This is a genomic window from Streptomyces sp. NPDC002640 (genome assembly GCF_053592575.1).
Map to the genome: position 1 here is coordinate 1 of NZ_JBSFVZ010000036.1, position 57,671 is coordinate 57,671.

The following is a 57,671-nucleotide window of genomic DNA, read 5'->3' on the forward strand; positions in this document are numbered from 1 at the left end:
ACCCGCTACGACAAACGCGCCCGGCACTACGAAGCCATGGTCACCATCGCCTGCCTACGACTCTGGCTCCCCTGACTTTGCGGACACGACCTAGGGCCTGTCCGGCGACCCGACCCGCTTCAGGCGTGTGGCCTCAGCCCGCGCGGTACGCGGTCCAGGCCTGCTGCATCCGGGTCACCTGACCGCTGGTGAACTGGTACATGCAGGAGTCGTACGTGTAGTCCATGAAGTTGTGGATGGGGTCGGCGCCCGCGGACTTGGTGCAGGTGTCACGGCCGGTCGGGCACTCGTACGCCGGGCTGGCCTCGGCGGGGGTGTCGGAGACGTAGTCGCCGTTGCCGTTGCAGCCGCCCTGGAAGGTGTGGTAGAGGCCCAGCCAGTGGCCGACCTCGTGGGTGGCGGTGTCGCCCTGGTTGTAGTTGGCGGCGGTGCCGCCGGGCAGCGACTCGTCCAGCAGGACCACGCCGTCCATGGAGGTGACGTTGGAGGTCGGGAAGGTCGCCCAGCCGAGCAGCCCGCCGCTGAGGTTCGCGGTGTAGACGTTCAGGGCGTTGGCGCCGCCCTTGCGCAGGGCGGTCTTCATGGCCTTCTCGGCGGAGGAGCCGGAGGCCAGGTTGTACCAGGAGGCGTTGTTCGTGTAGTCCACGGACGCCAGCTGGAACTGGAAGCCGGTGGCGACGTTGCCCGTGCCCTGGCCGGCGTAGGCGTTGTTCAGGACGCTGATCTGGCTGTTGATCTCGGCCGAGGTCAGGTTGCCCTTGGTGCCGTCGGTGATGACGTGGAAGTACACCGGGATGGTGGCGGAGACCGCGGCCGCGGACGGGGCGACGCGCTTCTCGGCGAGCCTCTTCTCGAGGTCGGCCTGCATGGCCTTGGCCTTCGCGGCGGTCACCGTGTTGGGGTCGACGGCGCCGTGGTCGTGCTCGTGCTCGTGGCCCTTGCCCACACGGGCCGCGGAGCCCGCGGTGTCCTCGCACTCGTCGGCGACGGAGACCTTGGCGGCGGGGGCGGCGGCCAGCGTGGCGGGGGCGGAGACCGGGGTCAGGACCAGGGCTCCGGCCACGGCGGCTGCGCCGATCAGGCGCCGGCGCAGCTGAGGGGATATCCGGGCGAAGGCACGCATGTGAGCTCCTTGCTCGAGCGGGGCGGACGGGCGCGCAGGGATCTCCCTGGCCGTCGCCCGGACATTACGTGGACATGCCCAAAGCTCAGGAGTACTGATCCGGCCTCTTCGGACGGGGAGCAGACCGGGGCAATCGGGGTCGCGCCGCGCCGCCGTCCCGTCGCGAGGGGGACGGCGGCGCGGCGCGGAGCGGGCGGGGAGAGCCGGAGTGTCCGGATTCGGTCGGTGCCGAAACGCCGGGCGAAGTCCTCCGTCACCTGCCCTTTACACGCGGAACGGTCCGGTCGGATGGCTGAGAAGTGCCCCTGGCGTTGACGCGCGTTGCGTGCTGAGTCGAGCGCCGGACGGGGCCTAGACCGGGTCGTAGGTCCGCTCGGTCTTCTGCGTGCCGCTGAGGGTCCGGTAGGAGCGGACCCAGTGCGCGGTGGCGGCCGGGTCGGTGCGGTCCGAGATCCGGTAGTAGTCCATCTGCGCCCGCTGGGGCGTCACCGAGAACACGCCGTACCCGTGCTGGTCGGTGTCGACGAACTTGATGTGCCGGTTCAGGGTCCTGATCACCGGGTCGGCGACCGAGGTGATGGCGCCCTCGGACACCCCGACGTAGTCGTCGAGGTTGTCCGAGGTCACCGAGGTGACCACGAACTCGGTGGCCGCGGAGGCGGTCAGCGGGTAGGTGGTGGCGTTCACCGGGACGTCGGTGGCGAACGCCATGTGCACGTCGCCGGTCAGGAACACCGTGTTGCGGATGGAGTTGGACCGCAGGTGGGAGATGAGCTCCTTGCGGTCGTCGGTGTACCCGTCCCACTGGTCGACGCTGATCGCCAGGTCCGGCAGGCCGAGCAGCTCACCCAGCGGCTCGCGCACGAACTCGGGGAGCTGGGCCACCGAGAACGGCGCGATCATCACGGAGTTGCCGACCAGCCGCCAGGTGGTGTCCGAGGAGGAGAGGCCGGATTTCAGCCAGTCCATCTGGGCACGTCCGGTGATGGTGCGGTCCGGGTCGTCCACCGCGCCGCCCGCCGAGGACACCTGCTGGGAGCGGAAGCTGCGCAGGTCCAGCAGCGAGAGGTCGGCCAGCCGGCCGAAGCGGAGCCGGCGGTAGGTGGTGCCGGCGATGGCCGGGCGCACCGGCATCCACTCGAAGTAGGCCTGCTTGGCGGCCGCCTGACGCGCCGCCCAGGCGCCCTCGGCGCCCTCCGTGTGGTTCTCCGCGCCGCCCGACCAGGCGTCGTTGGCCACCTCGTGGTCGTCCCAGATGGCGACGCAGGGGGCGGCGGCGTGCAGCGCCTGCAGGTCCTGGTCGGTCTTGTACCGGGCGTGCCGCATCCGGTAGTCGGCGAGGGTGAGGATCTCGTGCTCGGGCTGGTAGGTGCGGACCACGCCGCCGTAGGCGTAACCGCCGCTGGCGTACTCGTAGATGTAGTCGCCCAGGTGGAGCCAGGCGTCCAGGTCGCCGCGGGCCGCGAGGTGCCGGTACGGAGAGAAGTAGCCGGCCTCGTAGTTGGCGCAGGACACCACGCCGAAGCGCAGCCCGTCCACCGAGGCGTCGGCGGCGGGCGCGGTGCGGGTGCGGCCGACGGGGGAGTGGACGCCGCCGGCGGTGAAGCGGAAGTAGTAGTCGGTGGCCGGGCGCAGGCCGCGGACGTCGGCCTTCACCGTGTGGTCGGTGGCTGCCCGCGCGGTGATGGTGCCGCGGGACACGACGGACGACAGGGAGCGGTCGGTGGCGACGACCCACTCGACCGGGGTGTCGGGCCCGGCGCCGGAGCCCGGGGTGGCCTCGGGGACGGGGGTGACCCGGGTCCACAGCAGGATGCCGTCGGGGAGCGGGTCGCCGGAGGCCACGCCGTGCAGGAAGGCGGGGGCGGCTGCGGCAGCCGCCCGGGCCGGGAGCGCGGTGGCCAGCGGGGCGGCCAGCGCCGCGCCGGCCGCGGCGGCCTTGACCACCGTACGGCGGCTGGGGGCGGGTGCGGTGGCGGTGGCGGAGGCGTCGGAGTGCGGTCTCGGTCGGCTCATGGGCCGGAGGCTACTGACGCGTACATGCAAGAGCGAGCGAACTCACAAGAGTTCGCCCGCTCTTCGGCCGTTATTCGGCCACCGGCCGGGGGCCGGGCCGGCTCAGCCCTTCAGGGCCTTGTCGATGGCCGCCTCGAACTCCTCCACCGTCATCGGGGCGTTCTGGCCGCCGCTGTCGGTGACGACCTTGCCGTCCATGACCAGGGAGGGAGTGCCGCCGAAGCCGTACTTCTCGCCGTCGGCGTCGAACTTCTTGTCCATCTCCAGGGCCCACTTGTCGAAGGTGCCGTCCTTGACGTCCTTCTCGAAGTCCTTGTTGCCCTTGAGGGAGTCCACCGAGTTGGCGATCTTGATCAGGTACGCGTCGTCGGCCAGCTTGTCGGCGGACTCCTCCGGGTGGAACTCCGCGGAGTACAGCGCGGCCTTGTAGTCCAGGAACGCCTCGGGGCTGACGTCCAGGGCGGCGCCGAGGGCGCTCAGGGCGTTCTTGGAGCCCTCGCCGGAGAGGTTGTCGTCCAGGAAGCTGGCGCCGACGAACTGGAGCTTGTAGCTGCCGTCCTCCATGCCCTTGCGGACCGTCTCGCCGACGGACTGCTCGAAGGCGGCACAGACCGGGCAGCGCGGGTCCTCGTAGAGGGCCAGGGTCTTCTCGCCGCCCTCGCCGATGACCACGTCGAGGCCGTTCTTGCCGCTGGTGTTGGCCGGGGCCACCAGCTTGGCGTCCTTGGCGGCCTCCCAGGCGGAGGGCTTGTTGGCCTGCACGATGCCGTAGGCGGCACCGCCGGCTATCGCGAGGCCGGCCACGACGGACACGGCCACGACCATCTGGCGCTTGACCTTGGCGCGCTTGGCCTCACGCTCGCGCTCCTGGCGCAGCCGCTCGCGAGCGGCGGACTTGGCGGCCTGGGAGTTGCGCTGGCTCATGGGGTTCTCCAGGGAAAAAGTCGAGAAAGGCTGGGTGGGATCACGGGGGCACGCGCGCAGGCACGCCGGCGGGGCGTCACGCGCGCGGGACGCGGAGGGCCGGAACCCGGGCCGGGCCGCGGGGGACCGGTCAGGCGGCGGCGAGGCGGGCCGGCGGCCCGCGCAGCCCCAGGGAGCGCACCAGGTACCGCATCCGCGGCGCGACGGCCGCGGGCGCACCGGCGGTGATCCGCGGGGCGGGGACGGCGCGCGGGGCGACGGTGGCGAACGCCACCAGCAGCGGGCGGAACGTCGTCGCGGCGACGGCGCGCAGCACCTGGGCCAGCGCGCGCTCGCCGCGGCTGAGCCAGGCGGCGGCCAGCAGCCCCACCCCGACGTGGCAGGCGAGCAGCGCCCAGGCCGTGCCCGGGCCGCTCTCGGCGAGCAGCGCGGCGGCGCCCTCGGGGGCGGCGGCCGGCGCCAGGGGGGTGCCCACCGGAGCGCCCCGGCAGAGCAGGTCGAGGCCCACCGAGTGCAGCGGGCCGGCGACCGGACCCCCGGCCGCGCCGTAACAGGCGTGCTGGCCGGTGGTGAAGATCGTGTCGGCGGCGAGTTCCAGCGGGACCAGCAGCGCCGCGATCGGGCCGAAGCGGCGCTCCCGTCCGGCCAGGGCGTAGGCCGCGAGGAAGACGGCGGCGGCGACCGCCGCCACCGTGGACAGCGGGAGCGGCGCGCCCGAGAGCAGCACGTGGGACGCGGTGCCTACGGTCACGGCCAGCGCCGTGAACAGCACCGCGCGTGCGGCTCTGAGGGGGGTCCCGGACATGTCCATCTCGCGGAAAGTCTGGCATGCCGGAGGTTAAAGGACTGGTAAAAGGTGACGGCTGCCACCCGGTGGGGCCGGGAAGGTTCCCGATGCCCCGGCTTGTCGGCGGCGGGGCATAGACTTCGAGACCGACGACCGGACCACGCGCACCCCCCGACCCGTGCTCCCCAGGAGGCCCCACCCGTGTCGAAGCCGCCCTTCACGCACCTGCACGTCCACACCCAGTACTCGCTGCTGGACGGTGCCGCGCGGCTCAAGGACATGTTCCAGGCCTGCCAGGACATGGGGATGACCCACATCGCGATGTCCGACCACGGCAACCTGCACGGGGCGTACGACTTCTTCCACACCGCGAAGAAGGCCGGGGTCACGCCGATCATCGGCATCGAGGCCTACGTCGCGCCCGAGTCGCGGCGCAACAAGCGCAAGATCCAGTGGGGCCAGCCGCACCAGAAGCGCGACGACGTCTCCGGTTCCGGCGGTTACACCCACAAGACGATCTGGGCGGCCAACGCCACCGGTCTGCACAACCTCTTCCGGCTCTCCTCCGACGCCTACGCCGAGGGCTGGCTGCAGAAGTGGCCCCGGATGGACAAGGAGACCATCTCCCAGTGGTCCGAGGGCCTGATCGCCTCCACCGGCTGCCCCTCCGGCGAGGTCCAGACCCGGCTGCGCCTCGGCCAGTTCGACGAGGCACTCAAGGCCGCCGCCGACTACCAGGACATCTTCGGCAAGGGCCGGTACTTCCTGGAGCTGATGGACCACGGCATCGACATCGAGCACCGGGTCCGCGACGGGCTCCTGGAGATCGGCAGGAAGCTCGGCATCCCGCCGCTGGTCACCAACGACTCGCACTACACCTACGCGCACGAGGCCCAGGCCCACGACGCGCTGCTGTGCATCCAGACCGGCAAGAACCTGTCCGACCCCGACCGCTTCAGGTTCGACGGCACCGGCTACTACCTGAAGTCGACGGAGGAGATGTACGCCATCGACTCCTCCGACGCCTGGCAGGAGGGCTGCCGCAACACCCTGCTGGTCGCCGAGCAGGTCGACACCACCGGCATGTTCGAGAAGCGCGACCTGATGCCGAAGTTCGACATCCCGGAGGGCTACACGGAGGTCACCTGGTTCAAGGAGGAGGTCCGCCGCGGCATGGAGCGCCGCTTCCCCGGCGGCATCCCCGAGGACCGGCAGAAGCAGGTCGAGTACGAGATGGACGTCATCATCCAGATGGGGTTCCCGGGCTACTTCCTGGTCGTCGCCGACTTCATCATGTGGGCCAAGAACAACGGCATCGCGGTCGGCCCCGGCCGAGGCTCCGCGGCCGGCTCGATCGTCGCCTACGCCATGGGCATCACCGACCTCGACCCGATCCCGCACGGCCTGATCTTCGAGCGGTTCCTCAACCCCGAGCGCGTCTCCATGCCCGACGTCGACATCGACTTCGACGAGCGCAGGCGCGTCGAGGTGATCCGGTACGTGACCGAGAAGTACGGCGCCGACAAGGTCGCCATGATCGGCACCTACGGCACCATCAAGGCCAAGAACGCCATCAAGGACTCCGCCCGCGTCCTGGGCTACCCCTACGCGATGGGCGACCGCCTCACCAAGGCGATGCCCGCCGACGTCCTCGGCAAGGGCATCCCGCTCTCCGGCATCACCGACCCGAACCACCCCCGGTACTCGGAGGCCGGCGAGATCCGGGGGATGTACGAGAACGAGCCCGACGTCAAGAAGGTCATCGACACCGCCAAGGGCGTCGAGGGCCTGGTCCGGCAGATGGGCGTGCACGCCGCCGGCGTCATCATGTCCAGCGAGACCATCACCGACCACGTCCCGGTCTGGGTCCGGCACACCGACGGCGTCACCATCACGCAGTGGGACTACCCGAGCTGCGAGTCGCTCGGCCTGCTGAAGATGGACTTCCTCGGCCTGCGCAACCTCACGATCATGGACGACGCCGTCAAGATGGTGAAGGCCAACAAGGGGATCGACATCGATCTCCTCGGCCTCCCGCTCGACGACCCGAAGACCTTCGAACTCCTCCAGCGCGGCGACACCCTCGGCGTCTTCCAGTTCGACGGCGGCCCCATGCGCTCCCTGCTGCGCATGATGAAGCCCGACAACTTCGAGGACATCTCCGCCGTCTCGGCCCTGTACCGGCCGGGCCCGATGGGCATGAACTCGCACATCAACTACGCGCTCCGCAAGAACAAGCAGCAGGAGATCACGCCGATCCACAAGGAGCTCGAGGAGCCCCTCGAGGAGGTCCTGGCGGTCACCTACGGCCTGATCGTCTACCAGGAGCAGGTGCAGAAGGCCGCCCAGATCGTCGCCGGCTACTCGCTCGGCGAGGCCGACATCCTCCGCCGCGTGATGGGCAAGAAGAAGCCCGACGAACTGGCCAAGAACTTCACCATCTTCCAGGCCGGCGCCCGCAAGAACGGCTACAGCGACGAGGCGATCCAGGCGCTCTGGGACGTGCTGGTGCCGTTCGCCGGCTACGCGTTCAACAAGGCGCACTCCGCCGCCTACGGCCTGGTCTCCTACTGGACCGCCTACCTCAAGGCCAACCACCCGGCCGAGTACATGGCCGGTCTGCTGACCTCGGTCAAGGACGACAAGGACAAGTCCGCGGTCTACCTCAACGAGTGCCGCCGCATGGGCATTCAGGTGCTCCCACCGAACGTCAACGAGTCCGAGCCCAACTTCGCGGCCCAGGGCGACGACGTGATCCTCTTCGGCCTCTCCGCGGTCCGCAACGTCGGCTCCAACGTCGTCGACTCGGTCATCAGGACCCGCAAGGCCAAGGGGAAGTTCTCCTCCTTCCCCGACTACCTCGACAAGGTCGAGGCCGTGGTCTGCAACAAGCGCACCACCGAGTCGCTGATCAAGGCCGGCGCCTTCGACTCCCTCGGGCACACCCGCAAGGGGCTGATCGCCCAGTACGAGCCGATGATCGACAACGTGGTCCAGGTCAAGCGCAAGGAGGCCGAGGGCCAGTTCGACCTCTTCGGCGGCATGGGCGACGAGGGCGCCGACGAGCCCGGCTTCGGACTGGACGTCGAGTTCTCCACCGACGAGTGGGACAAGACCTACCTGCTCGCCCAGGAGCGGGAGATGCTCGGCCTCTACGTGTCCGACCATCCGCTCTTCGGCCTGGAGAACGTCCTCGCCGACAAGGCCGACGCGGGCATCGCCCAGCTCACCGGCGGCGACTACGGCGACGGCGCCGTCGTCACCATCGGCGGCATCATCTCCGGCATCCAGCGGAAGATGACCAAGCAGGGCAACGCCTGGGCCATCGCCACCGTGGAGGACCTGGCCGGTTCCATCGACTGCATGTTCTTCCCGGCCACCTACCAGCTGGTCTCCACCCAACTCGTCGAGGACGCGGTCGTCTTCGTCAAGGGCCGCCTGGACAAGCGGGAGGACGTGCCGCGGCTGGTGGCCATGGAGCTGATGGTCCCCGACCTGTCCAACGCCGGTGCCAACGCGCCGGTGGTGCTGACCATCCCCGCGCTGAAGGTCACCCCGCCCATGGTCACCCGGCTTGGGGAGATCCTCGCCAGCCACAAGGGCGAGAGCGAGGTGCGGATCAAGCTGCAGGGGCCGCGGAAGACCACCGTGCTCCGGCTCGACCGGCACCGCGTGAAGCCCGACCCCGCCCTCTACGGCGACCTCAAGGTGCTGCTCGGCCCGTCCTGCCTGGCGGGCTGACCGCCACCGCGCGCCCGGCCGCCCGGCCTGCGCGCCCGGCCGCCCCGGACGCGTAAGGGGCCCGCCCCGCGGCTCGTTCGCACGAGCACGGGCGGGCCCCTGGTGCGCTGACCGCGCGCGTCAGTTGTGGCCGAAACGGCGCTGCTTGCGCGCGACGTCCGACGGGTTGCCCTGGACCTGCGCGATGGTGGGCTGGTGCTGCGCGGCACCCTCGTCCGAGCGGTGCGCGGGACGGTCCGACTGCGCGGCGCGCTGGGCGGGCTTGCGGGTGTTCTTGTTCTTGGCCATGGTGATCTTCCTCCTGTGAGGGAATCGGTGGGCCAGAGCCGCATTCAGCCTCACACACGCCGACCACGCACGCATGTCGGACGACTACCCACCGTGACATGGGTGTTGGGGCGCCGCCCTCCCTCACGCGGGCAAACGCCACGCCGAAGATCCAGTTCGGGCCGTCCGGACCCGCGCGCTGGGGCAGACTCGAAGCGAGCCCGAAGCACACCTCCCCGGACAGAGGAAAGAGGGTGACCGCGTGGACCGCTGCATCGTCCTGGTGGACGCCGGATATCTGCTGGGTGCCGCCGCCAGCCTCCTGGCCGGAGAGCCCTCGCGGTCCCGCATCAGCGTCGACCATGCCGCCCTCGTCCACGGCCTCCGCGAACGCGCCGAGGCCGACACCCGGCAGCCCCTGCTGCGCATCTACTGGTTCGACGGCGCCCCCGACCGGGTCCCGCAGCCCGAACACCGCAGACTCCGCGTGATGCCCCGCGTCACCGTCCGCCTCGGCGCCCTCACCCGCTCCGAGGGGCGCTGGGCGCAGAAGGGCGTCGACGCCGCGATGCACGCCGAGCTCACCGAACTCGCCCGCAACCGCGCCTGCTCCGACATCGTGCTCGTCACCGGCGACGGCGACCTGCTGCCCGGCATGATGTCCGCCAAGGAGCACGGGGTCGCCGTCCACCTGTGGGCCGTGCAGGCCGCCGACAACAACTACAACCAGTCCGAGGACCTGGTCGCCGAGGCCGACGAACGCCGGGTGCTTGACCGGGCCTGGATCACCCAGGCCGTCCGGGCCCGCGACCTCGGCGGCGTCTGCGCGCCACCGCCCGCGCCGCGTCCCGAGATCGCCGCCATCCTCTCCGCCCCGCCCGGCGAACCCCACGCCCCCCAGGGCGACCGGCGGACCCGCGACCGCGAACCCGTCCCCGCGCCCGTCAACGGCAACGGCGACGGCGCGGGCGGCGCCGACCGGGTGCCCGCCGCCAAAGGCGTGCCCACCCCGAAGGACCTCGCGGCGCTGCGCGCCCCCGGCCCCCCGGCCGTGACCGCGCCCGCGCCCCAGCCCGCCACCGCCACCCTGCGCTGGTCCTCCGACCGGGGCTGGGTCGAGCGCCCCGGCACCCCCTCGGAGTCCGCCGAGGCGGCCGCCCTGCCCACCCTCGCCCAGCTCACCAGCGCCGAACAGCGGTGGGCCGACCACGAGGAGGACATCACCAGCGTCGGCGGGGACGCCTACGAGGTCGGACAGGTCTTCGCCCGCCGCTGGATCCAGCGCGTCACCGACCCCTCCTGCCTGGACAAGCTCTCCGCCGAATACCCGCGCATCCCGCACCGCGTCGACGGCGAACTCCTCCGCTACGCGGCCCGCTTCGGGCTCCTCGCGCACAAGGACGACCAGATCGACGAACACGACCGGTACGCCATCCGGGCGGGCTTCTGGCGGGAGGTCGACAGCCACACCGGGGCGGAGCGGGCCGCCAACGCGGACTGACCACGGGGCCGCGCCGTGCGACGGCGCCTCCCCGGCAGGCGGACCGCCCCCGAAGAAAGGGGTTGGATTTCGGGCCGAGTCGGGCACCCCGTAGGCTCATCCCTCGTGAACGAACGCCCCGCACCGCCGTCCCCTCACCCCGAGGTCGTGTGCGCGGTGCGTGACCTCACCAAGACCTACCCGGCCGGCCGGGGCCGCCGCGGCGCGCCCGGCACGCCCGCGGTGACGGCCACCGACGCGGTCACCCTGGACGTCCGGCAGGGCGAGATCTTCGGCCTGCTCGGCCCCAACGGCGCCGGCAAGTCCAGCCTGGTCCGCCAGATCACCGGCCTGATGCGGCCCGACCGGGGCAGCGTCACCCTCTACGGCCACGACGTCGTCCGGCACCCCGAGCGGGCCTCCCGGATCCTCGCCTACCTCGGCCAGGAGTCCACCGCCCTGGACGAGCTGACCGTGTCGCTGGCCGCCGAGACCACCGGGCGGCTGCGCGGCCTGGACGCCCGCGCCGCCCGCGCCGAGCGCGACGCCGTCCTCGACGAGCTCGGCCTCGGCCCGATCGCGGGCCGCGCCCTGCGCAAGCTCTCCGGAGGTCAGCGCCGCCTCGCCTGCTTCGCCACCGCCCTGGTGGGCGAGCGGCCCCTGCTGGTCCTCGACGAGCCCACCACCGGCATGGACCCGGTCGCCCGCCGCGCCGTCTGGTCCGCCGTCGACCGCCGCCGCGCCGAGCACGGGGCCACGGTGCTGCTGGTCACCCACAACGTCATCGAGGCGGAGACCGTGCTGGACCGGGTCGCCGTGCTCGACCGGGGGCGGGTCATCGCCTGCGACACGCCCTCCGGCCTCAAGGAACGCGTCGCCGACGAGGTCCGCGTCGACCTGGTCTGGCGGGAGACGGCGCCGCTGCACGTGCCGGAGGTGGCCGCGCTGCGCGGCCGGGCCGTCGAGTCGGGCCGCCGCTGGACCCTGCGGCTCGCCCCGGACGAGGCGCGGGCCGCCGTCGGCGCGGTCACCGGCGGCGCCGCCTTCGCGGCCCTGGACGACTTCACCCTGGCCACGCCGAGCCTGGAGGACGTCTACCTCGCGCTCGGCGGCGAGGCGCGGGGACTGGTGAAGGCGTGAGGACCACGGAACGGGTGAGCGACGCGGCGGCGCTCGGGGCCCGCCCGGGCGCCGGTGTCCCGGGCCGCGGTGTGAACCGCGGCGGTGCCCCGGGCCGCGGCGGCGTGCCGGTTCGCGCCGCTGCCCCGGGCCGCGGCGGCGAAGAAGAACGTGCCCTGACGAGGAGCTGCCTGTGAGCGTCGTACCCGCCGAGACCCTGCCGGGCACGGTGCCGGCGCCGGCCGCGGCTCCCCAGCGGAGGGCGGCCTCCCCGGTCGTCGCCGAGCTCGGCCCGCGGACCCGGCTGTGGCCGGCCCTGGGCGCCGTCTACCGGGCCCAGCTGTCCCGGGCCCGGGTGGCGCGGATCCCGCTGCTCTTCGTGGCCACCTTCCAGTCCGTCGGCATCATGATCCTGATGCGCGGCGTGGTGGACGGCGGGGACGAGGCCCGGGCCGTCGTCGCCGGCTCCTCGGTGCTGGTCGTCGCCTTCGTGGCGCTCAACCTGCTCTCCCAGTACTTCGGGCAGCTCCGCGCCAGCGGCGGGCTCGACCACTACGCCACCCTGCCGGTACCACCCGCCGCGGTGGTGCTGGGCGCGGCCGCCGCGTACGCCTCGTTCACCGTGCCGGGGACGCTGGTCACGGCGGTCTTCGGATGCCTGCTCTTCGGGCTGCCGCTCACCCACCTGTGGGTGCTGGCCGCCGTGATCCCGCTGGCCGGCGCCGCGCTGGCCGGGCTCGGGGCCGCCTGCGGCCTGCTCGCGCCCCGGCCGGAGCTGGCCACCCTGCTGGGCCAGCTCGGCATGTCGGCCGCGCTGCTGCTGGGCGTGCTGCCGGCCTCCCGGATGCCGCAGGTGGTGTCCCTCGCCCGTGACCTGCTGCCCTCCACCTACGCCGTGGAGGCGTTCACCCGGTCCTTCGGGTCCCACCCGGACTGGACGCGGGTCTTGGCCGACCTCGCCGTGTGCGCCGTGGTCGGCGTGGTCTCCCTGGCCGTGGCCACCTGGGCCTACCGCAGGGCCGCCGTCCGGTGACGCGCCGGCCGCCGACGCCTGGCACGATGTCAGGGTGACCGCACCTCTGACTCCTCAACCGCACCCGCAGTCCGAGTCCGACGACGCCGCCCGGGCGCACGAGGGGACGTCCCCGGCGTCCGGCGAGCCGCACGGCAAGGACGCCGCGGCCGGCGGGCGGGCCGGCGGTTCCCACCTCTTCCGGCCGCGCTCCGCGGTCCGGTCCTACCTCGAGGGCGGCCCCGGCCTGCGCGCCGAGCTGGGCCAAGGCGCGCTGGTGGCGGCCGCGTCCACCGCGGCGGGTCTGCTGCTGGGGCTGCTGTGGCTCTGGCTCGCGCCGCGGGTGCCGCTGGTCGGCGAGGTCGTCGAGGGGGAGTGGATCGCCTACCTCGCCGAGATCGAGGGCGAGCAGGCGGTCGGCGCGGACGGGGTGTTCGCGCTGCTCGCCGCGGGCTTCGGGCTCGTCGGCGGGGTGGTGACGTTCCTGCTCGCACGGCGGGGCGGGGTGCCGGTGGTCGCCGGGCTGAGCCTCGGAGGGCTGCTGGGGTCGGTGGTGGCCTGGCAGGTCGGGATGTCGCTCGGCCCCTCGCGGGACGTCGCGGCGCGGGCCCGTGCGGCCGGGGAGGGCGTGCGGTTCGACGCGCCGCTGGAGCTGCACGCGGTCAGCGCGCTGGTGATGTGGCCGGTGGTGGCGCTGCTGGTGCACCTCACGCTGACGGCGCTGCTGGTGCCGCGGGACGACGACGGGGCGGACGAGCCGAAGGCTCCCGACGAGGACGGCGGCCCGGGCGAAGCGGTCCGGAAGGGCTGAGCCGCCGCCGAGCGCGCCGTCGCGCCCCTACCGCCGGCCCCTACCGCCGGCCCCTACCGCCGGCCCCTGCGCTCCCGGCCCCTGCGCTGTCGGCCGTTGTGCTGCCGGCCCTCTGCGCTGTCGGCCGTTGTGCTGCCGGCCCCTGCGCTGTCGGCCCTTGTGCTGCCGGCCCCCTGCGCTGCCCCGCCTCTGCGCCGCCTGCCCTTGTGCTGCCCCGCCCCTGCCCCGCCCCCCTGCGCCGCCTGCCCCTGTGCTGCCCCGCCCCTGCGGCCTGCCCCCCCGGCGGGGGCCCGGGTCATGCGCGGCCGACGGGGGCCGTGGTGGCGGCGGTGAGGGTGGCGAGGTCCTTGGGGGAGAGTTCCACCTCGAGGCCCCGGCGGCCGGCGGAGACGCAGACGGTGGCGTGGTCCTCCGCGGAGGAGTCCAGGACCGTGGGCAGCTTCTTGCGCTGACCCAGCGGTGAGATCCCGCCCCGCACGTACCCCGTGGTGCGCTCGGCGAGAGCGGGGTCCGCCATCGCGGCCCGCTTGCCGCCCACCGCGGCGGCCAGTGCCTTCAGGTCGAGCGACCCGGCCACCGGCACCACGGCCACCACCAGGGAGCCGTCCACGTCCGCCACCAGCGTCTTGAAGACCCGGTCCGGCGACACCCCCATCGCCTCGGCGGCCTCCTCGCCGTACGACGGGTGCGAGGGGTCGTGCTCGTAGGCGTGCACGGTGAACGGCACCCCCGCCTCGGTGAGGGCGACCGTGGCGGGCGTGCCCCCGGACTGCTGCTTCTTCGGCTTCCTGGCCATCTTCCCGTCCGTCTCCGCTCGGGTCCGCTGGGTGTGCGTGGGTCAGTTCTGGCTGGTGGGGACCCGCGTGAGGTCACCGGCCGGAAGGGACGGCAGGGCGCGCAGGATGGAGGCCTCCTGCCGCAGCAGCCGCAGTTCGTCCCGCAGCCGGGACGCCGTGTCCGGGGTCTGCAGCAGCCGCTGCTTGGTCGGCGTGTCCAGCACCATCGCCGCCGCCACCAGGTACGACACCACGGACGGCTCGTCCGGCAGCTCCGCCGACGAGGACAGCGACCGCTCGCTCGCACCCGCCAGCCGCTTCTGGTACTGGCGGAACGACCGCAGCACCCCCTCGGCGAGCGTCCCGGCCTCGTCGCCCTCCTCCTCCGGCAGTTCCTCCAGCTCGGCCGTGAGGTAGGCCCCCGAGGCGTCCACGGAGACCAGCCGGGCCCGCCGGGTGCCGGTGGCCAGCACCTCGTAGGTGCCGTCCTCGCGCTCCCGGACGGTCGCCACGTCGGCGACGCAGGCCACCGCGTGGAAGGAGTTGGCCGGGTCGGCGGCGAAACCGGCGGCCGGGCCCCGTTCGGGCAGCGCGGTCGGGTCGGGCATGCCGGGAGCGGTGGGGGCGACCTCGTGCCCGTCCCGGATGGCGACCACCGCGAACCGGCGCGGCGCCTCCTCCGGCACCAGGAGCAGGTCGCGCATCATGGCGCGGTACCGCTCCTCGAAGACGTTGAGGGGAAGCACGAGCCCGGGGAACAGGACCATGTTCAAGGGAAACAGCGGCAGCCGCAGGGTGGTCACGGCGCAAAAGCCTAATGCGCGCGGAGCCCGGAACCCGCGCCGCGGTCGGCCTCCGCGGCGCGGGGCGGGTCAGTTCCGGCCCAGGAGGCGGGTCGCGCCGGCCGCCACCGCCGTGGCCAGCCCCCAGCCCAGCAGGATCAGCACGGCGGCCAGCCACTGCCAGGCGCCCTGCAGGTGCCAGGCCGTGGCGTGCCCCAGGTCGATCACCGGCAGCAGCAGGTCCAGGGAGAACAGCGCCGGGCTCCACGGCGGGTGCTCGTCGCCCCGCGCCGGTGTGGGACGGGACCGGGAGAACATCAGCGTGCTCGCCGCCCACAGGACCGCCAGCCACACCGCCGCCCGGGCCGGGCGGTACCCGTAGGCGACCGTCACGTCCTGCGTGTACCCCCACAGCTTGGCCGCCGGGGGCAGCGTCTCCCGGCGGCGGCGCTGCTTGGCCAGCAGCACCTCGCGGGCGTCCTCGTCCTCGCCGCCGCCGCGCAGCACCGTGGCCAGCAGCTCGTAGGGCTCGGGGTTGTACTCGGGCGTGGCCGCGGCCAGCCACTCCAGGCGCTGCTCCAGGGTGAACGGGCCCTGCGGGACCAGGTTCTCGTAGGTGAACCCGCCCATGTGCAGGCGGCCCGGCCCCGGCCAGCTCTCCGCCCGGTCCACCAGGTTCCCCACCCGCGCCCCGGACAGCACCACCCGGCCCCGCCGCGGCCGCACCGGCAGGAACCGCAGCTCCGGCGTCTGCACCCGGCGCAGCGAGAGCTCCTGCTCGGCGGTCAGGTTGAACCGGGCGGCCCGCAGGTCCACCGAGTCACCGAACCGCCCGTCGTCGAGCCGCACCCCGCCCAGGCACTCGAAGGGCTGGACCCGGGTGCCGCGCGCGGGCGTGTTGCCGAGGGGCCGCGCCGTGCCGATGCCTGCGGGCGTCAGGTAGAGGGCCCGGCCCACGCTGAGCTGGGGCGCGTTGAGTGCCAGCCGGGCGTACGGGTTGGCCAGGCGGGCGCCGCGCAGGCTCAGCGAGGCGCCCACCTCGGAGGAGCGCAGTCCCAGCTCGCCGTGCGACTCCAGCAGGTCGGCCTGGAGGTCCTGGCCCACCGTGAGGCCGTCCGCGGAGAGGGAGCGGCCGTGCCGGTCGTGCCGCACCACCGCCTGGCTGAGCAGCAGGTCGGTGCCGATCCGGGCGTCGCTCAGGCGGATGCCGCGGGCGAACCGGCAGCGCGGCAGGTGCAGGTCGCCCTCGGTGTGCAGGCGGGCCGCCTCCAGGCGCGGTACGGCGCAGTTCTCCAGCCGCACGGTGGTGAACCTGGCCTCGGGCAGCAGGATCTCCTCGTCGAAGCGGCAGTCCTCCATCTCGACGTAGGGCTCCACCGTGCCGCCGGCCAGGTCCAGGGAGCCGGCGATCCGCACCCCGATCAGCTTCAGCGCCGACACCCGGCCGGCCAGCGCGGGCGGCCCGTCCAGCAGCAGCCAGCACACGACACGGGCGCGCACCGTGCGCTCGGGGCCCCAGGGGTGACGGCCGTGCGGGTCGTCGACCACCGGGTCGCCGTGCCGCAGGTCGTAGACGCTGCCGTCGCGGAACGCCTGCCACATCCCGGTCTCCGCCTGCGACAGGTCGCCCGGCAGCCCGGTCTCGAGGCCGTCGGGAGCGACGGCGCCACCCTCGGTCACGGCACTCACATCCTCCTCCCGGCGCACGTTGGTATTACTGCCGTCATGCCCGAACGTGACCACGCGGACACCTTGTGTAACGGTGAACTTTTCTGCTCCGGACGGCCGACGACCGGGCGCGGACCGGGTGCGGACCGGCCGAGGACCGGGCAAGCACTGGGCAAGCACCGGGCGCGGAACCGGACCCGGGACCGGGCGCGACGCCCGCGCCGGGCCGCGGGCCGTATCAGCGGTTGATACGTGGCGTCGGGCCACGTTCCGGGTCTGAGAGAATTGGGGGCGTGATCTCCCGAATCGATCTGCGCGGCGACGCCCTCCCCGAGGGCCCCGCCCTGCGCGCCCTGCTGCCCCGAGCCGACTTCGACGTGACCGCCGCCCTCGAGAAGGTGCGGCCGATCTGCGAGGACGTGCATCATCGGGGCGACGCGGCACTGATCGACTTCGCCGAGAAGTTCGACGGCGTGCGCCTGGACTCCGTGCGGGTCCCGGCCGCCGCGCTCACCGAGGCGCTGGAGGGGCTGGACCCGGAGGTCCGTGCCGCCCTCGAGGAGTCGATCCGCCGCGCCCGCCTGGTGCACCGGGCGCAGCGCCGCACCACGCACACCACCCGGGTGGTCCCCGGCGGCTCGGTCACCGAGAAGTGGGTGCCGGTCCAGCGGGTCGGCCTCTACGCGCCCGGCGGGCGCTCGGTCTACCCGTCGTCCGTGATCATGAACGCGGTGCCGGCCCAGGAGGCGGGCGTCGAGTCGATCGCGCTGGCCTCGCCGGCCCAGAAGGAGTTCGGCGGCCTGCCGCACCCGACGATCCTCGCCGCCTGCGCCCTGCTGGGCGTCGACGAGGTGTACGCCGCCGGCGGCGCCACCGCGGTTGCCATGTTCGCGTACGGCACCGAGTCCTGCCCGCCCGCCGACATGGTCACCGGCCCCGGCAACATCTGGGTCGCCGCCGCCAAGCGGTACTTCACCGGGAAGATCGGCATCGACGCCGAGGCCGGCCCGACCGAGATCGCCGTCCTCGCCGACGACACGGCCGACCCGGTGCACGTCGCCGCCGACCTGATCAGCCAGGCCGAGCACGACCCGCTGGCCGCCGCCGTGCTGGTCACCGACTCCGAGGAGCTGGCCGAGGCGGTGGAGCGCGAGCTCAAGCCGCAGGTCGAGGCCAGCAAGCACGTCACCGACCGGATCGCCCCGGCCCTGGCCGGCCGGCAGTCCGCGATCGTGCTGGTCGACGGAATCGAGGACGGCCTGAAGGTGGTCGACGCCTACGGCGCCGAGCACCTGGAGATCCAGACCGCGGACGCCGCCGCCCTGGCGGAGCGCGTGAAGAACGCCGGCGCCATCTTCGTCGGCCCCTGGTCCCCGGTGTCGCTCGGCGACTACGCGGCCGGCTCCAACCACGTGCTGCCCACCGGTGGCTGCGCCTGCCACTCCTCCGGCCTGTCCGTGCAGTCCTTCCTGCGCGGCATCCACATCGTCGACTACGACCGCGACGCCCTGGCCGACGTGGCGCACACCGTCGTCACCCTCGCCGAGGCGGAGGACCTCCCGGCGCACGGCGCGGCGATCAAGGCACGGTTCGACTGGAAGGTCCCCGGCACCAAGTGAGCGACGTGAGCGAGATCCGTATCGACGACCTGCCCGTACGCGAGGAGCTGCGCGGCAAGTCCCCGTACGGCGCGCCGCAGCTCGACGTGCCGGTGCGCCTGAACACCAACGAGAACCCCTACCCGCTCCCCGACGAGCTGGTCGACCGCATCGCCGAGCGGGTCCGCGAGGCCGCCCGCCACCTCAACCGCTACCCGGACCGGGACGCGGTCGAGCTGCGCACCCGCCTCGCCGACTACCTGAACGACACGGCCCTGAGCGGCACGGCCCCGACCGGCACCGCCGGGAAGCCGGTCGGCAAGGAGAACGTCTGGGCCGCCAACGGCTCCAACGAGGTCCTCCAGCAGCTGCTGCAGACCTTCGGCGGACCCGGCCGCACCGCGATCGGCTTCGAGCCCTCGTACTCGATGCACGCCCTGATCGCCCGCGGCACCGGCACCGGCTGGATCTCCGGCCCCCGCAACGACGACTTCACCATCGACGTCCCCGCCGCGCGGAAGGCCATCGCCGAGCACCGCCCGGACGTCGTCTTCGTGACGACGCCCAACAACCCCACCGGCAACGCCGTGCCCGCCGAGGCGGTGCTCGCCCTGTACGACGCCGCCCAGGCCGCCAAGCCGTCCATCGTGGTGGTCGACGAGGCCTACGTGGAGTTCAGCCACGGCGCCTCGCTGCTGCCGCTGCTGGAGGGCCGCCCGCACCTGGTGATCTCCCGGACCATGTCCAAGGCGTTCGGCGCCGCCGGGTTGCGCCTCGGCTACTTCGCCGCGCACCCGGCCGTGGTGGACGCCGTGCAGCTCGTCCGGCTGCCGTACCACCTGTCGGCGGTCACCCAGGCCACGGCGCTCGCCGCCCTGGAGCACACCGGCACCCTGCTCGGCTACGTCCAGCAGCTCAAGGAGGAGCGCGACCGCCTGGTCGCCGAACTCCGCGGACTCGGCTACGAGGTGACCGACTCCGACGCCAACTTCGTCCAGTTCGGCCGGTTCGAGGACTCCCACGCCGCCTGGCGCCGGATCCTCGACCACGGCGTGCTGGTCAGGGACAACGGCGTCCCCGGACGGCTGCGGGTGACCGCGGGCACGCCCGCGGAGAACGACGCGTTCCTGGAAGCGGTACGCGCACTGAGGAAGTACGAAGAGGAGCACAACGCATGAGCCGCGTCGGACGCGTGGAGCGCACCACCAAGGAGACCTCCGTCCTGGTCGAGATCGACCTCGACGGCACCGGTCGCACCGACATCGCCACCGGCGTCGGCTTCTGGGACCACATGCTGGACCAGCTCGGCCGCCACGGTCTCTTCGACCTGACCGTGAAGACCGAGGGCGACCTCCACATCGACTCGCACCACACCATCGAGGACACCGCCCTCGCCCTCGGCGCCGCCTTCAAGCAGGCGCTCGGCGACAAGGTCGGCATCTACCGGTTCGGCAACTGCACCGTGCCGCTGGACGAGTCCCTCGCCCAGGTCACCGTCGACCTCTCCGGCCGCCCCTACCTGGTGCACACCGAGCCGGAGAACATGGCGCCGATGATCGGCTCGTACGACACCACGATGACCCGGCACATCCTGGAGTCCTTCGTCGCCCAGGCGCAGATCGCCCTGCACGTCCACGTGCCGTACGGCCGCAACGCCCACCACATCGTGGAGTGCCAGTTCAAGGCCCTGGCCCGCGCCCTGCGCTACGCCTCGGAGCGCGACCCGCGCGCCGAGGGCATCCTGCCGTCCACGAAGGGCGCGCTGTAAATCCGATGAACGGACTTTCCACCGTACTGATCGTGCTCGGCCTCTTCCTGCTCGGCGGAGTCATCTCCTTCGCCAAGCAGAAGATGCCGAAGAGCCTGATCGTCGTCCTCTCCATCGGCGCCGCCATGTGCATCATCGTGGGCGCCATGTACTGGAAGTAGGAGCATGAGCAGCCCCAAGAAGGTCGTCGTCCTCGACTACGGGTTCGGCAACGTCCGCTCCGCCGAGCGGGCGCTCGCCCGGGTCGGGGCCGACGTCGAGATCACCCGCGACTACGACCGGGCCATGAACGCCGACGGCCTGCTGGTCCCCGGCGTGGGCGCCTTCGCCGCCTGCATGCAGGGACTCAAGGACGCCCGCGGCGACTGGATCGTCGGACGCCGGCTCTCCGGCGGGCGCCCCGTCATGGGCATCTGCGTCGGCATGCAGATCCTCTTCGCCCGCGGCATCGAGCACGGCGAGGAGGCCGAGGGCCTCGACGAGTGGCCCGGCACGGTCGAGCCGCTGCAGGCCGACGTGGTGCCCCACATGGGCTGGAACACCGTCCAGGCCCCCGAGGACACCGAGCTGTTCGCCGGGGTCGGCGCCGAGGAGCGGTTCTACTTCGTGCACTCCTACGCCGTCCACGACTGGTCGCTCGAGGCGCACAACCCGTCGATCGCCGCGCCCAAGGTGACCTGGTCCACCCACGGCAAGCCGTTCGTCGCCGCCGTGGAGAACGGCGCGCTGTGGGCCACCCAGTTCCACCCCGAGAAGTCCGGCGACGCCGGAGCCCAGCTGCTGACCAACTGGATCGGAACCCTCTAGACATGGCAGACACCGCCAAGCTCGAACTGCTGCCCGCCGTCGACGTGCGCGACGGCCAGGCCGTCCGCCTCGTCCACGGCGAGTCCGGCACCGAGACCTCCTACGGCTCCCCGCTGGAGGCCGCCCTCGCCTGGCAGTCGGCCGGCGCCGAGTGGCTCCACCTGGTGGACCTGGACGCCGCCTTCGGCACCGGCGACAACCGGGAGCTGATCTCCGAGGTCGCCCGTGCCATGGACATCAAGGTGGAGCTCTCCGGCGGCATCCGCGACGACGACTCGCTCGCCGCCGCCCTCGCCACCGGCGCCACCCGCGTCAACATCGGCACCGCCGCGCTGGAGAACCCCGAGTGGGTCGCCAAGATCATCGCCGAGCACGGCGACCAGATCGCCGTCGGCCTCGACGTCCGCGGCACCACGCTCCGCGGCCGCGGCTGGACCCGCGACGGCGGCGACCTCTACGAGACCCTGGCCCGCCTGGACTCCGAGGGCTGCGCCCGGTACGTCGTCACCGACATCGCCAAGGACGGCACGCTGCAGGGCCCCAACCTGCAGCTGCTGAAGGACGTCTGCGCCCGCACCGACCGGCCGGTCGTCGCCTCCGGCGGCGTCTCCTCGCTGGACGACCTGCGGGCCATCGCCGAGCTGGTCCCGCTCGGCGTCGAGGGCTCCATCGTCGGCAAGGCCCTCTACGCCAAGGCGTTCACGCTGGAAGAGGCACTGGAGGCCGTGTCCCGATGACCGAAGCCGTGCGGCGCGTGCAGAGTCCGGAACCCACCCCGTGGGAGGAGGAGTTCGGCTTCGCGCGCGCCGTCGCGGCGGGCGACCGCGTGCTGGTCGGCGGGACCACCGCCTTCCGCGGCGGAGTCCTCTCCGGCGAGGGCGACCCCTACGAACAGGCCCGCGCCGCGTTCGCCAACGCGCTGCGGGCGATCGAGGAGTTCGGGCTCGGCCCGGACTCCGTGATCCGCACCCGGATGTACCTCACCCACCGCAGGGACGCGGAGGCGGCGGGCCGCGCCCACCGGGAGGTCTTCGGCACGGTGCGGCCGGTGACCACGCTGGTGGTCGTCGACGGGTTCGTCGACCCGCGGATCCTGGTCGAGGTCGAACTCGAGGCGTACCGCGCCTCGTAGCCGTTTATGTTGTTCTTTCTTCAAGGAGCCGTGGATTCATGACCCTGGCGGTCCGAGTCATCCCCTGCCTGGACGTCGACAACGGCCGGGTCGTCAAGGGCGTCAACTTCCAGAACCTGCGCGACGCCGGCGACCCGGTGGAGATGGCGAAGGTGTACGACGCCGAAGGCGCCGACGAGCTGACCTTCCTCGACATCACCGCCTCCTCCGGCGACCGGGAGACCACCTACGACGTGGTGCGGCGCACCGCCGAGCAGGTGTTCATCCCGCTCACCGTGGGCGGCGGCGTGCGCACCGCCGAGGACGTCGACAAGCTGCTGCGGGCCGGCGCCGACAAGGTGGGCGTCAACACGGCGGCCATCGCCCGGCCTGAGCTGATCCGCGAGATCGCCGAGCGGTTCGGGCGCCAGGTGCTGGTCCTGTCGGTCGACGCGCGGCGCACCGAGGGCGGATCCTTCGAGGTCACCACCCACGGCGGCCGCCGGGGCACCGGCATCGACGCCGTCGAATGGGCGCACCGGGCGGCGGAGCTGGGAGCGGGGGAGATTCTCCTCAACTCCATGGACGCCGACGGCACCAAGGACGGCTACGACCTGGAGATGCTCGCCGCCGTCCGCAAGCACGTCACGGTTCCGGTGATCGCCTCCGGCGGCGCGGGCCGCCTGGAGCACTTCGCCCCCGCCGTCGAGGCGGGCGCCGACGCGGTCCTCGCCGCGAGCGTCTTCCACTTCGGCGACCTCCGCATCGGCGAGGTCAAGACCGCGCTGCGCGACGCGGGCCACCCGGTGCGCTGACACCGGCCCCGGGGGCCCGGCGCCCGGCACCCGGTTCCGGTGCCCGGCCTCCGGTGCCCGGGACGGTTCGGGCCCGGCCGAACCGTCCCGGCCCTAGCGTCACGGGCATGACCCACACCACGCACACCTTCGACCGGGCCGCGGACGTCCACGCGGTGCTCGCCGACCCCGCCCTCGTACCGGACCTTCCGGCCGAGGCCGGCAACCACCGGACCGGCGGCGGCGTCGCCCGGCTGCGTGCCGCGTGCGCCCGCTTCAGCACGGGCGCCACGCACCGGCGGCGCCGCGCCCTGGTGGAAGCGGAACTGGCCCGGCTGGACCCCGCCGCACTCCACCGGGCGGCGGCCACGACCGAGGCCGGGGGCGGACTCCGGGTGCGCGTGGTGCGGGCCCTCGCCGAGGCGATGGGCCTGCTGGAGCCCGAGGCGGTCGCCCGCGACGTGGCCCTGGTGGCCGCCGTCTGGTTCGGCGGCGAGGACCCGGCCGCCGACGCGGCCGCGGCCCGGCTGACGGCCCGGACCGCCCCCGACGGCGTGGACGCCTCCGCCCTCGAGACCACCGCGAACCGCATCGGCCTCCTGGTGCAGGCATGCACCGCGACCGCCACCCTGGTGGAAACCGCCGCCGCCGTGGAGGCATCTGCTCCAGCGGCCGCTGCCCGGGAGGCCCTTGCCCTGGAGACCGCTGCCCGGGAGACCGCTGCCCGGGAGACCGCTGCCCTGGAGACCGCCCCGCTGGCGGCAGGCACCCCTCCCGTGCCGCTCGCCCGGGTGCTGCGGGAGGCGCCGCCGGTGCCGGTTCTCCGCCGGGTCGCGGCCCGCGCCACCCAGCTGGGTGGCCGCGCGATCGCCGAGGGCGACGTGGTGCTGCTGGACGTGGCGACGGCCCAGCGTGCGCATCCCGCGCCCCTGACGTTCGGCGCGCCGCCGCGTGTCTGCCCGGGCCGTTCCCACGCCCTCGCTCTCGCGGAGGGGCTGCTGGGCCGCGCGCTGACCCCCTTCGCCGCCCTGCACCACCGGGCCACCCCGCTGCTGCTCCCCAACGCCTGGGACCACGCCTCCGCCGCCGCCCTGGCGGCCGAGGGGTTCCCGGCGGTCGGCACGACCAGCCTGGGCGTGGCCGCGGCCGCCGGTCTGCCGGACGGCGCGGCCGCCACCGCCGAGGAGACCCTCGCCCTCGCCCGCCGCCTCGGCCGGAGCTCGTTCCTCTTCTCCGTCGACGCCGAAGGCGGGTTCAGCGACGACCCCGCCGAGGTGGCCGAGCTGGCCCGCGGGCTGCACGAGGCCGGCGCCGCGGGGATCAACCTCGAGGACGGCCGCCCCGACGGCACCCTCGCCCCGGCCGCCGCGCACGCCGCGAAGATCGCCGCCGTGAAGGCCGCCGTGCCCGGCCTCTTCGTCAACGCCCGCACCGACACCCACTGGCTCGGACGCCAGGAGGACGAGACCGCCGCACGCCTCGCGGCCTACGAACAGGCGGGCGCGGACGGGGTCTTCGTGCCCGGACTGGCCGACCCGGACCGGATCGCCGCCCTGACGGCGGCCGTCGTCGTCCCGCTGAACATCCTCCACACCCCGACCGGGCCCACCCTCGCCGAGCTGGCCGCGCTGGGCGTGCGCAGGGTCAGCCTCGGCTCGCTGCTCCACCGCACGGCGCTCGCCGCGGCCGTGACCGCGGCGAGGGCCGTCCGCGACGGCGGCCCCATGGACCTCACCGCCTTCTCCTACGCGCGGACCCAGGCCCTGAGCGCGCCCGGCGGAACCCGGTAGGAGGAACCGCGGCGGGAACCGGCCGCCGGGTCAGAGGCCCAGGTCGCCGGAGGCCCGCAGCTTGGCGGCGGCGTCCGGGTCGCCGTCCAGGGCGACGTCGGCGACCCGCTGCCGGCCCCAGGCGAACAGCAGCAGCTCGGAGGGCTCGCCGGTGACCGTGACCACCGGCGCGCTCCGGTTGGCCACCGCGGTCCGCCCGTCGGGGCGCCGCAGCACCAGTCCGACCGGCGACCGCCGCCCCGCCAGCCGGGCCATCCGCTCCAGCCGGCTCCACAGGGCGTCCTGGAACACCGGGTCCAGCTCCCGCGGCGTCCAGTCGGCCGCCGCCCGCCGCACGTCCTCGGTGTGGACGTAGAACTCCACCGTGTTCGCGGCCTCGTCCACCTGCTTCAGCGAGAACGGCGACATCCGCGGCGGCCCGGTGCGGATCAGCTGGATCAGTTCCTCGTACGGCTTCGCGGCGAACTCCGCGCGGACCCGCTCCAGCCGGTCGGCCAGCGCCTTGATCAGTATCCCGCCCGCGGCGTCCGCCCGGCGCTCGCGCACCACCACGTGCGCCGCCAGGTCGCGGGCCGTCCAGCCCTCGCACAACGTGGGCGCCTCGGGCCCCACCGTCTCCAACAGGTCGGCCAGGAGCAGCCGTTCACGCTTGGCAAACGTCGACATGCCCCCACCCTACGGGGGCCCGGCCCCGCCGGACAGGACGCGAGGCCGGGTCCGGCCCCCGGACACCGCGCCGCCCCCGCGGCGCGAGGCGGCAGAATGGACCCCATGAGCAGCAGCGCCACCCCCGAGCCCGCCCCCGGCCCCTCCGGCCGCCTCGACCCCGCCGTCGCCGCCCGCCTCCGGCGCACCGCGGACGGCCTGGTCCCCGCCATCGCCCAGCAGTACGACACCGGCGAGGTGCTGATGCTCGGCTGGATGGACGACGAGGCACTGCGCCGCACCCTCACCACCGGCCGCTGCACCTACTGGTCGCGCAGCCGCCAGGAGTACTGGGTCAAGGGCGACACCTCCGGCCACGTCCAGCACGTGAAGTCCGTCGCCCTGGACTGCGACGGCGACACCCTCCTGGTCCGCGTGGACCAGGTCGGCGCCGCCTGCCACACCGGCGACCGCACCTGCTTCGACGCCGACGTGCTGCTCAAGGAGGAAGACACCCGGGCGGGAGCCGCCGCGGATCAGTAGGGTCCACGGCCATGGACCTCGAGACGTTCCGCACCCTCGCCACGGACCGGCGTGTCATCCCGGTCACCCGCAAGCTCCTCGCCGACGGCGACACACCGCTCGCGCTCTACCGCAAGCTGGCCGCCGAGCGCCCCGGCACCTTCCTGCTGGAGTCCGCGGAGAACGGCCGCTCCTGGTCCCGGTACTCCTTCGTCGGCGTCCGCAGCGACGCCACCCTCACCGAACGGGACGGCGCGGCCCACTGGGTCGGCCCGCCGCCCGTCGGCGTCCCCGAGGACGGCGACCCGCTGGCCGTGCTGCGGGCCACCGTGGAGACCCTGCACACGCCCCGCCAGGAAGGACTGCCGCCGTTCACCGGCGGCATGGTCGGCTACCTCGGCTACGACATCGTGCGCCGCCTGGAGCGCATCGGCCCCGGCGAACGCGACGACCTGAAGCTGCCCGAGCTGACCATGCTCCTCACCAGCGACCTCGCCGTCCTCGACCACCAGGACGGCACCGTCCTGCTGATCGCCAACGCCATCAACCACAACGACCTCGACACCGGCGTCGACGAGGCACACGCCGACGCCGTCGCCCGGCTCGACGTCATGGAGGCGGACCTCGCCCGCCCCCTCGCCCAGCCGCCCGTCGCCCTGCCCGACGCCGCCCTGCCCGAGTACACCGCGCTGTGGGGCGGCGCGGACTACCGGAAGGCCGTCGAGGACATCAAGGAACGCATCCGGGCCGGCGACGCCTTCCAGGTGGTGCCCTCGCAGCGGTTCGAGACGCCCTGCACGGCGAGCGCCCTGGACGTCTACCGGGTGCTGCGCGCCACCAACCCGTCGCCGTACATGTACCTCTTCCGGTTCGACGGCTTCGACGTGGTCGGCTCCAGCCCCGAGGCGCTGGTCAAGGTGGAGGACGGCCGGGCCGTGCTGCACCCCATCGCCGGCACCCGGCACCGCGGCGCCACCCCGCAGGAGGACCAGGCGCTCGCGGAGGAACTGCTCGCCGACCCCAAGGAGCGCGCCGAGCACCTGATGCTGGTCGACCTCGGCCGCAACGACCTCGGCCGGGTCTGCGAGCCGGGCTCCGTGGAGGTCGTCGACTTCATGTCGATCGAGCGCTACTCCCACGTCATGCACATCGTCTCCACCGTCACCGGCCGCGTCGCTCCCGGCCGCACCGCGTTCGACGTGCTCACCGCCTGCTTCCCGGCCGGCACCCTCTCCGGCGCCCCCAAGCCCAGCGCGCTGCGGATCATCGACGAGCTGGAGCCCTCCCGGCGCGGCCTGTACGGCGGCTGCGTCGGCTACCTGGACTTCGCCGGGGACTCCGACACCGCCATCGCCATCCGCACCGCCCTGCTGCGCGACGGCACCGCCTTCGTCCAGGCGGGCGCGGGCGTGGTCGCCGACTCCGACCCGGTGGCCGAGGACACCGAGTGCCGCAACAAGGCGGCGGCCGTGCTGCGGGCCGTCCACAGCGCCAACCGGCTCGGCGCACGAGGGTGATGTCGCTCTCACCTCGGCCCCGTGCGGCCCACCCGGGTGATGCCCGGGGGCCGTACGGGGCCATAGTGGAACGGTGACCTCCAGCGCTGACTCCCGTCCCGAAACCGCAGCGACCGCCCGCCCGGGCCGTCGCAGCCTCGCCGCCGCCCTGTTCAGCGGCGCCCTCGGCGCGACCGTGGCGCTGCTCGCCAGCCGGCAGACCTGGGCGGAGGGCTCCGCGGAGGTGGCCGGCGGCGCCTTCCCGCTGACCGCCACCGGCAGCGACGTCACCGGCGCCCCCGCCGCGCTCGCCATAGTGGGCCTGGCCGCGCTGGTCGCCGTCTTCGCGGTGCGCCGCGCCGGGCGGGTCCTGGTCGCCGCTCTGCTCGCCCTGTGCGGCGCGGGCACCCTGGCCGCCGCCCTGCTCGGCGCCTCCGACCGGGGCGCGCTGGACGAGAAGGCCGCCCTGGTCTCCGGCGACGCCACCGCCGCCGTGTCCGGCCTGAGCCACACCTCCTGGCCGTACGTCGCCGCCGTCGGCGGCGCGCTGATCCTCACGGCCGGCCTGCTGGCGCTCTGGCGCGGCAGCCGCTGGCCCGGCATGTCCTCCCGCTACGAGCGCGGCGCCGGCGTGCCGCGCCCCCGGCGGGCGGGCGGCGCGGCGGCGCCCGCCGACGCCGAGCGCCCGGAGGACCTCTGGAAGGCGCTGGACCGCGGCGAGGACCCCACCGGGGCCTGACCAGCCGCACCCCGGCACGCGCCCCACGGCACGGGTGGGGAAGAATGGGACCGAGCGCCCCGCTCACCACACGTACACGCGTCAACGAGGAGCAAGTCATGGCGGGCAGCAACCACGGTCACACCCCGGCCGCCTGGACCGGCGTCATCATCGCCTTCGTCGGGTTCTGCGTAGCATCCGTCTTCATCGTCATGGCCCAGCCGGTCGGCTTCTGGATCGGCATCGGCATCACGCTGCTCGGCGCCGTCGTCGGTGGCCTGATGCGGCGCGCGGGCCTCGGCCAGCCGGAGCACGTCCACCCGGTGCACAAGGTCACCGAGAACGCCTGAGCCGCCCGGGCCGCGCGGCAGCGCCGCGGCCCGTCGTCGGCACCCTCGTCGACACCGCCGATCAGGGGCGGCCCGGACTGCCGGGCCGCCCCTGACGCGTCCCCGCCCCGCGCCGGGGCCCCGCGCGCGGCACAATGCCCGGGTGACCACCGGGACCCCGCCCCCCAGCACACCGACCGACAGCACACCGTCCGCCGCCGGGCCCGCCGACCCGTCCGCCGCCGGGCCCGCCGCGCAGCCCGCGCCCGCGCCCGCCGCGCAGCCCGCGCCCAGGCCAGGGCCCGCGCCCGCCGAGCCGTTCGCCGCGTCCGGTGGGCCGCCGTCGCCCCCGCCGCGGCCGGTGTGGCGGCGCCTGGCGGCCCCCGGGGCCGTGCTCGGCGCCGTCGTCGGGGCGTTCGCCTACGTCGGGACCGTCGACCCCAACGAGCCGGGGCACTACCCGGCCTGCCCGCTGCTCAGCGTCACCGGGCTGTACTGCCCCGGCTGCGGCGGCCTGCGCAGCGCCCACGCCTTCGTGCACGGCGAGCCGGCCGTCGCGCTGCAGGCCAATGCGCCCGCCGTCGTGGGATACCTGCTGTTCGCCGTCGTGTGGACCGTGTGGACGGCGCGCGCGGCGCGCGGGCTGCCGGTGCGGTTCGAGGCCCGGCCGGCCCACCTCTGGGCGTTCGGCGCGGTGCTCGCCGTGTTCACCGTCGTCCGGAACCTCCCGTTCGGGAGCTGGCTGCACCCCTGAGGGCACCCGTGCACACGTGAGTGGTTCGGCCGGAAAACGTCCAGGTAGTGGGACCGGTTGCCGCCGGATGCGGGCAGGACGGCCGCCTGCGGATACCATCGCAGGTGACCATCGGTATCGAACAGAACCGACCACCGTCACGGAAGGGGGCCGCTCGCGTGAGTGTGCTCGACGAGATCATCGACGGCGTGCGGGCCGACCTCGCGGAGCGGCAGGCGCGCGTCGGCCTCGACGAGCTCAAGGAGCGCGCGGCCAAGGCCCCCACCGCCAAGGACGGCGTGGCCGCCCTGCGGGGCGACGGCGTCAAGGTGATCTGCGAGGTCAAGCGGTCCAGCCCCTCCAAGGGCGCGCTGGCCGCCATCGCCGACCCGGCCGGCCTCGCCGCCGACTACGAGGCGGGCGGCGCCGCCGTCATCTCGGTGCTCACCGAGAAGCACCGGTTCGGCGGATCGCTCGCCGACCTCGAGGCCGTCCGCGCCCGGGTGGACATCCCCGTCCTCCGCAAGGACTTCATCGTCACGGCCTACCAGCTCTGGGAGGCCCGTGCCCACGGCGCCGACCTGGCGCTGCTGATCGTCGCCGCCCTGGAGCAGTCCGCCCTGGAGTCGCTGATCGAGCGGGCCGAGTCCATCGGGCTCACCCCGCTGGTCGAGGCGCACGACGAGGACGAGGTCGAGCGCGCGGTGGACGCCGGCGCCAAGATCATCGGCGTCAACGCCCGCAACCTCAAGACCCTCGAGGTGGACCGCTCGACGATCGAACGAGTCCTGCCGGAGATCCCCCCGCACATCGTGAAGGTCGCCGAGTCCGGAGTCCGCGGCCCGCACGACCTGATCGCCTACGCCAACGCCGGCGCGGACGCCGTGCTGGTGGGCGAGTCGCTGGTGATCGGCAAGGACCCCCGGGCCGCGGTGGCCGACCTGGTGGCCGCGGGCGAGCACCCCGCCATCCGGCACGGGCGCGCCTGAGGAGCCGCAGGTGACGTCCGCCGAGCCGCTGCCGACCGAGGGCCGGGCACCCGTGGGTGCCTGCCCGGCGGTGCGCGCCGCCACGGTGCCCCCGGGGCCGGGAGGCCTTCCGGGGGAGCCGGGCGAGGGGCGCTTCGCCCGGCTGGCCCGCGGCTGCAAGCCGCGCGGCTGCCGGGCTCCGGCCCGGCGGGTGCGCGGCCGGCGCGTCCGGTACGTCATCGGGGACGAGCCGGGGCAGGTGAACGGGATGCGATGGCGCGGGGGCAGGCCCCCACGTCCGTCAGACATCCGTGACCACCCGTGAGGTAATCCTTCGCATGTCCAGTCAGTTCTTCGTGCCCGATCCCGAGGGGCACGTTCCCAGCGCCGCCGGCTACTTCGGCGACTTCGGCGGCAAGTTCATCCCGGAGGCGCTGGTCGCCGCCGTCGACGAGGTCGCCGTCGAGTACGAGAAGGCCAAGGCGGACCCCGAGTTCGCCCGTGAGCTCGACGACCTGCTGGTGCACTACACCGGCCGTCCCAGCGCCCTGACCGAGGTTCCCCGCTTCGCCGGGCACGCCGGCGGGGCGCGGATCTTCCTCAAGCGCGAGGACCTCAACCACACCGGCTCGCACAAGATCAACAACGTGCTGGGCCAGGCCCTGCTGACCCGGCGCATGGGCAAGACCCGCGTCATCGCCGAGACCGGCGCCGGCCAGCACGGCGTCGCCACCGCGACCGCCTGCGCCCTGTTCGGCCTCGACTGCACCATCTACATGGGCGAGGTCGACACCCGGCGCCAGGCGCTGAACGTCGCCCGGATGCGCATGCTCGGCGCCGAGGTGGTCGCCGTGAAGTCCGGCAGCCGCACCCTCAAGGACGCCATCAACGAGGCGTTCCGCGACTGGGTCGCCAACGTCGACAACACCCACTACCTGTTCGGCACGGTCGCCGGACCGCACCCCTTCCCGGCGATGGTGCGCGACTTCCACCGCGTCATCGGCGTCGAGGCCCGCCGGCAGCTCCTGGAGACCGCCGGGCGCCTGCCGGACGCCGCGGTCGCCTGCGTCGGCGGCGGCTCCAACGCCATCGGCCTCTTCCACGCCTTCATCCCCGACGAGGGCGTCCGCCTGATCGGCTGCGAACCGGCCGGCCACGGCCTGGAGACCGGCGAGCACGCGGCCACCCTCACCGCCGGCGAGCCCGGCATCCTGCACGGCTCCCGCTCCTACGTCCTCCAGGACGAGGAGGGCCAGATCACCGAGCCGTACTCCATCTCGGCGGGCCTGGACTACCCGGGCATCGGCCCCGAGCACGCCTACCTCAAGGACAGCGGCCGCGGCGAGTACCGCGCGGTCACCGACGACGCGGCCATGCAGGCGCTGCGCCTGCTGTCGCGCACCGAGGGCATCATCCCGGCGATCGAGTCCGCGCACGCCCTGGCCGGCGCGCTCGAGGTCGGCCGCGAGCTGGGCCCCGAGGGCCTGATCGTGGTCAACCTGTCCGGCCGCGGCGACAAGGACATGGACACCGCCGCCCGGTACTTCGGGCTGTACGACACCGACGCGGCGGTCGCCGCCGACGAGGCCGGCGACGGCGCGGAGATCGAGGGGGACGCGAAGTGACCGGCAACCGACAGCTGCTCAGCGACACCCTCGCCGCCGCCAAGGCCGAGGGACGGTCCGCCCTCATCGCCTACCTCCCGGCGGGCTTCCCGACCGTGGACGGCGGCATCGACGCCATCAAGGCCGTCTTCGACGGCGGCGCCGACGTGGTCGAGGTCGGCCTCCCGCACAGCGACCCGGTCCTCGACGGCCCGGTCATCCAGACCGCCGACGACATCGCGCTGCGCGGCGGCGTGAAGATCGCCGACGTGATGCGCACGGTCCGCGAGGCGCACCAGGCCACCGGGAAGCCGGTGCTGGTGATGACCTACTGGAACCCCATCGACCGCTACGGCGTCGAGCGGTTCACCGCCGAACTCGCCGAGGCCGGCGGCGCGGGCTGCATCCTGCCCGACCTGCCGGTCCAGGAGTCCGCGCTCTGGCGGGAGCACGCCGAGAAGCACGAGCTGGCCACGGTCTTCGTGGTCGCGCCGTCCAGCAAGGACGCGCGGCTGAAGGAGATCACCGCGGCCGGCAGCGGCTTCGTCTACGCGGCCTCGCTGATGGGCGTCACCGGCACCCGTGCCTCCGTCGGCGCGCAGGCCCAGGACCTGGTGCGGCGCACCCGCGCCACCACCGACCTGCCGGTCTGCGTCGGCCTCGGCGTCTCCAACCGCGCCCAGGCCGCCGAGGTGGCGGGCTTCGCCGACGGGGTGATCGTCGGCTCGGCCTTCGTCCAGCGGATGCTCGACACCGCCGGTGACGGCGCGGAGGCCACGGCCGCCCGCCGCGAGGCGGTCCGGGCGCTCGCCGCCGACCTCGCGGAAGGCGTGCGCGGGCGGGCGTAGCGCACGAGGAACCCGACGGAGCGGTCAGCGGAAACGCGCCGCTCACTCGAACGGGTGGACCTGGGACCGGGGAGGCGCGCAGCGCCTCCCCGGTTCGTTCTGCCCCATGTGAGTGAGAAGAACCGAGAGGGAAAGCGCAGCGCCCGCCAGCGCCTGGCGATGGAGCGCGAGAAGCAGAAGGCCGCGGAGAAGCGCCGCCGTGCCCTGATCGTCGGCGCGGCCGTGGTCTGCGTCCTCGGTCTCGCGGCGGTGATCGGCGTGGTCGCCGCCAACTCGGGCGGGGACACCAGCGACGCCGAGGGCCCCGCCGTCGCGCCCTCCGGGGCGGGCGGCGAGAAGAAACTGGCCATCCCGGTCGGCCGGGCCGACGCGCCCTCCACCCTCGTCGTCTACGAGGACTTCCGCTGCCCGGCCTGCAAGGCCTTCGAGACGGCCTACCGCTCCACCATCGAGGAGCTGACCGAGGCGGGCTCCCTCAAGGCGGAGTACCACCTGGTCACCCTGATCGACGGCAACCTCGGCGGCAGCGGCTCGCTGCGCGCCGCCAACGCCGCGGCCTGCGCCCAGGACGCCGGGAAGTTCCCCGGCTACCACAACGTCCTCTTCGACAGCCAGCCCGAGGAGGCGGACGACGCCTTCGCCGACAACAAGAAGCTGATCGACCTGGCCGGCAAGGTCGAGGGCCTCGACACCGCGGCCTTCCGCACCTGCGTCGACGAGGGCACCCACGACAGCTGGGTCCGCGACGCCGACGAGGCATTCCGCGGCGGCGGCTTCAGCGGCACGCCGACGGTCCTGCTCAACGGCAAGAACATCTACGAGGACCGCTCGATGACGCCCGCCAAGTTCAAGCAGATGGTGGAGGCACAGGCCGGCCGGTAGCCGTCCCCGGTCCCGGCCCCGTTATGGAGCCGTAGCCGGGCCGCCCGCCCTCCCGGCGGCCCGGCACGGTAGCGTCGTCCCTGCCATGGAACTTGCCTACATTCCCAGCCCGTCGCGCGGGGTGCTGTACCTCGGTCCCGTCCCGCTGCGCGGCTACGCGTTCTGCATCATCCTCGGCGTCTTCGTCGCCATCTGGCTCGGCAACCGGCGCTGGGTCGCCCGGGGCGGGCGGCCGGGCACGGTCGCCGACGTCGCGGTGTGGGCCGTGCCGTTCGGCCTGATCGGCGGTCGCCTGTACCACGTGATCACGGACTACCAGCTGTACTTCGGCGCGGGCCGTGACTGGGTGGACGCCTTCAAGATCTGGGAGGGCGGCCTCGGCATCTGGGGCGCGATCGCCTTCGGCGCCGTCGGCGCCTGGATCGGCGCGCGGCGGATGGGCATCCCGCTGCCGGCCTACGCCGACGCCGTGGCGCCCGGCATCGCCCTCGCCCAGGCCATCGGCCGCTGGGGCAACTGGTTCAACCAGGAGCTGTACGGGCGGGAGACGGACCTTCCGTGGGCGGTCCACATCACCTCCTCCCTCGACGGCCGGGTCCCCGGGTACTACCACCCGACCTTCCTCTACGAGTCGCTGTGGTGCATCGGCGTCGCGCTGCTGGTGATCTGGGCGGACCGCCGGTTCACGCTCGGGCACGGGCGGGCGTTCGCGCTGTACGTCGCCGCGTACTGCGCGGGCCGGTTCTGGATCGAGTACATGCGGGTCGACGAGGCCCACGAGATCCTGGGGCTGCGGCTCAACAACTGGACCTCGATCCTGGTGTTCCTCCTGGCGGTCCTCTACTTCGTCCTCTCGGCCCGCAAGCGGCCGGGGCGCGAGGCGGTCGTGGAGCCGCGGGCGAAGGACGACACCGACGCGGCCGAGGGCGACGTCACCGGCGGGACCGGTGACACGGACTCCTCCGGTGCCACGGAGGCGTCCCGGGCCGACGCGGACGACACCGCGGCCGAGCCCACCGAAGCCAAGGGCAAGTAACAGCCCGCTCCGCGCGACGACGGCAACGACGGCGCCGCGCCCCGATCACCGGGGCGCGGCGCCGTCGTTTTTTGTGTCCGGGTGTCCGGGTGTCCGGGTGTCCGGGTGTCCGGGTGTCCGGGTGTCCGGGTGTCCGGGTGTCCGGGTGTCCGCGTGTCCGCGGTGCCCGCGGCATCCGTGGCGAGGGCATCACCCGCGCGCTCCATGAAGCGGATGGAGTATCCGTTCGTGCTAGCATCCCGGTCGGCAGCGGAAGCGGATGAAGAATCCGTTTCTCAGGGTGTTCTCAGGGGTGGAGGAACGCATGGCGAAGACAGCGGTGATCACGGCCGGCACGGGAGGCATCGGCCTGGAGACGGCGCTGGGGCTGGCCGGGGCGGGGTTCGCGGTCACGGTGGTGGGGCGGGACGCGGGCCGGGGAGCCGCGGCGGTCGAGCGGATCAACGCGGCGCACCCGGCGCGTCCCGCCCGGTTCCTGGCCGCCGACCTCGCCTCGCTCGACCAGGTCCGTGAGCTGGCCGGCCACATCGCCGCCGCCCACGCCGCGTCGGGGGAGCCGCTGACGGTGCTGGTCAACAACGTCGGCGCGATGTTCGCCGAGCGGCGGCACGTGGACGGCGTCGAGGCGTCGTTCGTCGTCAACCACCTCTCGCCCTACCTGCTCACCGAGTTGCTGCTGCCCACGCTCACCGCCGCGGCGCCGAGCCGGATCGTCAACGTGACCTCCGGCGCGGTCGGTGTCGCCAAGCGGGTGTTCGACGCCGTCGAGCCGCCGGGCGGCTACTACGGCTTCCACCGGTACGGGCGCGCCAAGCTGGCCAACCTCACCTACACGCTCGACCTGGCGAGGCGGCTGGACGGCACGGGCGTCTCGGTCTTCGCCGCCGATCCCGGCGGCGCGGCGACCGACATGACCGACGACACCCTGGTCCGGGAGGTCGTCTCCCCGCCGCTGCGCCTGCTGTGGCCGCTGGTGCGCCGCCGGTTCGAGCGTTCCACGGCCGGGACCGCGGCCGCGGCGGCCAGGTCCTCGATCACCGCCGCCACCGACCCGGCGCTGACCGGCCGGACGGGTCTGGTCATCGGCCCGCAGGCCCACCCGGTCGCGCCGTTCCGCGCGGCGACCGACCCGCGCACCGTCGAGGCAGTGCGCCGGCTCAGCGAGACCCACGCGCCCACGGCGGCCACGACGCCCGGGGGATGAGCGCCCGCGGGGGGCTTTCCCGGCCGGGAGGGTGACCGGCGCCGCCTATCATGGGCCCGCCGGCCCCCGCACCACCGACGAGCGACCTGGACCCCTTCCTGATGACGACGCCACCGCTGCGCAAGGACGCCGCCCGCAACCGGGAGCGGATCGTCGCCGTCGCCCGCGACCTGGTCGACCAGGGCACCGCACTGCACCTCAACGACGTCGCCCGCCGGGCCGGCGTCGGGGTCGCCACGGTCTACCGGCACTTCGCCACCCCCGAGGCCCTGCTGGAGACGGTCGCCGCCGACTGCCTGGAGGACCTGGCCGCGCACGGCGAGCGGGCCCTGGCGGACCGAGACCCCTGGCGGGCGTTCACGGGCTTCCTGTCCCGCGTCGTCGAGGCCCAGATCACCGACGCGGCCCTGCCGCCGGTCGCCGCCGCCACCCAGGACGCCCTGCCGCGCACCGCGCGGCTCAAGCAGGACCTCGCGGCCGCCGGCACCACGCTCCTGGACCGGGCCCGTGAGGCCGGAGCCGTCCGGACCGACCTGGCCGCGACGGACCTGGTCCCGCTGATGTGCGGCATCGCCCACGCCGTGAACGTCCACGGCGGCACGACCGGCGACCGGATCGCCACCGGCCACCGCTACCTCGCCACCCTGCTCGACGGCCTGCGCCCCGTACCGTCGCGCACCTGACACCTCCGCCGCACGGTCACCCGGGTCCCGCAGGGGCCGGCCGGGCGGCGAGGGCGAGGGTGCGGTGGGCGGCCTGCACGACGGCCGCGTCGACGAAGCGGCCGTCGGCGAGGGCCTGGGCGCCCGGGCCCGCGCGACGGGCCGCGGCGACGATCTCCTCGGCCTCCTCGACCTCCCGCGGGCCGGGCAGGTACGCCCGCTCGACGACGGGAAGCTGGCGCGGATGGATCACCGCGCGGCCGAGGAATCCCAGCCCCCGCCCCCGGGCGCAGGTGGCCGCCAGGCCGTCCAGGTCCCGGACGTCCGGGTACACCGACTGCGGGGGAGGGGCCAGGCCCGCCGCCCGCGCGGCCACCACCACCCGGGAGCGGCACCAGTCGAGCCCCGCGTCCTCCCGCACCCCGAGGTCCGCGCGCAGGTCCGCCTCGCCGAGGGAGACACCGCCCACCGACGGGTCGGCGCGGACGATGCGGAACGCCTCCTCCACGCCGAGCGCGCTCTCCAGCAGCGGGAAGAGCCGCAGTCCCGCCCGGCCCAGCGCCCTCGCCTGCCCGGCCACCCGCACCACCGTGTCGGGGGAGGTGACCTTCGGCAGCCGCACCCCGCCGAGTCCCGGGCACGGCAGCAGCGTCTTCAGGTCCGCCCGCCCCTCCGGCGAGGACGGGCAGTTCACCCGGACGTGCACCGGAGCCGGCGGCGGCCCGGCCAGCAGCTCCGCCGTGGCGTCCCGCGCGTACTCCTTGCGGCCGGGCGCGACCGCGTCCTCCAGGTCGACGAGCACCACGTCCGCCCCCGCCCGCAACGCCTTGGCGACCACCTCGGGCCGGTCACCGGGCACGTACAGCCAGGTCAGCGGCGGTGCCTGGACGTCCTCGCTCACACGATCCCCTCCCGTCGCAGCGCCGCGATCTCCTCCCCGTCCAGCCCCGCCGCGGAGAGCACCTCCTCGGTGTCCGCCCCGTGCGGCCGCCCGGCCCAGCGGATCGCGCCGGGTGTGGCGGAGAGCCGGAACAGCACGTTCTGCATCCGCAGCTGCCCGAGCTCCGGGTCGTCCACGGTGGCGATGGTGCCCAGCGCCCGGTACTGCGGGTCCTCCATGACGTCCCGCACGTCCTGGACCGGCGCCACCGCGGCCTCCGCCTTCTCGAAGGCGTCCAGCACCTGCGACCGCTCGCGCCGCGCGATCCACGCCCCCACCGCCTCGTCCAGAACGTCCGCGTGGGCGGCCCGTCCGGCGCCGGTCGCGAACCACGGCTCCTCGGTCAGCTCCGGGCGACCCACCAGCCGCATCACCCGCTCCGCGACGGACTGCGCGGAGGTGGAGACGGCCACCCAGGTGCCGTCGGCGGTCCGGTAGGTGTTGCGCGGGGCGTTGTTCTGCGAGCGGTTGCCGGTGCGCGGCTGGACGTGGCCGAGCTGGTCGTACCAGAGCGGCTGCGGCCCCAGCACCGTCAGGATCGGCTCGATGATCGCCATGTCGACGACCTGCCCCTCGCCGGTGCGGTCCCGGGCGGCCAGCGCGGTCATCACCGCGTACGCGGTGGCCAGCGCCGCGATGGAGTCGGCGAGCCCGAACGGCGGCAGGGTGGGCGGCGCGTCCGGCTCGCCGGTGACCGCGGCGAAGCCGCTCATCGCCTCCGCGAGGGTGCCGAAGCCGGGGCGGCGGGCGTAGGGGCCGACCTGGCCGAAGCCGGTGACGCGGGCCAGCACCAGGCGCGGGTTGGCGGCGGACAGCTCCTCCCAGCCGAGCCCCCACCGCTCCAGGGTGCCGGGGCGGAAGTTCTCCACCACCACGTCGGCGTCCCCGGCCAGCCGCAGCAGCGTGTCCCGGCCGCGCGGGGCGGACAGGTCCAGGGTGATGTTCCGCTTGTTGCGGCCCAGCAGCTTCCACCAGAGCCCGACGCCGTCCTTCGCGGGCCCGTGACCGCGCGAGGGGTCCGGCTTCGACGGGTGCTCCACCTTGATCACGTCGGCCCCGAAGTCGCCCAGCAGGGTGGCGGCGAGCGGCCCGGCGAACAGGGTCGCGAGGTCCAGCACCCGCAGCCCGGAGAGCGGGGACCGGGTGGTGTTCTCCTCAGGGTTCACGACGCGTACCGTGCCTCGATCTCGGAGCGGTAGGGCATGGAGGCGGACGCCCCCGGCCGCTGGACGGACAGGGAGGCCGCGGCGGCGGCCCAGCGCAGCGCCTCGGGCATGGGGCGCCGCTCGGTGAGGGCGACGGCCAGGGCGCCGGCGAAGGTGTCACCGGCGCCGGTGGTGTCCACCGCCCGCACCCTCGGCGAGGGCACCAGCACCGGCTCGCTGCCACGGGCCGCCCAGAGGCTGCCGGCCTCCCCGAGGGTGACCACCACCTCCGGCACCCGCTCCAGCAGCGCGAGCGCCGCCCGGTGCGGGTCGGCGACCCCGGTCAGGGCGGCCGCCTCGTGCTCGTTGGGCAGCAACAGGTCGACGTGGTCCAGGAGTTCCGGCGGCAGCGGCTGGACCGGCGCCGGGGTCAGGACGGTGCGGGTGCCGTGGGCGCGGGCCACCCGGGCGCCCGCCAGGACCGCGTCCGGCGGGATCTCCAGCTGGAGCAGCAGCAGGTCGGCCCGGGAGATCACCTCCTCGTCGCGCGGATCCAGGGCGGTGACCTGGGCGTTCGCGCCGGGCACGACCACGATGGCGTTGCCGCCCTCGTCGTCGACCACGATGTGCGCCGTCCCGGAGGGCACCTCGGCGGTGCGCAGCCGGTCGGTGAGCACCCCCGACGCCTCCAGGGCGGAACGCAGCCGCAGGCCGAACGTGTCGTTGCCGACCGCCCCGACCATGGCGACGGCTCCGCCCGCCCGGGCGGCGGCCACCGCCTGGTTGGCGCCCTTGCCGCCGGGCGCGGTGCGGAACTCCCGTCCGGCGACGGTCTCCCCGCGCTGCGGGGCCTTGGCGACGTAGGCGACGAGGTCCATGTTGGCGCTGCCGAGCACGACGACGTCGGCGGCGTTCCGGAGGGGGCTGACGTTGCTCATGGCTGGGCGCTCTCCAGGACGGTCCGGGCCGGCCGGGCCCGCTCCGGTCGCGGGCCCGGGGCGCAGAGGTGGGCGGTGGTGCGGCCGAGGGCGTCGAAGCCGACACCGTCGAACCCGGCCACGGTGGTGCGCAGACGGTTCTTCAGCGGCGCGGTCCACCGCTCGGGCAGCGCGTCGGCGGAACCGGCCAGCAGCGCGGCGATCCCTCCGGCGGTGGCGCCGTTGGAGTCGGTGTCCCAGCCGCCGGAGACCACCCGGCACACGGAGCCGGCGAAGTCGCCGTCGGCGTGGGTGAGGGCGGCGGCGATCAGGGCGGTGTTGGGGACCGCGTGGACCCAGTGGTACCGGGCGTGCTCGGCGTGCAGGGCGTCCACCACCGGCTCGAACGCGGCGGCGTCACCGGCGTGCTCCCGGGCCAGCCGCACCGCGTGCCGCACCGCACGGGCCAGCCGCGAACCGGGCGGGACGACGGCCAGCCCGGCCCGCAGGCAGCCGTGCACGTCGCTCCCGCCGCCCGCCGCGGCCGCGGTCACGGCGGCGGCGAACATGGCGGCGTGCACCCCGCCGGCGGTGTGGCTGAGGACGGCGTCGCGGTGCGCCTGCCCGGCGGCGGCGCCGGGGTCGCCGGGGTTGGTCCAGCCGTGCACGTCGGCACGGATCAGCGCGCCGATCCACTCCCGGAACGGGTTGCGGTGGCGCGCGGTGTGCGGGGGCTCCACCCCGGAGAGCAGGTTGCGGTAGGCGACGCGCTCGGCGGTGAACAGCCGGCCGGCGGGCAGCTCGTCCAGCCAGAGGCGGGCCACGTCGTCGGTGGTGAACGACCGGCCGTGCCGGCGCAGCAGGACCAGGCCGAGCAGCGGGAAGTTGAGGTCGTCGTCCTCCGGCATGCCGTCGATGTTCTCCGCCAGCGAGGTGGGGGCCGAGCGCCGGTTCCACGGGAAGGCGGCGGCCAGGTCGGCGGGCAGCCCGCGGGCGGTGAACCAGGTGGCGAGCGGCCAGTTGCCGGTGGCGCGGGCGAGGGCGCGGATGCCCTCCAGCGGCAGCTTCTCCACCGGCTTGCCCAGCAGGCAGCCCACCGCGCGGCCCAGCCAGGCCGCCTCGTACCGGGCCGCCGAAGAGGGAGCCCCGGCGGGCGAGGACGAGGGCGAGGGCGAGGGCCAGTCGGGGCAGAGCGCCTTGATCCGGTCCAGGTCGGTGGGCTCCGCCTCGGCCAACGGCGAAGCCAGCTCGGCGAGTTCGTCGAGCAGGTCCTCGGCGAGGGTGCGCAGGTAGCGCGAGACGGGAGCGGCGGAGGCGCCGGCGCGGTCCGGGGCGTCCGGGCCGCCGGCCGCGCGCCAGCGGGCGGCGACGGCGGCGACGGTGGCGGGGGAGCGGCCGTCCTGCACGGCCTGCCGCAGCTCGTGGCCGAGCAGGTCCTCGGGCTGCACCCAGGTCATCCGGAGCACGTGGCGCCTCCGATCGCGGTGAACGCCGCCTCGTGGGCGCGGCGGCGGGCGACGTCCCGGGCGAAGACCTCCCGCGCCACGGAGGCCAGGGCGCGGGCCGGACCCTCCAGGTCGAGGCGGCTGGCCTCCGCCACCTGCCGGGTCCACTCCGCCGGAGGGCGGGAGCCCAGCGCGCCGGCGATCGCCCCGGCCATGGTGGCGATCGAATCGCAGTCCCGGCCGTAGTTGACGGCGCCCAGCACCGCCTCCTCGTAGTCGCCGTCGGCCACCAGCAGCATGCCGAGGGCGACGGGCAGTTCCTCGATGGAGTGCAGCCGGGACGGGCGGCGGGCGCCGAGCGACGGCGCGCGGTAGTCGGGGCCGACCGTGTCGAACGGGGCGACCGCCGCGCGCAGCGGGCCGAGGGCCGCCTCGAACCCCGAGTACCGGGACGCCGTCTCGCAGACCGCCTCGATCGCCGCGCGGGTGCCGTCCTTGGCGAGGGCCAGGCAGGCGTCGACCACCGAACGGGGCGTCGCGCCGGGGGCGCAGGCCGCCGCGACCGCCGCCGCGAAGACGCCCGCGGCCTCCCGGCCGTAGGAGGACTGGTGGGCGCCCGCCACGTCCAGGGCCTCCGCGTAGGCGGTGGCCGGCCGGGCCGCGTCGACCAGGCCGACCGGCGCCATGTACATCGCGGCACCGCAGTTGACGATGTTGCCCGCGCCGGCCTCGCGCGGGTCGACGTGACCGTAGTGGATCCGTGCCACCAGCCACTTCTCGGCGAGGAAGATCCGCTGCAACGGCAGCGCCTCCGCCTCCAGTTCCGGGATCCAGCGGGGGGAGCCCATCAGGTCGGGCACCAGGTGCTCGGCGACCGCGTAGGCGTCCAGGTGGTCGCGGACCTTCTCGTAGACGCGGATCAGGGCGTGGGTCATCAGGGTGTCGTCGGTGACGTGCCCGTCGCCCTTGTGGTACGGCGCGATGGGGCGCGCGGTGCGCCAGGCGTCGCCGTTCCAGGGGCCCACCACACCGCGCACGCGGCCGCCGTGGCGTTCCAGGATCTGCTCGGGGGAGTAGCCCTCGACCGGACCGCCGAGGGCGTCGCCGACGGCGGCGCCGGCCAGCGCGGCGGCGACCATGTCGTCCAGGGACCGGGCGGCCGCGGGACGGGGGCGCCGGGGGTCCGGACCGGCCGTCGGGCGGGGGGACTCCTGGTCGTCGAGCGATCCTTCGCGTGGCCTTTCGGGCGTGATGTGCGTCATGCCGGAATCATCCTCCGCCGGACGGGGGACGCCCGGCTTCCAGGCGTTCGGCGAGTTCCACCAGGTCCGTCCCGGACAGGCGGGGCAGCACGCAGCCGGAGAGGCTGCGGCACGCCTGGCGCCAGGGGCCGGGGACGGCCGCGAGACCGCCGAGGGCTCCGGTGAGCGCGCCGGTGAGGGCGGGCGCGGAGTCGGCCACCCGGGACAGGCAGGCGGCCGCCGGCACCGCCTCGGCGATCCGGCCGCCGGACGCCAGGGCCAGCGCGAGCGCCACCGGCACGGTCTCCGCCGCGGCGATCCCGTAGCTGTACACGTGGTCCACGATCTGGTGCTCCAGCAGCGGTACCAGGGCGAACGCGCCCTCCGCGGCGTTCTCGCGCGCCAGGTGCAGGGCGTGCCGGGCGTTGCGGCCGGCTTCGGAGGAACCGGGCAGCTCGCCCAGCGCGGCCTCCACGCACTCCTCCACGCCGGCGCCGGCCAGGGCGAGGGAGACCGCGGCGGCCATGGCGCGGGCGCCGTGCACGCCGTCGCCGTCCTGGGAGTAGCGGGCGTCGAACTCGGCGAGTTCCGCGGCGGCGCGGTGATCACCCGGATGGGCGACGGCCAGCACGCACGCGCGTACACAGGCCGCGTCGTCGAAGTAGTGCGGGTTGTCGTGGCCGGTGGCGGGCGGGCGCAGGCCGGTGGCCAGGTTGCCGAGGCCCGCGCGGACCGAGATGCGGGCGCGCAGCGGGACGGCGGCGGACTCCACCTCGGGCGCGGCACGGGCCGCCTGGGCGACCTCCTCGGCGACGGCGCCCCACGCGAGGTCGACGGCGGCGCGGATCCGGCGGTCCCGGGCGAGGTCGGCGAGGAGCGCGTCGTCGCCCGCGCGCAGCAGGGCCTGCGCGGTCCAGGCCGCCCACTCGGCGTCGTCCGACGGGCCGAGGCGCAGCGGGTCGGGCGGCTGGTTCAGGGCGATCGGCACGGGGAGGGTGGTGGTGGCGTTCTGCTCCGCGAAGGCGTCCAGTTCGCGGGTGAGCCGCCGCGTCCACTCCGGCATCCGCGCCGCCCGGTGCCGTGCCGCGGGCCATCCCGCCGCGTCCCCCGCCGCGAGGCCCAGCAGCATCCCCGCCACCCGCCGCGGCCCGGGCCGCGCGGCGGCGGCCTCCGCGCGGGGGGCCGCGCCGGGGGCGACGCCACCGGTGTGCGCGCCAGGTGCGCGGGTGCCGGTTTCGCTGCCGGTGCGGGGGCCGCTGCCGCTGCGGGTGGCGCTGCCGTTGCTCGTGTTGCTGTCGCCGCCGCTGCCGCTGCCGCCGCCGGTGCGGGTGGCCGGGTCCGGGCCCGTCGCGAGGCCGGTGGCGGTGCGGGCGCCGCTGCCGGTGTCGCTGCCGGTGCGGGTCCCGCTGCCGGTTTCGCGGCCCGTGGCGCCGGCCCCGGCTCCGGCTGTGGTTCCGCCGCCGCTGCCGGTGCCGGGGGCGGTGTCCTGGACTGTGCCGGTGGTGAGGGCGGTCGTGTCGGTGTCGGGGCCGGTGGCCCTGGCGAGGAGGGTGGCTGTGCGGGAGGCGGCGCCCTCGGTCCCCGCGGGCGCGGGCCCGGGCGCGGTGGCGGCCCGGTCCGTGGCCGCCGAGGGGGCGTCGGAGGGGACCGCGGTCGCCGTGCCCAGGGGCGGGGTGGAAGGGTGCGGGTCGGGGTCGGGGGTCATGCGGCCTCCCTGGTGGGGGTGAGGAGGTCGGCGATGTCGAGGACGTGGCGCCCCGCCATGGCCGGCAGGCAGCTGCCGCGGACGGGCCCGATGGGGGCCGCCCACTCGTCGGGGATGGCGGACACCCCGGACGTCGCGCCGGCCAGGGCGCCCGCGACCGCCGCCGTGGTGTCGGCGTCGCGGCCCATGTTCACGGCGGTCAGCACCGCCTCCCGGAAGTCCCCGTCGGCCGCCGCGTACGCGCCGAAGGCCAGCGCCACCGCCTCCGGCGCGAGGTCGGTCCACGGGTAGCCGGCCACCACCACCGCGGACCGCACCGCCCGCTCCCCGCGGTGCGCGACCGCCACCGCGCGGCGCAGCGAGCGCGCGGTCCAGGAGTCGTCGGGGATCACCGCGAGCGCCGAGGCGACGACCACCACCGTGGGCGCCCCGGTCATCGCCGCCGCCACTCCCGCGGCCACGGCCTGGCCCCCGTAGATGCCCTCCCCCTCGTGGCTGACCGAGCCGTCCACCGCCACCAGCCGGGCCGCCTCCGCGGGGCGTCCCGCCGCGAACACCCCGAACGGCGCGGCCCGCATCGCCAGCCCGTCGCTCCAGGCGTGCCGATGCTGGGCGGAGATCGGCGCGGCCAGCCCCCGGCGCAGGTTCTCCAGCGTCCCGCGCTCGCTGAACCCCGCTCCCTTGAACGGCCCCTCGTCGCGGTCGGCGATCCACTCGTGCCAGGCGGCCTCGACGTCGGCGGCGGTGAGGCCGCCCCCGTGCCGGGCCAGCAGCAGGCCGGAGAAGACGGCGTACTCGGTGTCGTCGGTGCCCGCGGGCTCGTCCTGGACGTAGCCGGTGATGCGGCCCCAGCGCGCCCGGATCTCCGAGGGCCGCAGGTTCTCCGCGGGCGCGCCGAGCGCGTCCCCCACGGCCAGGCCCAGCAGCGCTCCGCGCGCCCGCTCGCGCAGGTCCGGTGTGACGACGTCCGCCATGCGCGCCTCCTGACGGGAGGGGTCCCTTGTGAGGATCTCTGCCACGCCACCGCCCCGTACGACCCTCGGACACGCCGACGTCACCCGGACGACATGTGTGCGGATGCTTCATCGGATGAGCGGAAACGGCAAAAGCGCAGGTGAGGGCAGCCTTCCCTTGCTGGCGGCGTCCGAGTGAAAGGCGTAGCTTGGGGAACATCAAAAAGTAGACCCAGTCCAAACTGGCCGCGCGGTCGACGCTTTCCGCGCACCCGGTCCGACCCCGAGCGGGAGACATGGCTGTTCTCGAGATCCAGGCGCCGCTGCACGAGGCGCACCGCGACAACCACACCCACCGTGACGTCAACGGCGGCTGGCTGCGCCCCGCCGTCTTCGGCGCGATGGACGGCCTGGTGTCCAACCTGGCGCTGATGACCGGCGTCGCCGGCGGCGCCGCCTCCAGCACCGCCGTGGTGGTCGCCGGACTCGCGGGACTGGCCGCCGGTGCCTGCTCCATGGCGGCCGGCGAGTACACCTCCGTCGCCTCCCAGCGCGAACTGGTCGAGGCCGAACTCGACGTGGAACGCCGCCAGCTCGCCCGGCACCCGCAGGCCGAGGAGGCGGAGCTCGCCGCCCTCTACGAGGCGCGCGGCGTGGACGCGGCCACCGCCCGCGAGGTCGCCCGCCAGCTCTCCCGGGACCCGGAGCGGGCGCTGGAGATCCACGCCCGCGAGGAGCTCGGCATCGACCCCGGCGACCTGCCCTCCCCGAAGGTCGCCGCCGTCTCCTCCTTCGGCTCCTTCGCCCTCGGTGCCCTGCTGCCCGTGCTGCCCTACCTGCTCGGCGCGACCAGCCTGTGGCCCGCCGTCGTCCTCGCGCTGGTCGGGCTGTTCCTCTGCGGAGCGGTGGTCGCCCGGGTCACCGCCCGCACCTGGTGGTTCAGCGGACTGCGCCAGCTGGTGCTCGGCGGCGCCGCGGCCGGCGTCACCTACCTCCTGGGCAGCCTCATCGGCACCGCGATCGGCTGACGCGCCGCACCCGGCGCCCCGCGCCCGGCCCCCAGCCGCCGCGCCCGACACCTCACCGCCGCCCCGCACGACCGCCACGGCCGCCTCCGGACACCCGGGGCGGCCGTGGCGCGTACGTGCCGTCCGTGTGACGCGCAAGAGTCCGGCGCAGGTCAACGCGGTTTCGGCGGTGTGACATTCGTCCCCGCGACGCATCCGGACGGCGGCCCTATGATGAAGGTCGCTCAGATGTGTGAGGAGCCGCACACCGAGTGGCCGCCCTCTGGTTTCGGTCGCGGACCGACGGGGCATGAGCCGGGACGCGCCGGGCAAGGACGCCCGCGGCGCGCATCTCCTGCACGGGCGACGAGGCCCGCCACCCAGGAAAACGTCAGGACACCTTCTCTGACGCCTCTCCCGCATGCCCGCCGGAACCCCGGCGGACGCACCACCCCGCAACGGCCCCCGCGTCCGCATGCTGGAACGGAGTATCCAATTTCCGGTATCCGTTTCACTATGTAACGCGCGAGTATCTTGCCCCACCGCAGCAGAGGGCCAACGTCGTCCCTCGGCACCGTGCCCCCAGAGCCCCAGAGCCTGGGAGGACCTTTTCAGCCACATGACGACGACGGGAGAGCCGATGCGTACGCCGCGCCAGCCGTCCCAGCACTCCACGAACGGCCGCAACTGGTCGTACATGGATGCTCGCCCTGCCGCCCAGGGCCTCTACGACCCGCGCGACGAGCACGACGCCTGTGGCGTCGGCTTCGTCGCCACCCTCACCGGCGAGGCGAGTCACACGCTGGTTGACCAGGCACTCACCGTGCTCCGCAACCTCGAGCACCGCGGCGCCACCGGCTCCGAGCCCGACTCCGGCGACGGCGCCGGCATCCTCTCCCAGGTCCCCGACGCCTTCCTCCGCGAGGTCACCGCCTTCGACCTCCCCGAGGCCGGCCACTACGCCGTCGGCATCGCCTTCCTCCCGCAGGACGGCACCGACGAGGCCGCCGCCCGCATCGACGCCATCGCCGCGGAGGAGAACCTCACCGTCCTCGGCTGGCGCGAGGTCCCGGTCGCCCCCGACCTGCTCGGCGCGACCGCCCGGTCCACCATGCCCGCCTTCCGGCAGCTCTTCGTGGCCGACGGCGCCTCCACCGGCATCGACCTCGACCGCAAGGCGTTCGTGCTGCGCAAGCGCGCCGAACGCGAGCTGGGCGTCTACTTCCCGTCGCTGTCCGCCCGCACCATCGTCTACAAGGGCATGCTGACCACCGGCCAGCTGGAGCCCTTCTTCCCGGACCTCTCCGACCGCCGCTTCGCCTCGGCGATCGCCCTGGTCCACTCCCGGTTCTCCACCAACACGTTCCCGAGCTGGCCGCTCGCGCACCCCTACCGGTTCATCGCCCACAACGGCGAGATCAACACCGTCAAGGGCAACCGGAACTGGATGAAGGCCCGCGAGTCCCAGCTCGTCTCCGAACTCTTCGGCGAGGAGAAGCTGGAGCGGATCTTCCCGGTCTGCACCCCGGACGCCTCCGACTCCGCCTCCTTCGACGAGGTCCTGGAACTCCTGCACCTCGGCGGCCGCTCGCTGCCGCACAGCGTGCTGATGATGATCCCGGAGGCGTGGGAGAACCACCCCACCATGGACCCGGCCCGCCGGGCGTTCTACCAGTACCACGCGGCGATGATGGAGCCCTGGGACGGCCCCGCCTGCGTCACCTTCACCGACGGCACCCAGGTCGGCGCGGTCCTCGACCGCAACGGCCTGCGCCCCGGTCGCTACTGGATCACCGACGACGGCCTGGTCGTCCTCGGCTCCGAGGTCGGCGTCCTCGACATCGCCCCCGAGAAGGTCGTCCGCAAGGGCCGCCTCCAGCCCGGCCGCATGTTCCTCGTCGACACCGCCGAGGGCCGCGTCATCGAGGACGACGAGGTCAAGCACGCGCTGGCCACCGAGCACCCCTACCAGGAGTGGCTCGAGGCCGCCGAGATCGAGCTCGAGGACCTCCCCGAGCGCGAGCACATCGTGCACACCCACGCCTCGGTCACCCGCCGCCAGCAGACCTTCGGCTACACCGAGGAAGAGCTCCGCGTCATCCTCGCCCCGATGGCGAAGGCCGGCGCCGAGCCCATCGGCTCCATGGGCACCGACACGCCCATCGCCGCGCTCTCGCAGCGCCCGCGCCTGCTCTTCGACTACTTCACCCAGCTCTTCGCGCAGGTCACCAACCCGCCGCTGGACGCCATCCGCGAGGAACTCGTCACCTCGCTGCGCTCCCCGCTCGGCCCCTCCGGCAACCTGCTGGAGCCCACCGCGGAGTCCTGCCGCAGCGTCGTCCTGCCCTTCCCGGTCATCGACAACGACGAGCTGGCCAAGCTCATCCACATCAACGCCGACGGCGACATGCCCGGCATGAAGGCGGCCACCCTCTCCGGCCTCTACCGGGTCTCCGGCGGCGGCGCGGCCCTCGCCGCCCGCCTCGACGAGATCTGCGCCGAGGCCGACGCCGCCATCGCCGGCGGCGCCCGCCTGATCGTGCTCTCCGACCGGCACTCCGACGCCGAACAGGCGCCGATCCCGTCGCTGCTGCTCACCGCGGCCGTCCACCACCACCTCATCCGCACCAAGCAGCGCACCCAGGTGGGCCTGCTGGTCGAGGCCGGCGACGTCCGCGAGGTCCACCACGTGGCCCTGCTCATCGGCTACGGCGCCGCCGCGGTCAACCCGTACCTGGCCATGGAGTCCGTCGAGGACCTGGTCCGCGCCGGCACCTTCCTCACGGACATCGAGGCCGAGCAGGCCATCCGCAACCTGATCTACGCCCTCGGCAAGGGCGTCCTGAAGGTCATGTCCAAGATGGGCATCTCCACCGTCGCCTCCTACCGCGGCGCGCAGGTCTTCGAGGCGGTCGGTCTCGACGAGGAGTTCGTCCGCCGCTACTTCGACGGCACCGCCACCAAGATCGGCGGCGTCGGCATCGACGTCGTCGCCCAGGAGGTCGCCGCCCGCCACGCCAAGGCCTACCCCGTCACCGGGATCGCGCCCGCCCACCGCGCGCTCGAGATCGGCGGCGAGTACCAGTGGCGCCGCGAGGGCGAGCCGCACCTGTTCGACCCGGAGACCGTCTTCCGTCTCCAGCACTCCACGAAGACCGGCCGCTACGACGTCTTCAAGAAGTACACCGACCGGGTCAACGAGCAGTCCGAGCGCCTGATGACGCTCCGCGGCCTGTTCGGCTTCACGTCCGACCGCCCCTCGATCCCCGTCGAGGAGGTCGAGCCGGTCTCCGAGATCGTCAAGCGCTTCTCCACCGGCGCCATGTCGTACGGCTCCATCTCCAAGGAGGCGCACGAGACCCTCGCCATCGCCATGAACCAGCTGGGCGCCAAGTCCAACACCGGTGAGGGCGGCGAGGACCCGGAGCGCCTGTACGACCCGGCGCGCCGCTCGGCGATCAAGCAGGTCGCCTCCGGCCGCTTCGGCGTCACCAGCGAGTACCTGGTCAACGCCGACGACATCCAGATCAAGATGGCCCAGGGCGCCAAGCCCGGCGAGGGCGGCCAGCTCCCCGGCCACAAGGTCTACCCGTGGGTCGCCAAGACCCGGCACTCCACACCGGGCGTGGGACTCATCTCCCCGCCGCCGCACCACGACATCTACTCCATCGAGGACCTCGCCCAGCTCATCCACGACCTGAAGAACGCCAACCCCAAGGCCCGCATCCACGTGAAGCTGGTCTCCGAGGTCGGCGTCGGCACGGTCGCGGCGGGCGTCTCCAAGGCCCACGCCGACGTGGTGCTGATCTCCGGCCACGACGGCGGCACCGGCGCCTCCCCGCTGACCTCGCTCAAGCACGCGGGCGGCCCCTGGGAGCTCGGCCTCGCCGAGACCCAGCAGACCCTGCTGCTCAACGGCCTGCGCGACCGCATCGTCGTGCAGACCGACGGCCAGCTGAAGACCGGCCGCGACGTGGTCGTCGCCGCGCTGCTCGGCGCCGAGGAGTTCGGTTTCGCCACCGCGCCGCTGGTCGTCTCCGGCTGCGTCATGATGCGCGTCTGCCACCTCGACACCTGCCCGGTCGGCATCGCCACCCAGAACCCCGTCCTGCGCGAGCGGTTCACCGGCAAGGCCGAGCACATCGTCAACTTCTTCACCTTCATCGCCGAAGAGGTCCGCGAACTCCTCGCCGAGCTCGGCTTCCGCTCCATCGACGAGGCCGTCGGCCACGCCGAGGTCCTCGACGTCACCCGCGCCGTCGACCACTGGAAGGCCCAGGGCCTCGACCTCGCCCCGCTCTTCCACGTGCCCGAGCTGCCCGAGGGCGCCGTCCGCCACCAGGTGATCGCCCAGGACCACGGCCTGGAGAAGGCGCTCGACAACGAGCTGATCAAGCTCGCCGCCGACGCCCTCGCCGTCAACGACGCCGGCGACGTCCGGCCCGTGCGCGCCCAGGTCCCGGTCCGCAACATCAACCGGACCGTCGGCACCATGCTCGGCCACGAGGTGACCAAGAAGTTCGGCGGCGCCGGCCTGCCCGACGACACCATCGACATCACCTTCACCGGCTCCGCCGGCCAGTCCTTCGGCGCCTTCGTCCCCCGCGGCATCACGCTGCGCCTGGAGGGCGACGCCAACGACTACGTCGGCAAGGGCCTCTCCGGCGGCCGCATCGTCGTCCGGCCGGACCGCGGCGCCAACCACCTCGCCGACAACTCCGTCATCGCCGGCAACACCGTCGCCTACGGCGCCACCGGCGGCGAACTGTTCCTGCGCGGCGCCACCGGCGAGCGGTTCTGCGTCCGCAACTCCGGCGCCCTGGTCGTCTCCGAAGGCGTGGGCGACCACGGCTGCGAGTACATGACCGGCGGCCAGGCCGTCGTCCTCGGCCCCACCGGCCGCAACTTCGCGGCCGGCATGTCCGGCGGCACCGCCTACGTCCTCGACCTGAACCTCGGGTACGTCAACGCCGGCAACCACGACGCCGTCGAGGCCCTCGACGACACCGACCGCGCCTGGCTGCACGACGCGGTGCGCCGCCACCAGGAGGAGACCGGCTCCACCGTCGCCGAGAAGCTCCTGGCCGACTGGGACAGCGCCGTCCGGCGGTTCAGCAAGATCATCCCCCGCACGTACAAGGCAGTGCTCGCCGCCAAGGACGCCGCCGAGCGAGCCGGACTCGACGAGTCCGCGATCACCGAGAAGATGATGGAGGCGGCGACCAATGGCTGATCCCAAGGGCTTTCTCAACCACGGGCGTGAGGTCGCCAGGACCCGGCCGGTCGAGGAGCGGCTGAAGGACTGGAACGAGGTCTACGTCCCCGGCTCCCTGCTGCCGATCGTCAGCAAGCAGGCCAGCCGCTGCATGGACTGCGGCATCCCCTTCTGCCACAACGGCTGCCCGCTCGGAAACCTGATCCCCGAGTGGAACGACTACGCCTACCGGGAGGACTGGCAGGCCGCCTCCGAGCGGCTGCACGCCACCAACAACTTCCCGGAGTTCACCGGACGCCTCTGCCCGGCGCCCTGCGAGTCGGCGTGCGTCCTCGGCATCAGCCAGCCGCCGGTCACCATCAAGAACGTCGAGGTCTCCATCATCGACCAGGCCTGGGACAGCGGCGACGTCCGCCCCCAGGCCCCGGAGCGGCTCTCCGGCAAGACCGTCGCCGTGATCGGCTCCGGCCCGGCCGGCCTGGCCGCCGCCCAGCAGCTCACCCGCGCCGGCCACACCGTCGCCGTCTTCGAGCGCGCGGACCGCATCGGAGGCCTCCTCCGCTACGGCATCCCCGAATTCAAGATGGAGAAGCGGCACATCAACCGCCGCATCGAGCAGATGCGCGCGGAGGGCACCAAGTTCCGCACCGGCGTGGAGATCGGCCGCGACCTCGACGCCGACAGCCTGCGCAAGCGCTACGACGCCGTGGTCCTCGCCGTCGGCGCCACCACGCCCCGCGACCTGCCCGTCCCCGGCCGCGAGCTCAAGGGCATCCACCAGGCGATGGAGTACCTGCCGCTCGCCAACAAGGTGCAGGAGGGCGACTACGTCGCCCCGCCGATCACCGCCGCGGGCAAGCACGTCGTCGTCATCGGCGGCGGCGACACCGGCGCGGACTGCGTCGGCACCGCCCACCGCCAGGGCGCGGCCTCCGTCACCCAGCTGGAGATCATGCCCCGGCCCAACGACGACCGGGACCCGGTCGGCCAGCCCTGGCCGACCTTCCCGATGCTCTACAAGGTGACCTCCGCGCACGAGGAGGGCGGCGAGCGGGTCTACTCCGTCTCCACCACCCACTTCGAGGGCGACGAGGACGGCAACGTCCAGTGGCTGCACCTCACCGAGGTCGCCTTCGTCGACGGCAAGCTCACCCCGAAGCCCGGCACCGAGCGGAAGATCCCCGCCCAGCTGGTCACCCTCGCGATGGGCTTCACCGGCACCGACCGGGAGAACGGCCTGGTCGAGCAGCTCGGCCTGGAGCTCGACGCGCGCGGCAACATCGCCCGCGACAAGAACTGGCAGACCAACGTCCCCGGCGTGTTCGTCGCCGGCGACGCCGGCCGCGGCCAGTCCCTGATCGTCTGGGCCATCGCCGAAGGCCGCAGCGCCGCCCGCGGCGTGGACCGGCACCTCACCGGCACCAGCACCCTCCCGGCCCCGATCCTCCCGGACGACCGCGCCCTGGTCGCCTGACCGGATCGACCCGAACCGGCCCCTCCCCGGCCCGGCGCGCCGGCCCGGGCCGTACGGCCCGGTTCGCCCTCCGCCCCGCTCCCCGCACCCGGGGAGCGGGGCGGAGCCGCTTCGCGGGCGGGGAGCCGCTTCCCGTTCGCGGAGCTGCTTCCCGTCCGCGGAGCCGCTGCCCGGACGGGCCCGACGGCGTCGTCCCGTACTCCCGTACCCTTCCCGGCAGGGAGCGCCCCGGTCGGCGGCGGCGCCGGGGGAGGGGAGCGGCGGCATGCCCGCGATCAGCCTGACCAAGGTCGAGCGGACCGCGCCCGCGCTGGTGAACCTTTACAAGACCGCCGGGCGGACGGTCGCGCGCCACGGGCTGGAGGGCGAACGCGCCGCCGTGTACCTGGTCGTCGACCACAGCGGCTCGATGAAGCCCTACTACGACAACGGCAGCGTCCAGGCCCTCGCCGACCGCGTCCTCTCCCTCGCCGCCCACTTCGACGACGACGGCATCGTCCCCACCGTCTTCTTCTCCACCGAGGTCGACGCGGTCACCGAGATCGAACTCGCCCGCCACCACGGCGCGATCGAGCGCATCCTCGCCGGACTCGGCCACATGGGGAGGACCAGCTACCACCTCGCCATGGACGCCGTCATCGACCACCACCTCGACAGCGGCGCCACCGCACCCGCCCTGGTCGTCTTCCAGACCGACGGCGGCCCCGTCAGCCGCCCCGCCGCCGAACGCTACGTCTGCAAGGCGGCCAAGCTGCCCCTGTTCTGGCAGTTCGTGGGCTTCGGCGACCCGCACAGCAAGCAGTTCGACTTCCTGCGGAAGCTGGACGAACTCGACGTCCCCGGCAAGCGCGTCGTCGACAACGCCGGCTTCTTCCACGCCGGCCGCGACCCGCTCGCGCTCTCCGACGACGACCTCTACGAACGCCTCGTCGGCGAGTTCCCCGCCTGGCTGCGCGCCGCCCGCGCCCAGGGCATCGTGCGTTGACCCGGGCGTGCGCCGACCCGCACGCTCGCGATCTCCGCCGCTGCGAGGGAAGTTGGCGGGAAGCGTGTCCGACCCCCGCAGTAGTGTTCGGGCGTCGCATCGACCGTGAGGACCGAACCGCCGTGACCGAGCTCGCCGCCTTTCCCCTGCCCTTCGCCGCCAACCTGTACTTCCGCACGCCCCGAACCCTGCGGGAACTGCAGATGACGGAGTGCAGCGCCCACATCCGCTCGAAGCCCGAGTGGTACGTCAAGATGCACGACCCCGAGGTCGTCGCCCGCTGGACGCGGGAGGCGGTCGAGCAGGGCATGACCGAGGCGCAGACCCGGTACGTCCTCGCCGAACTCGCCCGGTACGCCGATCTGCGCGACGCGGCGACCGGCATCGAGGTGTCCGCCGTGGACGGCGTCTGGCACTCGGACACCCTCGTCGACGACCGGCTGCGGACCAGGCTGCGCGAGGCCGTGCGGGTCCTGGAGGAGGTCCCCGACGCGGAGAAGGACTGGCACCCCGGCTCCGACGGCCAGGTCCTCGACCTGGTGCACCCGTCGCTCTTCTGCCTCGTCCGCGAGGTCAGCGGCGCCCCCGAGCACGCCTGGCAGCGGCCGGAGACCTACGGCCGCGGGTACGAGTTCTCCGAGCGGTTCCAGTGGCTGCCCACGGACGTCCAGGTCGGCGAGGACGGCGAGGTCGCCTTCCGCTCGTACGTCAACAACGTCCACCCGGTCGACCACCGCGACCTCGCCGCCGTCCTGCCCGACCTCTTCGCCCGCGTGCGCCCGCTGTTCGAGAACGTGCTCACCGACCTCCGCAACCCGCGGCCCCCGCGGATCGAGGCCGACCCCTACTCCTGGTACGACGACGCCACCGAGCCGGCCCAGCCCGAGGACGCCGACGACGAGGAGGCCGAGGCCGCGTGGGAGGAGGCCATGGACGAGTGGTACGAGAACCGCCGCCCGGCCGTCCCCGACGCGCCCGACTACGACCCGCAGGCCGTGCCCGACGTGGTCGACCGCGTCGACCTGCGCGGCCGCGACCTCCAGGTCATCGTCAAGCTCGCCACCATCCACCTCACCCCCGACAAGCCCGAGTACGCCGGCGGCTCCTGGCATGTCGAGGGCATGCAGAACGAGCGGATCGTCTCCACCTGCCTCTTCTACTGGGACAGCGAGAACATCACCGAGAGCCGGCTGAGCTTCCGCACGGCCGTCGACGAGCCCGACTACGAGCAGAGCGACGACACCGGGATCGGCGAGGTCTACGGCCTGGAGAACGAGGGCCCGCTGAACCAGGTGCTCGGCTCGGCCCCCACCCCGGCCGGCCGCTGCCTGGCGTTCCCCAACGTCCTCCAGCACCGCGTCGCGCCGTTCCGCCTCCAGGACCCGGCCAGGCCCGGGCACCGCAAGATCCTCGCGTTCTTCCTCGTCGACCCGTCGCAGCGCATCGTCTCCACCTCCGACGTGCCGCCGCAGCAGCCGTGGGCCGAGACCTCCACCATGACCCTGGAGCAGGCCAAGAACTACCGCGACGAACTCATGAAGGAACGCAAGTTCTTCGTCGACGAGCACAACCAGCAGATCTACGAGCGGGAGTTCTCCCTCTGCGAGCACTGACGTCCCCGTTCCGGGCCGGGTCGTCCGAGCCGGCCGGAGGAGTCACACTGGTCCCATGCCGGATCAGCAGGAAGCACTGACCGACCCGCCGCCGGGCCTCCCGCGGCGGGTGTGGTGCCGCCTCTGCGGCTCCGAACTCCGGGACGCGGAGTCGCGCCGCAGAGGCTTCGGACCGGAATGCGACCCCGACCGCCGGTTCGAGCACCGCACCCACGACGTGGAACAGGAACCCCTGCCGGGCCTGTGACCGCCCGCCCGGCCGACCGGACGGCCAGGTGGGCGACCGCCGCGCCGGGACCCGACACCCCGCCCACACTGTGGGACCCCACCGCCAGGCGTTCACCGCGACGCCTACAGTGATCGACCATGACGACCAGCAACAACGCCCCCGTCGACCCCACCGTCCGCGAAGAGCTCCACCGGCTCCGCGACAGCATCGACAACATCGACGCCGCCGTCGTCCACATGCTCGCCGAACGGTTCAAGTGCACCCAGCAGGTCGGCTTCCTCAAGGCCAAGCACCAGCTGCCCCCCGCCGACCCGGCGCGCGAGGCCGAGCAGATCGCCCGGCTGCGGCGGCTCGCCGAGAACGCCAAGCTGGACCCCGCCTTCGCGGAGAAACTCCTCAACTTCATCATCGCCGAGGTCATCCGGCACCACGAACGCATCGCCGAGCAGACGGACGACCCCGCCGACGGCACCCCGGCCTGACCCCCGTGCGCCCCGCCACCCACCGCGCACACGGGGCAACGAGGGCGCAACCCACCCCCTGCGCCCGGTACCCCTCATCAGGCAGCATGTGCCCATGTCCGTACTGACGCGCGACGAAGCGCAGACCCGAGCAAACCTCCTCACGGTCGAGCACTACACCGTGGAACTCGACCTCACCACCGGCGAGGACACCTTCGACTCCCGGACCACCATCCGGTTCACCGCCCGCGCCGCCGCGGACACCTTCGTCGAACTGAAGCCCGCCGAACTGCGCTCCGCCACGCTCGACGGACACCCGCTCGACCCCGCCACCCTCGACGACAACCGGCTCCCCCTCACCCTCACCGCCGGCGACCACGAACTGGTCGTCGACGCGGCGATGCGCTACTCCCGCACCGGCGAGGGCATGCACCGCTTCACCGACCCCACCGACGGCAGAACCTACGTCTACACGCAGCTCTTCCTCGACGACGTCCAGCGCGTCTACACCGCCTTCGACCAGCCCGACCTCAAGGCCGCCTTCGACGTCACCGTCACGGCCCCCGAAGGCTGGACCGTCCTCGCCAACAGCCGCACCACCCACGACGGCGACGGCACCTGGACCGCCGCCACCACCCCCGCCATCTCCACCTACCTGCTGGCCGTCGCCGCGGGCCCCTGGCACTCCGTCCGCACCCAGCACCGCGGACTCCCCTTCGGCATCCACTGCCGCGCCAGCCTCGCCCCCCACCTCGACGCCGACGCCGACGAGATCCTCGGCATCACCACCCGCTGCTTCGACCGCTACCACGCAAAGTTCGACGAGCCCTACCCCTTCGACTCCTACGACCAGGCGTTCGTCCCCGAGTTCAACGCCGGCGCCATGGAGAACCCCGGACTCGTCACCTTCCGCGACGAATTCGTCTACCGCTCCGCCGTCACCGACACCGAACGCCAGACCCGCGCCATGGTCATCGCCCACGAGATGGCCCACATGTGGTTCGGCGACCTCGTCACCCTCCGCTGGTGGGACGACATCTGGCTCAACGAGTCCTTCGCCGAGTACATGGGCTACCAGACCCTCGTCGAAGCCACCCGCTTCGACGACACCTGGACCGATTTCGCCGTCGCCCGCAAGAGCTGGGGCTACGACGCCGACCAGCGGCCCTCCACCCACCCCGTCGCCCCCGACGACGTCCCCGACACCGCCGCCGCACTCCTCAACTTCGACGGCATCTCCTACGCCAAGGGCGCCAGCGCCCTGCGCCAGCTCGTCACCTGGCTCGGCGAGAAGGACTTCCTGGCCGGCATCAACACCCACTTCGCCCGCCACAAGTTCGCCAACGCCACCCTCGCCGACTTCCTCGACTCCCTCGCCGCCCACACCGACCGCGACGTCCACGCCTGGGCCGACGCCTGGCTCCGCACCACAGGCGTCGACACCCTCACCGCCACCGTCGACACCGCCCCCGGCCGCTGGAGCCTCGCCCTCGGCCACCGGGGAAGCCGCCCCCACCGCATCACCGTCGGCGTCTACGACCGCGTCCTCGGCGCCGACCGCACCCTGGTCCTGCGCGAACGCCACGAGACGGACATCCCCGGGGAACCCGAGACCCACAACGGCGTCCGCCCCGCCCTCGTCGTCCCCAACGACCACGACCACACCTACGCCAAGATCCGCCTCGACGAGGACTCCCTGGAGACCGCCCTGCGCGGCCTCTCCCAGGTCCCCGACGGCCTCACCCGCGCCGTCCTGTGGAACACCCTGCGCGACATGGTCCGCGACGGCGACCTCGACCCCTTCGGCCACCTCGCCACCGCGAGCGCCCACCTCCCCGAGGAGACCGACCTCGCCATCGTGCAGGGCGTGCTCACCTTCGCCCGGACCCAGATCGCCGACCGCTACCTCCCCCTCGAACGGCGCGCCGAGGCCCTCACCCTCATCGGCGAACTCTGCCGCGACCTGCTGCGCCGCACCGAGGACGGCTCCCAGCCCGGCCTGCGCCTCACCGCCGTCCGCCACCGCATCGACAGCGCCCAGCGCGCCGACGCCCTCACCGCCTGGCTCGCCGACGACACCGTCCCCGGCGGACCCGAACTCGACCCCGCGCTGCGCTGGCGCATCCTCGCCCGCCTCGCCGTCCTCGGCGCCGTCGACGAGTCCGACGTCGCCCGCGAACTCGAACGCGACCCCACCGCCACCGGCCAGGAAGGCGCCGCCCGGTGCCGCGCCGCCTTCCCCGACGCCGACGCCAAGAAGCGCGCGTGGGAGGCCATGTTCCTCGGCGACGACCTGTCCAACTACCTCTTCACCGCCACC

The 57,671-nt window shown here is 73.9% G+C and carries 51 protein-coding genes (1 of these 51 running past the window's edge); 35 read left to right on the forward strand and 16 right to left on the reverse strand.

Annotation, left to right across the window (positions count from 1 at the left end; all coding sequences use genetic code 11):
• Positions 1-133: 133 nt before the first annotated feature.
• From ACWD3O_RS31970 to ACWD3O_RS31985, 4 genes are all read right to left on the reverse strand, one after another.
• Entirely contained in the window at positions 134-1,123 is a 990-nt protein-coding gene (locus ACWD3O_RS31970) for a zinc metalloprotease (RefSeq protein ID WP_451418283.1), read from the reverse strand.
• Between the two features lie 351 nt (positions 1,124-1,474).
• Positions 1,475-3,139: an alkaline phosphatase D family protein gene (locus ACWD3O_RS31975; protein WP_451418284.1), complete on the reverse strand. Its 1,665-nt coding sequence runs from the start codon at positions 3,137-3,139 to the stop codon at positions 1,475-1,477.
• A 102-nt stretch (positions 3,140-3,241) separates the two neighbouring features.
• Complete coding sequence (locus ACWD3O_RS31980) at positions 3,242-4,063, reverse strand: thioredoxin domain-containing protein (protein ID WP_451413130.1); 822 nt, start codon at positions 4,061-4,063, stop codon at positions 3,242-3,244.
• A 130-nt stretch (positions 4,064-4,193) separates the two neighbouring features.
• The gene (locus ACWD3O_RS31985; protein WP_451413131.1) at positions 4,194-4,874 is read right to left on the reverse strand and encodes a hypothetical protein; all 681 of its coding nucleotides are present in this window, start codon (positions 4,872-4,874) and stop codon (positions 4,194-4,196) included.
• Between the two features lie 177 nt (positions 4,875-5,051).
• Here ACWD3O_RS31985 and dnaE point away from each other — a divergent pair, with 177 nt between their 5' ends.
• Positions 5,052-8,591: a DNA polymerase III subunit alpha gene (dnaE, locus tag ACWD3O_RS31990; protein WP_451413132.1), complete on the forward strand. Its 3,540-nt coding sequence runs from the start codon at positions 5,052-5,054 to the stop codon at positions 8,589-8,591.
• Between the two features lie 120 nt (positions 8,592-8,711).
• Here the strand turns inward: dnaE and ACWD3O_RS31995 are convergent, their stop codons facing one another.
• Positions 8,712-8,879, reverse strand: coding sequence for a hypothetical protein (locus ACWD3O_RS31995; RefSeq protein WP_356130863.1), 168 nt, complete (start codon positions 8,877-8,879; stop codon positions 8,712-8,714).
• A gap of 241 nt (positions 8,880-9,120) precedes the next feature.
• Between ACWD3O_RS31995 and ACWD3O_RS32000 the strand changes: the two genes are divergently transcribed.
• The 4 genes from ACWD3O_RS32000 to ACWD3O_RS32015 all read left to right on the forward strand — a co-directional run bounded on the left by ACWD3O_RS32000 (position 9,121) and on the right by ACWD3O_RS32015 (position 13,280).
• A complete protein-coding gene (locus ACWD3O_RS32000; protein WP_451418285.1) occupies positions 9,121-10,359 on the forward strand; it encodes an NYN domain-containing protein in 1,239 nt (412 codons plus the stop codon).
• A 147-nt stretch (positions 10,360-10,506) separates the two neighbouring features.
• On the forward strand, positions 10,507-11,478 hold the full coding sequence (locus ACWD3O_RS32005) for an ABC transporter ATP-binding protein (RefSeq protein ID WP_451413185.1): 972 nt from the start codon (positions 10,507-10,509) through the stop codon (positions 11,476-11,478).
• A gap of 172 nt (positions 11,479-11,650) precedes the next feature.
• Entirely contained in the window at positions 11,651-12,490 is an 840-nt protein-coding gene (locus tag ACWD3O_RS32010) for an ABC transporter permease (protein WP_451418286.1), read from the forward strand.
• 34 nt (positions 12,491-12,524) lie between these two features.
• Positions 12,525-13,280, forward strand: coding sequence for an AAA family ATPase (locus ACWD3O_RS32015; RefSeq protein ID WP_451418287.1), 756 nt, complete (start codon positions 12,525-12,527; stop codon positions 13,278-13,280).
• Between the two features lie 295 nt (positions 13,281-13,575).
• Here ACWD3O_RS32015 and ybaK read toward each other — a convergent pair whose 3' ends face one another.
• The 3 genes from ybaK to ACWD3O_RS32030 all read right to left on the reverse strand — a co-directional run bounded on the left by ybaK (position 13,576) and on the right by ACWD3O_RS32030 (position 16,518).
• Complete coding sequence (ybaK, locus tag ACWD3O_RS32020; RefSeq protein WP_451413136.1) at positions 13,576-14,076, reverse strand: Cys-tRNA(Pro) deacylase; 501 nt, start codon at positions 14,074-14,076, stop codon at positions 13,576-13,578.
• A gap of 42 nt (positions 14,077-14,118) precedes the next feature.
• Entirely contained in the window at positions 14,119-14,859 is a 741-nt protein-coding gene (locus tag ACWD3O_RS32025) for an LON peptidase substrate-binding domain-containing protein (protein ID WP_451413137.1), read from the reverse strand.
• A 69-nt stretch (positions 14,860-14,928) separates the two neighbouring features.
• Positions 14,929-16,518 (reverse strand): oxidoreductase, encoded by a 1,590-nt coding sequence (locus ACWD3O_RS32030; protein WP_451418288.1) that lies wholly within the window; start codon positions 16,516-16,518, stop codon positions 14,929-14,931.
• A 281-nt stretch (positions 16,519-16,799) separates the two neighbouring features.
• On the opposite strand from ACWD3O_RS32030, the gene hisD reads away from it, so the two are divergent.
• From hisD to ACWD3O_RS32075, 9 genes are all read left to right on the forward strand, one after another.
• A complete protein-coding gene (gene hisD, locus ACWD3O_RS32035; protein WP_451418289.1) occupies positions 16,800-18,125 on the forward strand; it encodes a histidinol dehydrogenase in 1,326 nt (441 codons plus the stop codon).
• A gap of 5 nt (positions 18,126-18,130) precedes the next feature.
• The gene (locus ACWD3O_RS32040) at positions 18,131-19,282 is read left to right on the forward strand and encodes a histidinol-phosphate transaminase (RefSeq protein ID WP_451418290.1); all 1,152 of its coding nucleotides are present in this window, start codon (positions 18,131-18,133) and stop codon (positions 19,280-19,282) included.
• The gene (hisB, locus tag ACWD3O_RS32045; protein ID WP_356130878.1) at positions 19,279-19,872 is read left to right on the forward strand and encodes an imidazoleglycerol-phosphate dehydratase HisB; all 594 of its coding nucleotides are present in this window, start codon (positions 19,279-19,281) and stop codon (positions 19,870-19,872) included. Before ACWD3O_RS32040 ends, hisB begins: the two co-directional genes overlap by 4 nt.
• A 5-nt stretch (positions 19,873-19,877) precedes the next feature.
• Positions 19,878-20,033 (forward strand): hypothetical protein, encoded by a 156-nt coding sequence (locus ACWD3O_RS32050; protein ID WP_451413140.1) that lies wholly within the window; start codon positions 19,878-19,880, stop codon positions 20,031-20,033.
• Between the two features lie 4 nt (positions 20,034-20,037).
• Entirely contained in the window at positions 20,038-20,679 is a 642-nt protein-coding gene (gene hisH / locus ACWD3O_RS32055; protein WP_451418291.1) for an imidazole glycerol phosphate synthase subunit HisH, read from the forward strand.
• A 2-nt stretch (positions 20,680-20,681) separates the two neighbouring features.
• Complete coding sequence (gene priA / locus ACWD3O_RS32060; RefSeq protein WP_356130884.1) at positions 20,682-21,416, forward strand: bifunctional 1-(5-phosphoribosyl)-5-((5-phosphoribosylamino)methylideneamino)imidazole-4-carboxamide isomerase/phosphoribosylanthranilate isomerase PriA; 735 nt, start codon at positions 20,682-20,684, stop codon at positions 21,414-21,416.
• Entirely contained in the window at positions 21,413-21,811 is a 399-nt protein-coding gene (locus ACWD3O_RS32065; protein WP_451413142.1) for a RidA family protein, read from the forward strand. The genes priA and ACWD3O_RS32065 overlap by 4 nt, the downstream gene beginning before the upstream one ends.
• A gap of 38 nt (positions 21,812-21,849) precedes the next feature.
• Positions 21,850-22,605 (forward strand): imidazole glycerol phosphate synthase subunit HisF, encoded by a 756-nt coding sequence (hisF, locus tag ACWD3O_RS32070; RefSeq protein ID WP_451413143.1) that lies wholly within the window; start codon positions 21,850-21,852, stop codon positions 22,603-22,605.
• Between the two features lie 107 nt (positions 22,606-22,712).
• Complete coding sequence (locus ACWD3O_RS32075; RefSeq protein ID WP_451418292.1) at positions 22,713-24,374, forward strand: isocitrate lyase/phosphoenolpyruvate mutase family protein; 1,662 nt, start codon at positions 22,713-22,715, stop codon at positions 24,372-24,374.
• A 30-nt stretch (positions 24,375-24,404) separates the two neighbouring features.
• Here the strand turns inward: ACWD3O_RS32075 and ACWD3O_RS32080 are convergent, their stop codons facing one another.
• Positions 24,405-25,040, reverse strand: coding sequence for a TIGR03085 family metal-binding protein (locus tag ACWD3O_RS32080; protein WP_356130891.1), 636 nt, complete (start codon positions 25,038-25,040; stop codon positions 24,405-24,407).
• Between the two features lie 96 nt (positions 25,041-25,136).
• Here ACWD3O_RS32080 and hisI point away from each other — a divergent pair, with 96 nt between their 5' ends.
• The 13 genes from hisI (at position 25,137) to ACWD3O_RS32145 (ending at position 36,042) form a co-directional block, all read left to right on the forward strand.
• Entirely contained in the window at positions 25,137-25,562 is a 426-nt protein-coding gene (gene hisI, locus ACWD3O_RS32085; RefSeq protein WP_451413145.1) for a phosphoribosyl-AMP cyclohydrolase, read from the forward strand.
• Positions 25,563-25,573: 11 nt separating this feature from the next.
• Positions 25,574-27,058, forward strand: coding sequence for an anthranilate synthase component I (locus ACWD3O_RS32090; protein ID WP_451413146.1), 1,485 nt, complete (start codon positions 25,574-25,576; stop codon positions 27,056-27,058).
• Positions 27,059-27,131: 73 nt separating this feature from the next.
• Complete coding sequence (locus tag ACWD3O_RS32095; RefSeq protein WP_451413147.1) at positions 27,132-27,776, forward strand: TIGR02234 family membrane protein; 645 nt, start codon at positions 27,132-27,134, stop codon at positions 27,774-27,776.
• Between the two features lie 98 nt (positions 27,777-27,874).
• Positions 27,875-28,105, forward strand: coding sequence for an HGxxPAAW family protein (locus ACWD3O_RS32100; protein ID WP_356130898.1), 231 nt, complete (start codon positions 27,875-27,877; stop codon positions 28,103-28,105).
• Between the two features lie 340 nt (positions 28,106-28,445).
• A complete protein-coding gene (locus ACWD3O_RS32105; RefSeq protein WP_451418308.1) occupies positions 28,446-28,838 on the forward strand; it encodes a DUF2752 domain-containing protein in 393 nt (130 codons plus the stop codon).
• A gap of 158 nt (positions 28,839-28,996) precedes the next feature.
• Entirely contained in the window at positions 28,997-29,806 is an 810-nt protein-coding gene (gene trpC, locus ACWD3O_RS32110; RefSeq protein ID WP_361138605.1) for an indole-3-glycerol phosphate synthase TrpC, read from the forward strand.
• Between the two features lie 85 nt (positions 29,807-29,891).
• Positions 29,892-30,110 (forward strand): tryptophan biosynthesis modulator TrpM, encoded by a 219-nt coding sequence (gene trpM, locus ACWD3O_RS32115; RefSeq protein WP_451418309.1) that lies wholly within the window; start codon positions 29,892-29,894, stop codon positions 30,108-30,110.
• 13 nt (positions 30,111-30,123) lie between these two features.
• Positions 30,124-31,410: a tryptophan synthase subunit beta gene (gene trpB, locus ACWD3O_RS32120; RefSeq protein ID WP_451418293.1), complete on the forward strand. Its 1,287-nt coding sequence runs from the start codon at positions 30,124-30,126 to the stop codon at positions 31,408-31,410.
• The gene (gene trpA, locus ACWD3O_RS32125) at positions 31,407-32,237 is read left to right on the forward strand and encodes a tryptophan synthase subunit alpha (RefSeq protein ID WP_451413149.1); all 831 of its coding nucleotides are present in this window, start codon (positions 31,407-31,409) and stop codon (positions 32,235-32,237) included. Before trpB ends, trpA begins: the two co-directional genes overlap by 4 nt.
• A gap of 108 nt (positions 32,238-32,345) precedes the next feature.
• Positions 32,346-33,119, forward strand: a complete 774-nt coding sequence (locus ACWD3O_RS32130) for a DsbA family protein (RefSeq protein WP_451418294.1) — start codon at positions 32,346-32,348, stop codon at positions 33,117-33,119.
• 85 nt (positions 33,120-33,204) lie between these two features.
• Complete coding sequence (gene lgt, locus ACWD3O_RS32135; RefSeq protein ID WP_451418295.1) at positions 33,205-34,155, forward strand: prolipoprotein diacylglyceryl transferase; 951 nt, start codon at positions 33,205-33,207, stop codon at positions 34,153-34,155.
• Between the two features lie 304 nt (positions 34,156-34,459).
• A complete protein-coding gene (locus tag ACWD3O_RS32140; RefSeq protein ID WP_451418296.1) occupies positions 34,460-35,359 on the forward strand; it encodes an SDR family NAD(P)-dependent oxidoreductase in 900 nt (299 codons plus the stop codon).
• Positions 35,360-35,460: 101 nt separating this feature from the next.
• Positions 35,461-36,042, forward strand: a complete 582-nt coding sequence (locus ACWD3O_RS32145; RefSeq protein ID WP_451418297.1) for a TetR/AcrR family transcriptional regulator — start codon at positions 35,461-35,463, stop codon at positions 36,040-36,042.
• Between the two features lie 16 nt (positions 36,043-36,058).
• Here ACWD3O_RS32145 and ACWD3O_RS32150 read toward each other — a convergent pair whose 3' ends face one another.
• From ACWD3O_RS32150 to ACWD3O_RS32180, 7 genes are all read right to left on the reverse strand, one after another.
• The gene (locus ACWD3O_RS32150) at positions 36,059-36,922 is read right to left on the reverse strand and encodes an HpcH/HpaI aldolase/citrate lyase family protein (RefSeq protein ID WP_451418298.1); all 864 of its coding nucleotides are present in this window, start codon (positions 36,920-36,922) and stop codon (positions 36,059-36,061) included.
• On the reverse strand, positions 36,919-38,127 hold the full coding sequence (locus tag ACWD3O_RS32155) for a CaiB/BaiF CoA transferase family protein (protein ID WP_451413155.1): 1,209 nt from the start codon (positions 38,125-38,127) through the stop codon (positions 36,919-36,921). The genes ACWD3O_RS32150 and ACWD3O_RS32155 overlap by 4 nt, the downstream gene beginning before the upstream one ends.
• Entirely contained in the window at positions 38,124-39,044 is a 921-nt protein-coding gene (gene rbsK / locus ACWD3O_RS32160) for a ribokinase (protein WP_451418299.1), read from the reverse strand. Before rbsK ends, ACWD3O_RS32155 begins: the two co-directional genes overlap by 4 nt.
• Positions 39,041-40,489, reverse strand: a complete 1,449-nt coding sequence (locus tag ACWD3O_RS32165) for an ADP-ribosylglycohydrolase family protein (RefSeq protein WP_451418300.1) — start codon at positions 40,487-40,489, stop codon at positions 39,041-39,043. Before ACWD3O_RS32165 ends, rbsK begins: the two co-directional genes overlap by 4 nt.
• On the reverse strand, positions 40,477-41,607 hold the full coding sequence (locus tag ACWD3O_RS32170; protein WP_451418310.1) for an ADP-ribosylglycohydrolase family protein: 1,131 nt from the start codon (positions 41,605-41,607) through the stop codon (positions 40,477-40,479). Before ACWD3O_RS32170 ends, ACWD3O_RS32165 begins: the two co-directional genes overlap by 13 nt.
• A 130-nt stretch (positions 41,608-41,737) precedes the next feature.
• A complete protein-coding gene (locus ACWD3O_RS32175; protein ID WP_451418311.1) occupies positions 41,738-42,838 on the reverse strand; it encodes an ADP-ribosylglycohydrolase family protein in 1,101 nt (366 codons plus the stop codon).
• A 572-nt stretch (positions 42,839-43,410) separates the two neighbouring features.
• Entirely contained in the window at positions 43,411-44,388 is a 978-nt protein-coding gene (locus ACWD3O_RS32180) for an ADP-ribosylglycohydrolase family protein (protein WP_451413159.1), read from the reverse strand.
• 275 nt (positions 44,389-44,663) lie between these two features.
• Between ACWD3O_RS32180 and ACWD3O_RS32185 the strand changes: the two genes are divergently transcribed.
• The 8 genes from ACWD3O_RS32185 to pepN all read left to right on the forward strand — a co-directional run.
• The gene (locus tag ACWD3O_RS32185) at positions 44,664-45,395 is read left to right on the forward strand and encodes a VIT1/CCC1 transporter family protein (protein ID WP_451418301.1); all 732 of its coding nucleotides are present in this window, start codon (positions 44,664-44,666) and stop codon (positions 45,393-45,395) included.
• A gap of 619 nt (positions 45,396-46,014) precedes the next feature.
• Entirely contained in the window at positions 46,015-50,607 is a 4,593-nt protein-coding gene (gene gltB / locus ACWD3O_RS32190; protein ID WP_451418312.1) for a glutamate synthase large subunit, read from the forward strand.
• Entirely contained in the window at positions 50,600-52,063 is a 1,464-nt protein-coding gene (locus ACWD3O_RS32195; protein ID WP_451418302.1) for a glutamate synthase subunit beta, read from the forward strand. Before gltB ends, ACWD3O_RS32195 begins: the two co-directional genes overlap by 8 nt.
• A gap of 265 nt (positions 52,064-52,328) precedes the next feature.
• Positions 52,329-53,048 (forward strand): vWA domain-containing protein, encoded by a 720-nt coding sequence (locus tag ACWD3O_RS32200; RefSeq protein ID WP_451418303.1) that lies wholly within the window; start codon positions 52,329-52,331, stop codon positions 53,046-53,048.
• 122 nt (positions 53,049-53,170) lie between these two features.
• Positions 53,171-54,661, forward strand: a complete 1,491-nt coding sequence (locus ACWD3O_RS32205; protein WP_451418304.1) for a DUF4246 domain-containing protein — start codon at positions 53,171-53,173, stop codon at positions 54,659-54,661.
• Positions 54,662-54,716: 55 nt separating this feature from the next.
• Positions 54,717-54,908, forward strand: a complete 192-nt coding sequence (locus ACWD3O_RS32210; protein WP_451418305.1) for a DUF6011 domain-containing protein — start codon at positions 54,717-54,719, stop codon at positions 54,906-54,908.
• A 119-nt stretch (positions 54,909-55,027) separates the two neighbouring features.
• Positions 55,028-55,372, forward strand: a complete 345-nt coding sequence (locus ACWD3O_RS32215) for a chorismate mutase (protein ID WP_451413164.1) — start codon at positions 55,028-55,030, stop codon at positions 55,370-55,372.
• 94 nt (positions 55,373-55,466) lie between these two features.
• Positions 55,467-57,671, forward strand: the 5' portion of a protein-coding gene (gene pepN / locus ACWD3O_RS32220; protein WP_451418306.1) for an aminopeptidase N. Its footprint extends 276 nt past the window's final position; the window shows 2,205 of its 2,481 coding nt (coding positions 1-2,205); its start codon is at positions 55,467-55,469; its stop codon lies beyond the right edge, outside the window.

What these genes read in the sequence shown, in the direction of transcription:
- ACWD3O_RS31970 (WP_451418283.1), bottom strand. Translation starts at nt 1,123, where the DNA reads ATGCGTGCCTTCGCCCGGATATCCCCTCAGCTGCGCCGGCGCCTGATC.
- ACWD3O_RS31975 (WP_451418284.1), bottom strand. Translation starts at nt 3,139, where the DNA reads ATGAGCCGACCGAGACCGCACTCCGACGCCTCCGCCACCGCCACCGCA.
- ACWD3O_RS31980 (WP_451413130.1), bottom strand. Translation starts at nt 4,063, where the DNA reads ATGAGCCAGCGCAACTCCCAGGCCGCCAAGTCCGCCGCTCGCGAGCGG.
- ACWD3O_RS31985 (WP_451413131.1), bottom strand. Translation starts at nt 4,874, where the DNA reads ATGGACATGTCCGGGACCCCCCTCAGAGCCGCACGCGCGGTGCTGTTC.
- ACWD3O_RS31995 (WP_356130863.1), bottom strand. Translation starts at nt 8,879, where the DNA reads ATGGCCAAGAACAAGAACACCCGCAAGCCCGCCCAGCGCGCCGCGCAG.
- ybaK (WP_451413136.1), bottom strand. Translation starts at nt 14,076, where the DNA reads ATGGCCAGGAAGCCGAAGAAGCAGCAGTCCGGGGGCACGCCCGCCACG.
- hisB (WP_356130878.1), top strand. Translation starts at nt 19,279, where the DNA reads ATGAGCCGCGTCGGACGCGTGGAGCGCACCACCAAGGAGACCTCCGTC.
- ACWD3O_RS32050 (WP_451413140.1), top strand. Translation starts at nt 19,878, where the DNA reads ATGAACGGACTTTCCACCGTACTGATCGTGCTCGGCCTCTTCCTGCTC.
- hisH (WP_451418291.1), top strand. Translation starts at nt 20,038, where the DNA reads ATGAGCAGCCCCAAGAAGGTCGTCGTCCTCGACTACGGGTTCGGCAAC.
- priA (WP_356130884.1), top strand. Translation starts at nt 20,682, where the DNA reads ATGGCAGACACCGCCAAGCTCGAACTGCTGCCCGCCGTCGACGTGCGC.
- ACWD3O_RS32065 (WP_451413142.1), top strand. Translation starts at nt 21,413, where the DNA reads ATGACCGAAGCCGTGCGGCGCGTGCAGAGTCCGGAACCCACCCCGTGG.
- hisF (WP_451413143.1), top strand. Translation starts at nt 21,850, where the DNA reads ATGACCCTGGCGGTCCGAGTCATCCCCTGCCTGGACGTCGACAACGGC.
- ACWD3O_RS32075 (WP_451418292.1), top strand. Translation starts at nt 22,713, where the DNA reads ATGACCCACACCACGCACACCTTCGACCGGGCCGCGGACGTCCACGCG.
- ACWD3O_RS32080 (WP_356130891.1), bottom strand. Translation starts at nt 25,040, where the DNA reads ATGTCGACGTTTGCCAAGCGTGAACGGCTGCTCCTGGCCGACCTGTTG.
- hisI (WP_451413145.1), top strand. Translation starts at nt 25,137, where the DNA reads ATGGACCCCATGAGCAGCAGCGCCACCCCCGAGCCCGCCCCCGGCCCC.
- ACWD3O_RS32090 (WP_451413146.1), top strand. Translation starts at nt 25,574, where the DNA reads ATGGACCTCGAGACGTTCCGCACCCTCGCCACGGACCGGCGTGTCATC.
- ACWD3O_RS32100 (WP_356130898.1), top strand. Translation starts at nt 27,875, where the DNA reads ATGGCGGGCAGCAACCACGGTCACACCCCGGCCGCCTGGACCGGCGTC.
- trpB (WP_451418293.1), top strand. Translation starts at nt 30,124, where the DNA reads ATGTCCAGTCAGTTCTTCGTGCCCGATCCCGAGGGGCACGTTCCCAGC.
- lgt (WP_451418295.1), top strand. Translation starts at nt 33,205, where the DNA reads ATGGAACTTGCCTACATTCCCAGCCCGTCGCGCGGGGTGCTGTACCTC.
- ACWD3O_RS32140 (WP_451418296.1), top strand. Translation starts at nt 34,460, where the DNA reads ATGGCGAAGACAGCGGTGATCACGGCCGGCACGGGAGGCATCGGCCTG.
- ACWD3O_RS32145 (WP_451418297.1), top strand. Translation starts at nt 35,461, where the DNA reads ATGACGACGCCACCGCTGCGCAAGGACGCCGCCCGCAACCGGGAGCGG.
- rbsK (WP_451418299.1), bottom strand. Translation starts at nt 39,044, where the DNA reads ATGAGCAACGTCAGCCCCCTCCGGAACGCCGCCGACGTCGTCGTGCTC.
- ACWD3O_RS32170 (WP_451418310.1), bottom strand. Translation starts at nt 41,607, where the DNA reads ATGGTCGCCGCCGCGCTGGCCGGCGCCGCCGTCGGCGACGCCCTCGGC.
- ACWD3O_RS32175 (WP_451418311.1), bottom strand. Translation starts at nt 42,838, where the DNA reads ATGCTGCTGGGCCTCGCGGCGGGGGACGCGGCGGGATGGCCCGCGGCA.
- ACWD3O_RS32180 (WP_451413159.1), bottom strand. Translation starts at nt 44,388, where the DNA reads ATGGCGGACGTCGTCACACCGGACCTGCGCGAGCGGGCGCGCGGAGCG.
- ACWD3O_RS32185 (WP_451418301.1), top strand. Translation starts at nt 44,664, where the DNA reads ATGGCTGTTCTCGAGATCCAGGCGCCGCTGCACGAGGCGCACCGCGAC.
- gltB (WP_451418312.1), top strand. Translation starts at nt 46,015, where the DNA reads ATGCGTACGCCGCGCCAGCCGTCCCAGCACTCCACGAACGGCCGCAAC.
- ACWD3O_RS32195 (WP_451418302.1), top strand. Translation starts at nt 50,600, where the DNA reads ATGGCTGATCCCAAGGGCTTTCTCAACCACGGGCGTGAGGTCGCCAGG.
- ACWD3O_RS32200 (WP_451418303.1), top strand. Translation starts at nt 52,329, where the DNA reads ATGCCCGCGATCAGCCTGACCAAGGTCGAGCGGACCGCGCCCGCGCTG.
- ACWD3O_RS32210 (WP_451418305.1), top strand. Translation starts at nt 54,717, where the DNA reads ATGCCGGATCAGCAGGAAGCACTGACCGACCCGCCGCCGGGCCTCCCG.
- ACWD3O_RS32215 (WP_451413164.1), top strand. Translation starts at nt 55,028, where the DNA reads ATGACGACCAGCAACAACGCCCCCGTCGACCCCACCGTCCGCGAAGAG.